A 57523-nucleotide genomic window follows, 5' to 3' on the forward strand; every position below is an offset into this window, starting at 1 on the left:
GGCAGAGATGGCCCGGATTGGATGTGCCAGCGCCGATCCTAACAAGTTGGTGGGGTTGGCGTTTTCCGGTGGCGGCATCCGTTCCGCCTCGTTCGCGCTGGGGGTGGCCCAGGCGTTGGAAAAGAACGAGCTCTTGGAGCGCCTGCATTACCTCTCCACCGTGTCGGGCGGCGGGTACACCGGTTCGGCCATCACCTGGCTGCGTCACACCCACAGCAAACAGGCCGAGGCCGACGTGCGTGCCGCCGCCCAGCGCGACAATCCGCCCGACGGTTCGCGTGACAGCACGGCCTTCGCCGGATTGCTGGAGCGTTTCGCCGATTACCTGCGCTCGCGCGGCAACTACCTCGACCCGACCCAGCGCTTGAACGTGCTGTCGCTGTTGGGGATCGTGCTGCGCACCATGCTGGTCAACGCCACCGTCTATCTGGGGGCGGTGGTGGTGGTGCTGGCCCTGGCACGCTGGGCGGTCGGGGCGTTGTTCGGCGACGCCCAAGTGCTGTTCGACGCCTTGCTGGTCCTGGCCGTCGGGGTGGCGGTGGTTCTGGTGCTGGCCGCGTGGTATTTCGCGCTGGGCACCGGACGGATCGGAACCGGCGGCGGCTCGGCGGAAACCGCCCGCTATCGCCTGCGCACCTGGTTCCAGGTGTGGTTCGGGCGGTTGTTGGGGCTGGCGGGCGGTTTGGCCCTGGTCGGCGTGCTGCCGTGGGCCGAGGCGGCGGTCGCCGAGTGGCTGGAACCGGGATTGGTGGGCGCGGTGGGCAGCGTGATCGGCGCCATCCAGGGCTTTGCCCAGTTCCGCAACGCCCAGGCCGGCAAGGCCGGGGAAAAGCTGACGTCGGGCCTGACGCTGTGGTTGTCGGTGGGGGCGGGGCTTTACGGTCTGTTGCTGTTGGCCGACTGGCTGGCCCAAATGCTGTTGGGGGCCGGCGACACCGGAATGGTGGTGTGGGGGGCGCTGGCGCTGCTGGTCGGCGTGCTGGCGGTTCGGGCCAACGTCAACATGGTGACGCCGCACCGCATGTACCGCGACCGGCTGATGGAAGCGTTCATGCCGTCGCCCGAGGACATGACCGGCAAGCGCTCGCGCTTGGCCGAAGCGGCCAACCAGGCGCCCCTGGCCGCCATGTGCGCGGACAAGCCGCCGCTGCATCTGGTCAACACCAACCTGATTTTGGTGGATTCCGCCGACACCCTTTATCGCGGTCGCGGCGGCGACAATTTCGTGCTGAGCCCCGCCTTGTGCGGCGGCGACGCGATCGGATGGGCGACGGCCGCCGATTTCGCCGGCAGCGGCCCCGAGGGGTTGACGCTGGCCACCGCCATGGCGGTTTCCGGCGCGGCGGTGAACGCCCATTGCGGCGGTGCCGGCCAGGGACCCATGCGTAACGCCCTGGTGTCCATGCTGATGACCTTGTTCGGTCTGCAACTGGGCTATTGGGTGTCGCGGCGCGGCTGTACGGCGGCCACCCCCAATTTCGTGCTGGCGGCCAAGACGTCGCTGGTGGGGCGCGGCTTCGACGAACGCGCCGATTTCCTGCAATTGTCCGATGGTGGGCATTTCGAGAATCTGGCCCTTTACGAGTTGGTGCGGCGCCGGGTGCGGACCATGATCGTGGTCGATGGCGGCGCCGACCCGGATTTCCAATTCGCCGATCTGGGCAACGCGCTGGAACGGGTGTTCGCCGATTTCGGCGCCTCGATCACCTTTTCCGGCGACGGGTTGGACGAGGTGGTGCCGACCAAGGGCGACACCTATCCCGCCACCTTGGGGTTGGCGCGCAAGGGGTGGGTGTTGGGATCGGTGACCTATGCCGACGGCTTCCGCTGCGATCTCTATTACGTCAAGGCGACGCTGCGGCCGGACCTGCCGGAAGCCATCTACGCCTATAAAGCGGCCAATTCCGAGTTTCCCCATCAGAGCACCGCCGACCAGTTCTTCGACGAGGCCCAGCTCGAGGCGTATCGCCGCCTCGGGTTCGAACTGGCCGGTGACCTGTCGGATCAACTGGCGGCAACCTTGTAACGGCCCGGACAAGAACGACGGGGCAAGTCAGGAGGCGGGTATGGCACCTTATCTGCGGTTGCTGGCGGCGTTGTCCGCATTGTTCGGTCTGTCCGCCTGTTCCGGGGTGTTGATGGCCCCGGACCTGGCGCTTCGCGATCCTCAGGCGTTGCACGACTGCCAGGGCACCACGTTTACCTTGGTGCGTGACGGCAAGACGGTGAACGGCACGGTTGCCGGCGCCGACGGCAACCTGACCTTGGATTATTACGAATATGTCGGCCGGGACCTGGACAACATCGAACTGCTGCTCGATTGCGGGATGGGACGCGCGCCGACGCCGGAACTCAAACTGTTGCGCGGCCACATGCTGGTGGCGCTGGCGGCGAAATACGCTCAGTTCAACGTCACCGGCCGCGTCGGCCCCTCGGTCAACCTTGGCTTCAAGTCCTATGACGGCATGGAAGACGACGCGGCGGCCATCCTGACCCATGTTTACAACAGCGAACTGGGCATGCGTTACGGATTGGCCCAGTTGACCCAGAGCGCGGTGTTGCCCAGTCCCACGCCCGACGTCGATCGGGTGGTGGAACGGATACTGCCGGTGGTGGTGCTGGCGTTGAAATCCGAGGCGCCCGGCCTCAACCGCGGGCGGACGCTGGTGGCTTCGGCATTGAAGGTGGCGTCGGGCGACATGCTTGAACTGCGCGACGCCGGTCAGGTGGTGGCGGGCGCGGTGGGCAAGGTGCTGGTGCTCGACACCTTGGGATCGGCCTATTTCAAGGATGCCCGGCTGTCCATGGCCATCGCCGCCAATTGCGCGACGGCTAGCGGCTGCGCAACCTGGAAGGCGGGTTTGGCCCAGCCCCTGGACCCGTCATCGAGCAAGTTGCTGACCATGGCGGATGGCGGCGGAGACAAGCTGTTTTCGCTGGTGTGGCAGCAATGGGACGGCAAGCTGTCCCAGGCCTGTTCCGCCCTGGCGCAATTCGCCGGAACCCAGCCGCGTTGCATTCCTACCGATTCCGAGGCGGCAAAGGGCTTCCAGGGTTAACCTAGAAGCCGGGAAATCCCGTGGATGGCCAGTCCCACCAGACCGCCGACCACGGTGCCGTTGATGCGGATGTATTGCAGGTCCGGGCCGACCTGAAGTTCCAGCCGGCGGGTCAGGGTGCGGCCGTCCCAGCGTTCGACCACGCCGGCGATGAAGTCGCCGATGTCGGCCCGGCGCGGGACGGCGACCCGGTCCACGGCCCGGCGCAGCCACCGGTTCAACACGGCCCGCAAATGTTCGTCGCCGGCAAGGCGGGCCCCGGCCTTGCGCAGCAATTGCTCGATGGGGGCCGCCAGCGGGGCGTTGTCGGAAGCAAGCGCATCGCGCAGACGGTCGCGGGCGGCGATCCAGGCGGCGTCCAGAGCCGCGGCCATTTCTGGATGATTCAACATCTCTGCCTTCAACGACTCGCCGCGCGCCACCAGATCGGGGTCGCGGGTCAGCCGGTCGCACCATTCCAGCACCAGGACCTGCGCCTCCAGTCGCCAGGGATGGTCGGGGGCGTGCATTTCGGCCAAGGCGGCGCGTGATCCGTCCACCATCTTGTCCGCCAGCTTGCGGTCGACCCAACGCGGCAGCCATTTCCACGACCGCTCGGCCATCCGCTCGCGGATGGTTTCGCCGTGACCGTCCAGCAAGCCGGCGGCAGCGTCCAGCAACTGGTCGAACAGGGATTGGTGGTGCCCCGATGTCGCCAATGCCGCCACCAGTCGCGCCAGCAACGGTGCCGCCGGCACCGCCGCCAACCCCTGACGCAGGCCGGCGCGGGCCAGCGGGCCGGCGGTGTCGGCGTCGAGCGATTCAAGCAAGGCGGGGGCCAGTCCGGCCAGCCGTCGCGCCAGCCGGGTGGCATTGTCGCCCTGGTTCAGCCAGCGCGCCAGCCAGCCGGCGGCGTCCAGCGAGTCGAGCTTGGCCGCCACCACTTCGGGGGCCAGGAAGTGGTTGGCGACGAACTCGCCCAGCGCCCGGCCGATACGGTCCTTGTTGCGCGGGATGATGGCGGTGTGGGGAATGGGCAGCCCGAAGGGGCGGCGGAACAACGCCACCACCGCGAACCAGTCGGCGACGGCGCCGACCATGGCGGCTTCGGCGAAGGCGCGAACATAAGCCAAGGCGGGCCAGCGATCCTGGGTCAGGCTGGCGGTGACGAACAAAACCACCATCAGCGCCAACAGGCCACCGGCCAGGATTTTCATGCGGCGCAACCGGGTGGCACGGTTGGAATCGGCGAAGGTCGGCGCCATGTTCATTCCCTGGAGCGCGGAAACGGAGGGTCAATGCCCAGTATCCATCTGGCCGGCGCCATGGCCGATATCGACAAGGCGGCGTGGGACACCTGTATGGGAACGGACAATCCGTTCGTCCGCCATGCCTTCCTGGAGGCCCTGGAACGTTCCGGTTCGGCCGTTCCCGAAACCGGCTGGCATCCCCGCCATATGGTGGCGACAGAAGATGACGGCAAGGTGGTGGCCTGTGCGCCCATGTATCTCAAGACCCATTCCTATGGCGAATACGTGTTCGACTGGGGCTGGGCCGAAGCCTATACCAGGGCGGGCGGCCGCTACTATCCCAAGCTGCAATGCGCGGTTCCCTTTACCCCGGTGGCCGGCCCGCGTCTGGGCCTGCATCCCGAGGCGCCGGCGGGGCTGGCGGACGCCTTGCCCGCCGCCATGATCGAGGCGACGCGGGTGCTGGGGGCGTCTTCGGTGCATGTCACGTTCCTTGGCGACATTTCAGCGGAACCGTTCGAGCGAAACGGTTTCGTGCGCCGTCTGGGCCACCAGTACCACTGGCATAACCAAGGGTACGACAGTTTCGACCATTTCCTGGCGGCGCTGTCGTCGCGCAAACGCAAGCAGATCCGCAAGGAACGCGCCGCCATGGCGGCGTCCGGGCTGACGCTTCGAACCCTGGTCGGCGACGACGTCAAGGCACGCCATTGGGACGCCTTTCATCGTTTCCATCAGGTGGTGGTGGATCGCAAATGGGGATCGGCCTATCTGACCCGAGATTTTTTCGACATGCTGTCGGCTTCCGAATTGGGCGGGCAGGTGGTGCTGATATGGGCCGAGGATGATGGCGAGCCGGTCGCCGCGGCTTTCAACATGCTGGGCGGCGACACCCTTTACGGCCGCACCTGGGGGGCGGGGCGGGACGTTCCCTTCCTGCATTTCGAGGCGTGCTATTACCGTGCCCTCGATTTCGCCATCGTCCATGGCTTGGCCCGTGTCGAGGCCGGCGCCCAGGGCGAACACAAGGTGGCGCGGGGCTATGAGCCGGTCGCCACCCATTCCGTCCATTGGCTGGCCGATCAAGGATTGCATCAGGCGGTGGCGCGGGCCGTCGCCGCCGAACGGTTGTCCGTGGCCGCCCACATGATGGCGGTCCTTGATGATGGGCCGTTTCGACAGAACGTCCGGGGGGGGCTTGATCAATGTCAAGAAACCGTTAAAAAGAACGTTGTCTGAGCGGAGTTGACGGAAGTCAACGAATTCATTGGCTCTTTGTGTCAGTCTTCAACCATACCCATTGACGCTCTGCCGAACGCTCCGGGTAAACAAGGCCGGGTCCGCGATCCCCCCTCAAAGCGGACCCGGCCGACTTTGTCTTGGCATGTTTTCTTCTTGTAATGATGTCGAGAAACTTTGGCGGAGGCCGTGCGTCGCGCCACGGTGGAAAATGGGTAGTGACCTTGCGCCTTTCGGCGCGAAGGCGGCAAAAACCCAAAGGAAACGCACGACTCATGCTTTCGGCTTAGCAAGGTCGTTTTCAACGAGCCTGAACGACATTATAGTCCTTGGGATAAGCCCGTTATCCGGGATCTCGAGGAGCCGCCCTGTGAGCTTGCGAACCGCCCCCGAAACCTTCGACATCCTGTTGGTCGAAGACAATCCCGGCGACGCCCGACTGGCGCAGGAAGCGCTGAAGGAAGGGCGGATGTCCAGCCGCCTCAAGGTGGTGGTGGACGGCGTGGAGGCCATGACCTACCTGCGCCGCGAAGGAACCTTCAACGACGCGCCGCGCCCCAATCTGGTGCTGCTTGACCTCAATTTGCCACGCAAGGATGGCCGCCAGGTGTTGGCCGAGATGAAGGCCGACCCGGAACTGCGCCGCATTCCGGTGGTGGTGCTGACCACCTCCCAGGCCGAGCAGGACATCCTCAGGTCCTACGACCTGCACGCCAATTGCTACATCACCAAGCCCGTGGACCTTGACCGCTTCATTTCGGTGGTGCGCTCCATAGAGGAATACTGGTGCTCGGTGGTCACGCTGCCGCCGCGTTGAGGCCATAGCCATGGCAGAGGCCCCGTCCTCACGCCGCACCGTCCTGGTTGTCGAGGACAATCCCGGCGATGCCCGTCTGGTGGAACTGTTCCTGCGCGAGGAAACCGCCGACCCGTTCCGCATCCTCAAGGCGGGGGTGCTGGCCGACGCGCTGACGGTTCTGACGGCGGAACATGTGGACGTGGTCCTGTTGGACCTGTCGTTGCCCGATTCCTTCGGGCTCGCCACCTTGGCCAGTGTCAAGTCGGTGCGGCCGTTGGTGCCGGTGGTGGTGTTGACCGGCACCAAGGACGAGATGCTGGCGCTTGAGGCGCTGCGGCGCGGCGCCCAGGATTATCTGGTCAAGGGCGGCGACGATGGCGAGCTGTTGCGGCGCGCCATCCGCTACGCCATCGAACGCTCGCGCGTCGAGGTGGCGCTCAGGCTGTCCGAGGACCGGTTCCGTGCGGTGTTCCAGAACGCTGGCGTCGGCGTCTTGCTGTCGGCTGCCGATGGCCGTTTCCTGCAAGCCAATCCCGCCTTTTGCACCATGGTCGGCTATGCCGAGGACGAACTGGTCGGGCGGTGTTTCGAGGACATCAGCCATCCCGAGGACGCGGCCCGCAACAGGTCGTTGCGCGACGAGATGCTGGCCGGCGGGCGCGAATCCTACAACCTGACCAAGCGTTACATCGCCAAGGACGGCCGCGTGGTGTGGGGGCGGATGACCGTGACCATGGTCCGTGGCACCGACGACGACGACGAGGCCATCCGCTTTACCGTGACCGTGGTCGAGGACGTGACCGAAAGGAAGCGTCTGGAAGACCACATGCGGCTTGCCGCCACGGTGTTCGAGAATTCCGGCGACGGCCTGTTCGTCACCGACGACCATTGCAACATCGTCCACGTCAACCCGGCCTTCAGCGAGATCACCGGCTTCGAACCCGAGGACGTGCTGGGCAAGACGCCCAAGGTGCTGTCGTCGGGACGCCATGGTCCCGATTTCTACGAGCGCATGTGGGAATCCCTGCGCAATAACGGCAAATGGCAGGGGGAAATCTGGGATCGCCGCAAGTCGGGCGAAATGTTCGCCGGCTGGCAGAACATCGCCGCCGTGCGCAATTCCTTGGGCGAGATCACCAATTATGTCGCGGTCATCAGCGACATCACCTCGCGCAAGCAGGTCGAGGAACGGCTGTCCTATCAGGCCAACCACGATCCCCTGACCCGGTTGCCCAACCGCACCTTGTTCCACGAACGCCTGTCGCGCGCCGTGGCTCGTGCCCACCGCAACCAAAGTCTGGTGGCGTTGCTGTTCATCGACCTCGACCATTTCAAGGAAGTCAACGACACCTTGGGCCATCTGGCTGGGGACATGCTGTTGCAGCAGGTGGCCGAACGCCTGACCGGCGCCACCCGTCAGGGCGACACCGTGGCCCGTCTGGCCGGCGACGAGTTCACCGTGATCCTGGAAGACGTTCAGGACCCGCGCGACGCCGCCGTGGTCGCCCACAAGATCCTGCACATGCTGGTCGAGGATTTCGATCTTGCCGGTCATGTGGCCCATATCAGTTCGTCCATCGGCGTGGCCCTTTATCCGGTGGACGCCGGCGATTCCCAAACCCTGATCAAACTGGCCGACGCCGCCATGTACCGGGCCAAGCACCTGGGACGCAACGGCTGCCAGTTCCATTCCGAGGCGGTCAACGCCCAGGCGTTCGAGCGTCTGGCGTTGGAGAACGCCCTGCATCAGGCGTTGGACCGGGGCGAATTCGCCATTCATTACCAGCCCATCTTCGATTTCCGCACCGGCCGGGTGGTGGCGGTCGAGGCCTTGTTGCGCTGGCGCCATCCCGAGGTGGGCATGGTGGTCCCCGGCCAGTTCATCGCCCTGGCCGACGAAACCGGGTTGATCGTGTCCATCGGCCGTTGGGTGCTGAAAGCCGCCTGTACCCAGGTCAAGGCATGGCGGGATGCCGGCTACGCCGACCTCAGCCTGCACGTCAACGTATCGGGGCGCCAGTTGCGTGAGCCCGGTCTGGTGGAACAGATCGCCGAGGCACTGGAACAATCGGGGCTTCCGCCGTCCGCCCTGGTGCTTGAAGTTCCTGAAGCCAGTGCCCTCGACAAGGGGCACGATCCGGGCGCCATCTTCGCCCGCTTCACCGCGCTGGGCCTGGGGCTGACCATCGACGAGTTCGGTTCGGGCTATTCCTCGTTTGCGTTCCTGCGCCGCCTGCCGGCCAACGCGCTCAAGGTGTCCCAAGGGTTCGTGCGCAACGTCGCCAATTCCTCGGACGATTCGGAAATCGTCACCGCCATCGTCGCGGTGGCGCGGGGCCTGCACATGAACGTCATCGCCCCCGGTGTCGAGACGCCGGAACAATTGTCCTTCCTGGCGTCGTTCGGTTGCGATCAGGTCCAGGGCTTCTTGCTGGCGCGTCCCATGCCCGCCGACGAGGCGACGGCGTTCCTGGCCCGTCCCGAACCGCCCACCGCCCTGGTCCGCAAGGTGACGTCGTGAAGCTGGTACGGTGGGGGGCGCTCGGACAGGAACGTCCGGGAATGGTCGATCGCATGGGACATGTGCGCGACCTCTCGTCCCATTGCACCGAGATCGGCCCCGACATGCTGGCGCCCGAGCGTCTGGCGCGGTTGGCCGCCATCGATCCGCAGACCTTGCCCCTGGCCGGGTCCGATTGCCGTCTGGGCGTGCCGTTGACCGGCATCGGCAACCTGATCGGCATCGGGCTCAACTATCGCGACCATGCCGCCGAAACCGGGCTGGCCCTGCCGGCCGAGCCGGTCGTGTTCAGCAAGCACACCGGGGCGCTGTCCGGTCCTTTCGACGACCTGAACATTCCACCGGGAACCGCCAAGCTGGATTGGGAAGTCGAGGTGGCGGCGGTGATCGGCCGCCCGGCGTGGCAGGTGGATGAGGAACAGGCCCTTTCCCATGTGGCCGGCTACATGACAGCCAACGACGTTTCGGCCCGCGACTGGCAAATGGAACGCGGCGGCCAATGGATCAAGGGAAAGTCTGGTCCCGGTTTCTGTCCGCTGGGGCCATGGCTGGTGACGGCGGACGAAGTGCCGGATCCTCGGTCCTTGCGTCTGACCACCCGCGTCAACGCCCGGACGAAGCAGGACGGAACCAGCGCCGACATGGTTTTTCCAATGGCTTTCCTGGTGTCCTATCTTTCGCGCTTCATGCGTCTGGCGCCGGGCGACGTCATCTTGACCGGCACGCCAAAGGGCGTCGGCTTGGGGCGGGGCGAATTCCTGATGGCCGGAGACCTGTTGGAAGTCGAGGTCGGCGGTCTGGGCCGCCAATGCGTCCGTGCCCGCTGATCCGTCCGCTTAATTGGCGGTTGGGCGGTCTTCTCGGGCTTTCCCTAGAGAAATTCCAAGGGAAGTAGGGAAATCAAAAAAACCCTGGGTTGATGTCTTTGCGTGTCCCCCTCATCGTCAGAAGTGGGGGATACGCGCAATCCCTTGTTTAGGTAACTGTTTCAGTTGCTCTTCGTATCGCGCATAAGGCGAGATGCCCTTGACTTTGTGGCGTCGCCTGCCGCAGGATTCTTTTATGCCTGCCAAGATGAACACTCCCTCCACCACCGCTTCGCCTTCGTCTCGTCCCGTCCCGTGCCAACGGGTTTCGGATCGCGTCGCGGATCGTCTTCTGGCCCGCATCGCCTCGGGCGAGTGGGCTCCCGGACAACGATTGCCAGGTGAACGGCAATTGGCCGAAGAAATGGGCGTCAGCCGCGTGTCGGTTCGCGCCGCGCTGCAAATGCTCAAGACCCAAGGGTTGGTCGATGCGGTTCAGGGCGGCGGTACCCGTGTGGTGTCCAACGCCCAGCGCATGGATTCGGGGTTGGCCAGTCTGGTGCGGGTCAACCAGGACAATCTGGCCGATCTGGCGGAAATTCGCGGTATCCTCGAGGTGTGGGCGGTTCGCCGCGCCGCCGAGAACGCCAGTCCCGAGGCGGTCGCCGAACTGGCCGAGATCATGGTCGCCACCGAAGCCGACATCAACCGCGGCAAGCACAAGACGGAAAACGACATCCGTTTCCATCTGGCCATCGCCAAGGCCTCGGGCTCGGCGATCTACATGCATGTGATGGGGCTGTTCCGCGGCATCTTGCATGAGATGCTGGATTATCATCGCTACGAGATGTTCTCGAGCAACGAGGACGACCTGACCATCCTTGCCCACCACCGGGCCATCTTCGAAGGTATCCGGGGACGCGATCCCCACGGTGCCGAGCGGGCCATGCAGACCCATCTGGGCTGGGTGGTGGCGCGTTACCGTGAACGGCAAAGAATGCGTCAGACCTCGCTACCTGGCGGCTAAAGCCCGTTCATTTCGCCATGGCGGCCGCGCGTCGATGTCACGCGGGCGCGGTATGCTGTTCGCTTTTCCTCTGCTATGGTGCGCCACCTGCCCCCCTGCGGCCATCATCCAGAGGAAGATTTTGCGATGCGCAGAACACGAAATGCCAAGATCATTGCGACGTTGGGGCCGGCGTCCTCGACTCCCCAGGCGATCGAAGGGCTGTTCGTTGCCGGCGCCGACGTTTTCCGGCTGAACTTCAGCCACGGCTCCTATGCCGATCATCAGGCCCGTTACGATTCCATTCGCGAGTTGGAGAAGCGCTTGCGCCGCCCCATCGCCGTGCTGGCCGACCTGCAAGGCCCCAAGTTGCGGGTCGGCAAGTTCGAAGGCGGCAAGGTTCACCTGGAAAGCGGCGCGCCGTTCCGTTTCGACCTGTCGCCCGAGATCGGCACCACCGAACGCGCGCCGTTACCCCATCCCGAAGTGTTCGCCGCGCTTTCGGTAGGGACCGAGGTGTTGCTTGACGACGGTCGCCTGCGGATGCGGGTGGAAAAGCACGGCGCCGACTTCGCCGACGTGCGTGTGTTGGTCGGCGGCGACCTGTCCAACCACAAGGGCGTCAACGTCCCCAACGCCTTCCTGCCCATTTCCCCGCTGACGGAAAAGGACAAGGCCGACCTGGACTTCGCCGTGGCCATGGGCGCCGATTGGATCGCCCTGTCGTTTGTCCAGCGGCCCGAGGACGTGGCCGAGGCGCGGCGCCTGATCGCCCAGAAGGTGGGCGCCCGTGTGCGGCTGTTGTCCAAGCTGGAAAAACCCCAGGCCATCGAGCATCTGGACGAGATCATCGAGATGAGCGACGCCATCATGGTGGCGCGCGGCGACCTGGGCGTGGAATGCCCGCCCGAGACCGTGCCGATCCTGCAAAAGCGCATCGTCAAGGCCTGTCGCGCCGCCGGAAAGCCGGTGGTGGTGGCAACCCAGATGCTGGATTCCATGGTCCATTCTCCGGCTCCCACCCGCGCCGAGGCGTCCGACGTCGCCACCGCCATCTATGACGGTGCCGACGCGGTGATGCTGTCGGCGGAAACCGCCGCCGGCGACTATCCGGTGGATGCGGTCACCATGATGGACCGTATCATCAACCGGGTGGAACAGGACGAGCATTACCGCCTGATCATCGACGCCTCGCGCTCGGCACCCGAGAACACCACACGCGACGCCATCTCGGCCGCCGCCCGTCAGGTGGCGCAGACGCTGAATTGTGCCGCCGTGGTCACCTTCACCTCGTCGGGTTCGACCACGTTGCGGGCTGCCCGCGAACGTCCCGACCAGCCGATCATCAACCTGACCTCGGATATCGAGGTGGCGCGCCAGCTGGCCCTGGTGTGGGGGGTGCATTCGGTGCAGACGGCGGAGGTGCGCAGCTTTTCCGAGATGGTGCAGAAATCCTGTCGGGCCGCCCAGCGGGAAGGGTTCGCCAAGGTGGGCGACCGCATCGTCATCACCGCCGGCGTGCCGTTCGGTTGTTCCGGCACCACCAACATCTTGCGTGTCGCCGAAATCGACGACGGCGGCGAGGTGATGTAGGGATATTGAACGCAAAAAAGGCCGGGAAGCGATGGCTTCCCGGCCTTTTTCTCTTTGGGGAAAGCCTCAGGCTTCCTTGACGCGGTAATACAGGGTGTAGGCCCAGCAGGCAGCGCAGAAACCGGTGGCCAGATCCAGGAAGGCGAAAACCAGGATGGCGTAGCCGGGGATCATGCCGATGCTCGACCCCGCCAGCCAGGTGCCCAGCATGGCCGAGCCGGCGACGAACGCGATCTTGTCGGCGAACATCTTGGAACCGGCGTTGACCGTCTTGCTCCAGCCGAGCTTGGCGGTGATGCGTTCGAACAGCTTGTAGGACAGGCAGCGGTGCGGCGAGATGAAGCCACGCACCAGGCCGCCGATCACCAGCACGGCGGCGATCCATTTGTAGGGGGTGAACAGATAGATCGCGGCCGTCAGGAAGCTGACGGTGGCGACGAAGCGATAGGCGTTGGAACAGACGGGCGCGATGTCGAAGCGCAGCATGGCGGACCTCGGTTAATTAGGTTGACCTAATATAACCTGGATCTAATTAATGAGTCAACATATGCGCGTGGTCGCGAAGCGGCCGCCACGTCACCGGGAACGTGGCGGCCTGCTCGTGTCGGATGGCCCGTGTCACCCCACCTGCGGCAGGGCGTCCAAGGCTTCCTTGAGGGCGGCTTCCTCGAACGGCGCGTCCACCAGCTTGCCGGCGAAATAGTCGGTATAGGCCTGCATGTCGAAATGGCCGTGGCCCGACAGGTTGAACAAGATGGTCTCGGCCTTGCCCTCGGCCTTGCAGCGCAGGGCCTCGTCGATGGCGCCCCTGATGGCGTGCGACGATTCCGGGGCCGGCACGATGCCTTCGGCGCGGGCGAATTGGACGGCGGCGGCGAAACATTCGGTCTGCCAATAGCTGCGGGCCTCCATCAGCCCCAGTTCCTTGACCTGGCTGACGATGGCCGACATGCCGTGGTAGCGCAGGCCGCCGGCGTGGCTGCCCGGCGGCATGAAGGTGCTGCCCAGCGTGTGCATCTTCATCAGCGGGGTCAGGTGGCCGGTGTCGCCGAAATCATAGGCATAACGGCCGCGCGTCAGCGTCGGGCACGACGCCGGCTCGACGCCGACCACGCGGGTCTGACGGCCGCCCTTGAGGTTCTCGCGCACATAGGGGAACGCCAGACCGGCGAAGTTGGAGCCGCCGCCGGTGCAGGCGATGACTACGTCGGGATAGTCGTCGGCCATTTCCATCTGCAACAGCGATTCCTCGCCGATGACGGTCTGGTGCAGACAGACGTGGTTGAGCACGCTGCCCAGCGCGTAGTTGGTGTCGGGGCGGCTGGCGGCCACTTCCACCGCTTCCGAGATGGCGATGCCCAGCGACCCGTTGGTATCCGGGGTCTTTTCCAGGATGGCCCGGCCGGCGGCGGTCAGGTTGGACGGGCTGGGGATGCAGCGCGCGCCGTAGGTTTCCATCAGGGCGCGGCGATAGGGCTTTTGGTTGTACGAGATCTTGACCATGTAGACCTCGACCTCAAGCCCGTACAGCGAGCCAGCGAAGGCCAACGAGCAGCCCCACTGGCCGGCGCCGGTCTCGGTCGACAGCTTCTTGATGCCTTCCTGCTTGTTGTAGAAGGCCTGAGGCACCGCCGAATTGGGCTTGTGGCTGCCGGCGGGGGAAACGCCTTCGTACTTGAAGTAGATGCGGGCCGGGGTGTCCAACGCCTTTTCCAGCCGTCGCGCGCGGATCAGCGGCGCCGGACGCCACAGACGATAGACCTCGCGCACCGGTTCGGGAATGTCCACCCAGCGTTCGGTGGTCATCTCCTGTTCGATCACCGCGCGCGGGAAGATGGCGGCCAAGTCGTCGGCGCTGGCCGGCTTCAACGTGCCGGGGTGCAACGGCGGCGCCGGCGGTTCGGGCAGGTCGGCGGCCAGATTGTACCAGGCCTTGGGCATCTTCTCCTCGGGCAGGAGATACTTCACGGAATCGGTCATCGTCGGCGGGTCCCTTTGGGTTGCTCCCTTTGCTGATCCGTGTTTTACCCCGCGCCTTACGCCTCGCCAAGCATCGTCGCCGGACTGGAGAAAGAATGCTGTTTCGTGCGCATTTTCCCTCTTGCGCGGTGGGGAAGTTCGACGTATAAAGCCGGCCTTCACGGCGGAAACACTCCGTCGCACTTGGGGCGCATAGCTCAGTTGGTAGAGCAGCTGACTCTTAATCAGCGGGCCCAAGGTTCGAGTCCTTGTGCGCCCACCAAGTTCAGGAAGGCCCGGTCCGTCAGGACCGGGCCTTTCGCTTTTGGGGCGTGATTTTCCACTTGCATCGAAAACCCGCTGCCCCTATAAACCGGCCTCCGCATTGCGGGCGCATAGCTCAGTTGGTAGAGCAGCTGACTCTTAATCAGCGGGTCCAAGGTTCGAGTCCTTGTGCGCCCACCAAGTTCAAACCCCCGGAAATCCTGGATTTCCGGGGGTTTCTCTTTGCGAACAACGTGAGAACGTTAGGGCGTTGTTAAACTCCGTGAAAGTCTAACGTTAAACTTTGTCGTTCCTGGCGTGTTCCGTGCGGCTCGTCATTTCGTGGTACTCGCCGCCACGCATCGTTCAGCCGATGCGCCCCAAAGCCCCGCCGCCGGCACCGGGGGGCGGTGGCGGCGCGCCGATGTTGGCGACCGCCTTCATCATCTTTTCCACCTCTTCCTGGGCCTTGTTCGCCGTTTCGACGATGGGGGCGAAGCCGGTTTCGGTCGCCACCCGTTCCAAGAGCGCGCGGACATGCACCAGTTCGGTCAACGCCCGTTCCTTGTTGGCGGGCAGCAACGGTGCGATCTGTTTCTTGATCCGCATGGGGATACGGCGCAGCAATCCCATGCGGCGGTTGGACAGCACCTTGAAGTTCATCACCCCGGCCAGGATGTCGGCGTGGTAGCCGGGGTGCAGCGCCTCGAACAGATATTCGATCAACTCGATCTCGCCGAACTCCAGGATCAGGAAGGTGCGTTGGGTTTTCTGCCAATCGGCGATGAAGGTGCCCACGTCGGCCAGCCGTTGCGCCAGTTCCGCCTCGAACTCGCTGGGCGACAGCATGCGCCACGCCTTGGCCATGGACATGGGCAGCTTGCCGGGCAGGCCGAACTGACGCGACAGGGCCTGGGCCACGGCCAACAGGGCGCGGCTGGAACTGTCGGCGGTGTGTTTGGGCCAGCACGTGTAAAGCGCGTCCAGCGCAGCGAAATCGTTGGACGGCGGCGGGTCGGCCAACAGGCGCGCCAGGGCGTCCAAATCGTCGGGAAGCGTGGCGTCGCCCTTGATGGTCGGTGGGGTTCCGGGCGCGGCGTGGGCGGCGATGACGGCGTCGACCAGGGCGATCCACTGGGCGGTATCCAGGGGAGAGGCCGGTGCGGTGTCCTGGACTTGCTCCGGTTCCGTCGTTTCCGTCGTTTCCGCCGGTTCCTGGGGAGGTGGAGGTTCGGCTTGCGGTGCTGGGGTTTCCGGTTCCGGCGCCAAGAAATCGTCAGTCAAGATCAGTTCGTCGCCGGCTCCGACAACTTCCGCCTCGCTGCGATCCTGGGCCTCGGCCAAGGCTTGCAGCGCCGACGCGACGGTTGCCAGCGCCGCCAAGGTTTCGTCGACGTCTTCTTTCGGCACGAGCTCCGGTTCCGGTTCTGGCTCCGGGACGAGGAAATCGTCGGTCAGTACAAACTCGTCGTCCGACTCTGTTGCTTCTTCCTCCACGGCTTCAGGCGCGGTGTCGGCGATTTGGAAGTCTTCGGTCAGGACCAGTTCGTCGTCCTCGCCAAGGTCCCTGCTTTCCTCCACCGGCTCAAAAGGGGCTGGCTGGGGGGGAGGATTGTCTTCGGCCTCGGTCATGTGCCGCAAGGCTTCGACAATGGAAGACAACGCCATGGTGGTGGGGTCGGCGTCGGCGGCCAGTGGGGAGGCCTCGGGATCGGGTTCCGGCTCCGGCTCCGGCTCCGGCTCCGGTTGTGGAGCAGGCGCTGACGGAGGCTCGGGTTCGGCCGCCGGCCAGCCGTTGGCAGGCCGTTCGTCGGGCACGGCGACTTCGGTCAGCAAAAGAGCCGGCTCAAGGTCCGGGCCGTTGTCGGTCGGTGCCGGCTCCAGCCCGGACAGCAGGTCTTCCAGGCTGTAAGGGGCGCCATCCTTGGCGAACGCCGCCGGGACGTCCTCTTGCAAGGCATGGTCCAGCATGTCGGCAAGCTCGTCCGCCGACGTTCCGATAAGGTCTGCCGTTCCATGGGGGGAGCGAGGGCCGGGCGGTGTCGTCATGGCGTCAGCATAGCCGAGCCCTACGCCAGCGACCATGGAAGAATGGCGGAAATCATGGCGACAGCGCTTAGGGAAGGTGGTTGGCGTCGACCGCCCGGGCCAGGGCGCAGAACGCTTCCACCGGCAATTCCTCGGCACGGGCGGTGGGCGGGATGCCGGCGGCGGCGATCAACGTCTCGGCGTCGCCCAGTGCCTTCAGGCTGGAGCGCAACATCTTGCGGCGCTGGCCAAAGGCGGCGGCGGTCACCCGCTCCATGGTCTCGAAGCGGGCGGGGGCCAGGGGGGTGGCACGCGGCACCAGTTTGACCACCGTGGACATCACCGCGGGCGGTGGGGTGAAGGCGCGCTTGTCCACATTGAACAATGGGTGCACCTGGCACAGCCATTGGGTGATCACCGATAGGCGGCCGTAATGGGGGCTGCGCGGTTCGGCGGCCAGACGGTCGACCACCTCTTTCTGGAACATCAAGGTCATGCTTTCGAAGGCAGTGGCCTGACGCAGCCATTGCAGCAACAGGACCGTCGAGATGTTATAGGGCAGGTTGGCGACGATGCGGCGCGGCGCGGTTCCCAAGGTGGCGCAGTCCACCTCGAGGGCGTCGGCGGCGATGATGGTCAGGCGGCCGGGATAGGCGGCGGCGATTTCGTTCTGGATGGCGATGGCGCGGTCGTCGCGTTCTACGGCGATGACCTGGGCGGCGCCGGCATCCAGCAACGCCCGTGTCAGGCCGCCGGGACCGGGGCCGATCTCGATGCAGGTTCCGGTTTCCAGCTTGCCGGCCCCGCGCGCGATGCGGCCCGTAAGGTTCAGGTCGAACAGGAAGTGTTGCCCTAGCGACTTGCGCGCCGCCAACCCGTGGGCAGCGATGACGTCGCGCAACGGCGGAAGCGGGCTCACGGCGCGTGTCCTTGTCGGTTGGCGGCGATGGTGGCGGCCAGACGCAGCGCTTCCATCAGGCTGGTCTCGTTGGCTTGGCCGGTGCCGGCGATGGCGAAGGCGGTGCCGTGGTCGGGCGAGGTGCGCACGATGGGCAAGCCCAAGGTGACATTGACACCTTCGTCGAAACCAAGGGTCTTCAACGGGATCAGGGCTTGGTCGTGGTACATGCACAAGGCGGCGTCATAGCCGGCCCGCGCCGCCGCGTGGAACATGGTGTCGGGTGGCAACGGCCCGGTGGCGTCCACTCCTGCCGCCCGCAATTCAGCCACTGCCGGGGCGATGATGTCGATTTCCTCGCGTCCCATGGCGCCGTCCTCGCCGGCATGGGGGTTGAGGCCGGCCACGGCCAGACGTGGGTTGGCGATGGCGAAATCGCGCCTCAGCGCTTCGTCGGTGGCCAGACCGGCGGCGACGATGGCGTCGCTGGTCAGGGTGCGGATCGCCTCGGCCAAGCCGACGTGAATGGTTACCGGCACCACACGCAAGGTGCGGCATGCCAGCATCATCACCTCGTCGCCCTGGCATTCGACCAGATGGGCCAGGAACTCGGTGTGTCCGGGGAAATGAAAGCCGCCTTGGTACATCACCCCCTTGTGGATGGGGTTGGTGACCATCGCCGACGCCTGGCCATCCTGGGCAAGCTCGACCGCGCGGGCGATCGAGGCGCGGATGGATGCCGCGTTGGCGATGGCCGGCCGGCCGGGCTCGACGCTTTCGGCCAGGGGCTGCGTCAACACCGGCAGCGCCCGATCAAAGACGGCCGTGGCGTCGGCGGCCGAATCGACGGCGACCACCGGCACATCCCATCCCAGGCGCCGGGCCAGGGCTTGCAGCCGAGACGGGTCGTCGATGGCGAAGAAGGCCGGCAGGTTTTCGGACCGGCGCAACCACGCCTTGAGGGTGATTTCGCCGCCGATGCCGGCGGGTTCGCCCATGGTTACCGCCACCGGCGGCGGCAGGTTCCCTTTCAGAGGCACTCGTTCAGCCCCGGATGTCGACGAAGGCGGCACGACGCAGATTGCGCAGGTAACGCCGGGACAGCATGTCCATGCGTTCGTCCTCGAGACGGCGGCGAATCTGATCGGGGGTCGGCTCGGCGAAGGTCAGCGATTCGACCCGGTTGCACACCATCAGCACCATGATGCCGTCTCCGGCGTCCATCGGCGGGCCGACCCGGTTGGCCGGCAAGGCCGCAACCACGTTGCGCATGGCGCCATCCAGTTCCCCGACCCGCTTGGTTCCCAGCGATTCGGCGTTGGCGCCAACCTTGCGGCCAATGGCTTCCAGGTCGGCGCAGGATTTGGCCGATGCGGTCAGTTGGGCGGCACGTCCCATCAATTGCTGCTTGGGCGGGCCATCCTTGGGAACCGGCAGGATGATGCGGCTCAGGGTCACCTGAGCGTCTTCCGGGTTGGCGACTTGGCCGGCGAGCCGCTGGTCCAGCAACTTGAGGATGGTGTAGCCCGAAGCGGTACGGAGCAGCGGCGAGACCTGTCCCTTGGACAATTGCGAGACCGGACCGGCGACATCTTCATCCAGGGCCGCCTGGGCCAGCCAGCCCATGGTGCCGTTGTTCGCGGCGCTCGGCGCGCGAGAGAACTGGCGGGCCAGCGCGGCGAAGGGGGCGCCGGAATGCAATTGTTCCAACAGGCGTTCGCCGGTCTGGCGGGCGTCGTCTTCCTGGGCCGGGGTGTCGATGGGCAGCACGATCTCGGCCAACAGGTATTCCGGCTGACCGTGCCGTTCCCGCAGGATTTCCAGGCGGTCGTTGATCTCTTCCTCGCCGACGCGCACCTGGGGCTGCAAGACGCGGGCGGTGACCCGCATCCAGGTCAGGTCGGCACGAATTTGGTCGCGTGCCAGTTCCGGGTCGACGCCGGCCCGGGTCAAGCCGCCCAACAGGCCGCCACGCGGCAGATGGTTCTGTTGTTCCAAGATGGCGATGCCGTTGTCCACTTCGGCCGGGGTGAGCGAAATTTTCACCCGCGTGGCTTCCTGCATTTGCAGCTTTTCGTCGATCAGCTTGCGCAACACCTGGGGCGCGACCCGGCGACGGTTTTCCATGCTGTCGGGAATGCCCGAGAACACCAGGGCCATGAGCGAACGGTTGCTGAGCTCGCGCATGGAAATGATGTCGTCGTTGACCACGGCCGCGATGCGGTCGGTTTCCTGCGCCGTGGCCGATTGCACGGCAAGGGTCAACAGAAGGCAGGCGCTGGCGGCGACACGTGCGAACATGCGGGTTCCTTCGCTAGAACACATTGAAGGGGACACTGCCCAAAGTCTTGAAGACCACGTTGAAGGTCACGGCGTAGCCGGCAAGATAGTCGCGATCATAGGTGTAGGTGCGCTGAAGGTCCGACACGAACGCGAAGCATTCGTCGTCGTAGGTGACCCGCAGGTTCCAGTCCGTGGGGCCGCCATTGTCGGTGAGGTCGTAGCTGACGCCGCCACGCATGCTCCAATAACGGCTGAGGGCGGAACTGACGGACCAGGTCGCTGAGTGGCGGCGGACGAAAGACAGGTCCGGCTGGTCGTTGCGGTCCATCATGATGTAGCTGATGTCGGTCCGCAGGACCGGGCTGCCGACGCTCAGGGTGTTCTCGTTGCGGCGGATGTCCCCGCTCTTGCGGTCCAGACGCATGCGGTTCAGCAACGCCAGGTTGGGCGACGGAGACACGTCCAGCCGCGCCACGTAGTCGGACAAGGTCCCGTTCATGCCGCTATCCTCGGCGAAGACGCTGTCCTTGCGGGCTCGCCACCCTTGGGCGATGGCGGCGGTGATCCAGGAACTGCTGCCGGGATAGGCGTGCCAACGCAGGCCGTAGGCGCCGCGCACTCCGCTCTCGACCCGGTCCAGGCCGGGCAGGCGGTTGGCGCGGAAGATGTTGGTTTCGTCCAACTCGAAGCCGATGGAATCCTCGTTGGGAATCTTGGCCGGATTTCCTCCGTTGGGGCTGGCGGCAACCATGGCCATGGGCTCGATGACCTGCGGCATGGTGGCCGAGGGGCGGGCGAACGGCATGCGCCAGTTGGCCGAGATTTGCGGGATCGCGCGCCCGGCATTGGCGCTGCCGACGTTGGTGACCTGGTCGGAATGGTAGGCGTCGCCGCGCAGGCTGGCGTTCAAGGTGGTGATGTCGCCGAAACTGCCCATGTAGGGGCGCTGCCAGCCGACCCGGTTGGACAGTCGGGTCGAATTGGTTCCCTCGCTGCGGCCATAGGCCAACATGTCGGCATCGAAGGTGTAATAGCCACCCTTGGAATCGGGCACCGTCATGCGTGACGTGGTGATGTGCGGCAGCACGATGGGCGACTCTCCCTGGTCGTCCTGATCCCGCAATCCCTGATAGGCGAAGGCTTCGGCCATGGTGTAGTTGCGCCGCCCGAACCCTTCCACATAGGGGCGCGTGGTCAACCATGGCCGCTCGTTTTGCATGCGGTAGGAATAGATCGTGGTGTAGGTGTCGTCGCTGGAGCGTTCCAGCAGGTAGCCGGCGCGCCAGGAATGGTCCAGTTCGAAACGGGCGCGCGAATCGACGTGCCCGCGCAGGTCGCCGCTGTATTTGTCGGCGGTCAGGCTGGCGACGGTGCGTTCTTCACCTTGCCTGCCGCGCCAGCGGTGTTCGCCGGCCAGGACCAGATGACGCAGCACGTTGTCGGAATCCCCGAACTCGTCGGCCTTTTTGGTGCTGGATGACGGGAACAGGAAGCGCGGGGCGAAGGTGATGTCCTGGTTATCCTTGATCGCCCAGAAATAAGGCACGGTCACGTTGGTGCCGATGTTGGACGACTGGCCCATGGTGGGAGGCAGGAAGCCGCTCTTGCGCTTCACCGAGGGATCGGGATGGGACAGGTAGGGGGCGTAGAACACCGGAACCCCCGCCATCTCCATCCACAGGTCGCGGTATTCGATGTTCTGTTCGGCCTGGTTGTGGGTGATGCGCTTGGCCTTGACCTGCCACAGCGGTTCGCGGTCGGGCTTGCCGCGGCACGGTTCGCACGCGGTGTAGACGCCGTCCTCGAAATCGGTGCGGTCTCCCGCTACTCGGCGGCCGGTGGTCGCTCCCAGGCTGGAGCGGTCGGCGAGCACGGCGCGGATCTGGTTGGCGACGCCTTCCTTGAGGTCGCCCGTCAGCTCGAAATAATTGGCGTGCAGGGTCTCGCCATTGGGTTCGGCCAGGATGACGTTGCCCGAGGCGCTGATGATGTCCTGCTTGAGGTTGTAGCTGATCTGGTCGGCGATCAGCGTCCGGTTGACCTGGGTGACCTCGACCCGGCCACGGGCGGTGACGATGCCCAGTTCACGGTCGTGGGTGATCTGGTCGGCGGTCAACTGCACCGGCTGGTCCTGGTCTTCCGTGCTGTCCGCGGAAGGCGCCCCCATGACGGCGTCGAGAAGCGACGGCGCGGCCGAAGCCGGCTTGGCGGCCGTGGGGATGGGGGCTGGAGCGGTCGCGACGGCGCGGGAAGGCACCGTTGCCGGGGCGTCGGAGCCCCAGGCGTCACCCCATCCGCCGATTTCGGCCGGTGACGGCCCACTCGGCATGGACGGCATGGGGGTGGTCGGCGCGGTGACGACCGGGGAAGCCGTGGGCACGACAGCGCGCGGACGTTCCGGGACCGCCGCCGGTACGGCGTCCGTGCCCCAGGCGTCGCCCCATCCGCCGATCTCGGCGGCGGCCGGTCCCTTGGGCATGGGTGTCATGGTCGCGCCCGCCGCCGGCACCGGAGAGACCGTCGGAACGACGGCACGCGGGCGGGATGGGGCGGGGGCGGGAAGCGCCGCGCCGTCGTCGCCCCAGGCTTGCCCCCACGAACCCACATCGGACGACGCCGCCAGCGCGGACGAGCCGTGGGCGGTGAGGGCGCCGATCAGGGCGCTGCCGGCGATTCCGGCGAACAAGAACAAACGACGGGCGCGCAACAGGCTTGACCTCCGGCGATCAGGCGGGAACGGCACGTCGCCGTCGGCGCGACAGCCGCGGCGGCTTGAGCAGAATCCAGCAGCTCCCGGCAATGGGAGCCAACGCGACCATATACATGATCGGCACAAAGGCCAAGTTGGCGGTGGCCAAATTGTTGCTGCCCAGTGCCAGAGCCTGCATGACGACCATGGCGCCGACCGCTTTCAGGATGGTGACCATCTGGCCGCGACGGTCGAAACCGGCGGTCAACAGCACCGCAAGCGCCACCGCCGCGAAGCCCAGGCCGTAAAGCGGCGAGGTGACGCGCTGATGCAACTCGACTTTCGAGCGGCGGTATTCCGATAGGCCCCAATCGCTTTCCCTGGCGTTCAACAATTCCCGCACGCTGCGTTCGCGCGCGTCGCGGTAACGTGTGTTGTCGCCGTTGGTGGCGGTGGCCAGATCCACCGTGTAGCTGTCGAAATACAATATGGACAATTGTCCGCCGCCACGGGGCAGTTGCTGGCGGTTGCCGTTTTCCATCAGCACACGGGGGCCGGTCGGGGTGTTCACCAACGAGCCGCGCTCGGCCATCAGCGTCACCGGCTTTTCCGGGTTGCGTTTGTCGTGCACCAAAAGTCCCAGCAACTCGCCGTTGGGAGAGCGCGAACGGACGTAGATGGTCAGCCCCTGGCCGAATTTGTTGAAGGCGCCTTCCTGTAACAGGATGCTGGTCAGGTCGTTGCGGATGCCCCATTGCAATTCGCGAAAGGCGCCGACGCTGGCGGGAATGATCCACAAGGACAGCATCCAACCGACGACGGTGACGGCCGCCCCCAGGATCAGACCCGGCCGGGCCAGTGCCCAATGGGACAGCCCGACGGCGCGCATCACCACCAGCTCGCGGTCGGTGTTCAGCTTGTTGTAGGTGAACAAGACCACCGCGAACAGCGAGATGGGCAGGATGACCACCAGGAAGGTCGGCATCAGCAACAAGGTGAGGCCCATGAAGGTCAGGCTCGAGATGCCCTTGCTGACGATCATCTCGACGAAGCGCAAGGACTGGGTCAACCACAGCACGCACGCCAACGCGGCGGAGACGAAGACCATCCCCACCGTCAACTGGCGCAACACGTAGCGTGTAATCCCCGTCATGGCGGCGGGATTATAGACAGCCGTCGGGCGCCGACCAAACGGATTCGGCGCCCGACGCGCGGCTTAGAACCGTTCCGCGTCCAACGCCATGATTTGTCCCGATCCGGCCTCGACCTGGGCCAACAGGCCGCCGGCGCGGGTCAGCACGGCATCGGCGTAATGACGAGCCGTCACCACCTTGGCCGACAGATAATCCGAGCCGTCGGCGCCTTGGGCCAGCAATTCCTCGGCCTTGAGGCCGGCCTTGGCCATCAGCCAGCCGCCGACGGTGATGCCGACCAGTTCCAGGAACGGCACCGCGACCGTACCCAACAATGCCGAATCGGCGGCCGCGTTCTTGATGATGAACTGGGCGGCCTGTTCGGCGGCGGCGGCGGCGGCGCCCAGGCGGCGCTTGAGCCCGTCCCAGGCCGGGCCGGCGGCGGCCAGTTCGGAATCGACGGCGCGGATCTGCTCCAGCAACCGGCCGAAGGCCGCGCCGCCGTCGCGCACCACCTTGCGGCCCGCCAGATCCATGGCCTGGATGCCGTTGGTGCCTTCATAGATCTGGGCGATGCGGGCGTCGCGCATGTGCTGGGCGACGCCGGTTTCCTCGACGAAACCCATGCCGCCGAACACCTGGATGGCGGTGGAGGCCACGGCCAGACCGGTGTCGGTGCTCCACGCCTTGACCACCGGGATCAGCAGGTCCACCAGCGCCTGGGCCTCGGCGCGGGCGGCGGAATCGGGATGGTGGCGGGCGATGTCCAGACGGCTGGCGGCGTAATAGGCCAGGGCGCGGGTCGCTTCGGTCAGCGCCTTGTTGGTCAGCAGCATGCGCCGCACGTCGGCGTGGATGATGATGGGACCGCCGCCCTGGATGCGTTCCTTGGCATAGGCGACGGCCTTTTGCGTGGCGCGTTCGCATTGCGCCACGCCCTCAAGGCCGACCGACAAGCGGGCGTTGTTCATCATGGTGAACATCAGCGCCAGGCCCTTGTTTTCCTCGCCGACCAGCCAGCCGATGGCGCCTTCGTTCTCGCCGAACGCCATGACGCAGGTCGGGCTGCCGTGGATGCCCAGCTTTTCCTCGAGCTTGATGCAGGCGACGTCGTTGCGCTTGCCCAACGAGCCATCGGGATTGACCAGGAACTTGGGCACCACGAACAACGAGATGCCCTTGACCCCGGCCGGCGCGTCGGGAAGGCGGGCCAGCACCAGATGGACGATGTTCTCGGCCATCTCGTGGTCGCCCGAGGTGATGAAGATTTTCTGGCCGGTGATGCGGTAGCTGCCGTCAGCCTGTTTCACCGCCTTGGCGCGCAGCGCGCCGACGTCGGAGCCCGCCGACGGTTCGGTCAGGTTCATGGTGCCGGTCCATTCGCCCGACACCAGCTTGGCCAGATAGGTTTGCTTGAGCTCGTCCGAGCCATGCACGCTCAGCGCTTCGACCGCGCCCTGGGTCAGCATGGGGGTCAGGGCGAAGCTCATGTTGGCGGCGTGCCAGATTTCCTGGACGGCGGTCGCCACCACCTGCGGCAGCCCCTGGCCGCCCCATTCGGGCTCGAACGGCACGGCGTTCCAGCCGCCCTCGACGAATTGACGATAGGCGTCGGCGAAACCGGTGGGCACCACCACCTTGCCGTTTTCGAGCCGGCAGCCTTGGTGGTCGCCGACCGGGTTCAAGGGCGCCAGGACACCGCCGCCGAAACGCGCCGCCTCTTCCAGTACCGCCGCCACCAGATCGTCGGTGGCTTCCTCGAAACCGGGCAAGTGGTTGATCTCGTTCAACCCGGCAAGGTGCTCGATGACGAAGGTCATGTCGCGGACGGGGGCGGCATAGGTCGGCATGGTGTACGCTCCTCGTTATCGTTGGGCTGTCAGGGAACGATTTCGCCCCTGGCGCGTCAAGGGGCCTCGCGCGCATGGGGCCATGCGGGCGGGGCTGTCGGCCGGAAACGGGGCTTCAGGCGTTGCCGTCGAGATAGGGTTTGTACTCGAAATCCTCGATCTCGATGTGGTGGGCCAGCCAGTCGGCGACAAAGTCGCGCAGGTCGCGGACGGCTTGGTCCAGGGTTGGGCCGGCCAGTTGCGCCACCAGGGCATGCATGCGCAGCGCGATGGCCTGATGCGAGGCGCGGTGGAATTGCAAGAAGGGATAGTCGGCGGCTTCCAGCAGCGCTTCCTCGGCCTGGAAGTGGTAATCCGCGTAAGCCGTCAGCTCTTGCCCCATTGCCTGTGCCCAGCCTGTGCCCTGCCCGGTTTCCAATCCATGGTCAAGGCGGGCCAAAAGGTTGAACAAGGTTTGGTGGTGTCCGTCCAATTCCTTGTGTCCGACACTCAGGTCCGGTGTCCAACGCGGCGTGCTGGTCATGCGTTCTCTCCCCTTGGGCAAATTATGCCATTCACAAGGGAACGGGCGGAAGGCGCAGGTTGTGTCGAAGGGCTTAGGGCAGCACCTTGCCCGGATTCATCAGGCCCTGCGGGTCGATGGCGGTCTTGATGCGGCGCATCAGGTCCAGTTCCACCGGCGATTTATAGCGGGCCATTTCCTCGATCTTCAGCATGCCGATGCCGTGCTCGGCCGACACCGAACCGCCCATGTCGGCGACGATGTCGTGGACGATGCGGTTCATCGCCTTCCATGCCTCCAGGAACGTCTGTTTGTCGGCGTTGACCGGCTGGCTCAGGTTGAAATGGATGTTGCCGTCGCCCAGATGGCCGAACGCCACCACCCGCACGCCGGGCAGGGCCGCCTCGACCGCCGCCGTGCAGCGTTCCAGCATTTCCGGCACGCGCGAGGTGGCGACGGCGACGTCGTGTTTGATCGATCCGCCCTCTTTCTTCTGCGCTTCGGGTACGCCTTCGCGGATGCGCCACAGCGCCTTGCGCTGTTCGCCCGATTCGGCGATCACCGCGTCCAAGGCCTGTCCGCGTTCCAAGGCGTCGGCCAGCACGCTTTCCAGCGCTTCGCCCAGGCCGCCGGGGCGCGACGACGACAATTCGATCAGCATCACCCACGGATGCGGCGCGTCGAACGGGTCGCGGGCGCCGGCGACGTGGCGGACGCACAAATCCACGCCGATACGGGGGATCAACTCGCACGCCGTCACCGCGTCGCCCGAGGCGGCGCGGGCGGCGGCCAGGATGGAAAGGGCGGCGGCGGGATCGGGCAGGGCGACCATGGCGGTGGCCATCTCGCGCGGACGCGGGAACAGCTTCAGCACACAGGCGGTGACGATGCCCAGCGTGCCCTCGGCACCGACGAACAGGTGCTTGAGGTCGTAGCCGGTATTGTCCTTGCGCAACGGCCGAAGACCGTTCCACACCTGACCATCGGGCAACACCACCTCAAGACCCAGCACCAGATCACGGGTGTTGCCGTAACGCAGTACGGCGACGCCGCCGGCATTGGTCGAGATGTTGCCGCCGATGCGGCACGACCCTTCGGCCGCCAGTGCCAGCGGAAACAGACAATCCAGGTCCTCGGCGGCGGCTTGCAGGGTGGAGAGGACGCAGCCGGCCTCGGCGGTCAGGGTGAAGTTGACGGAATCGATCTCGCGGATACGGTTCAGCCGTTCGGTCGAGATCACCACCGCCCGGCCATCGGGCACACCGCCGCCGCACAGGCCGGTGTTGCCGCCCTGCGGCACCATGGCGATTCCCGCCTGGGCGCAGGCGCGGACCACCGCCGCCACCTCTTTCGTGCTGCCGGGGCGCACCACCGCCAGGGCCGAGCCTTGATAAAGGCCGCGCTGTTCCTCGAGATAGGGCGCCATGTCGGTGCCGCTCAACACGTTGCCGGGGCCGACGATGGCGGCGAAATCGGGGATCATGCCGGTTTCCTTGGCGCTGCCGCCCGCTTCAGACGGTCGTTGATGGCAAGGCCCAAGCCGTGGTCGGGGATGGGGGCCACGGCGATGGCGGAAAATTCCGGGCGGTCGAGGGCACGCAACAGGGCGAACAGATTGGCCGCCGCTTCCTCAAGATCGCCGGTGGGCGACAGGTTGGCGGTGCAGTCCATGGCACCCAGACCCAGATAGGCCTCGTCCGGCGCGGGTTGGGTGACGTTCAGCCGCACCGGCAGGCCGGGGGCATAATGGCTGGCCAGCATGCCGGGGCTTTTCGGCGCGTCGGAATGGTCGGTGGGACGCACCAGACGGCGGCCCAGCGCTTCCTCCAGCGCCTCGACCGACACGCCGCCGGGGCGCAGCAGGGCCGGTTCGTCGCCCGACAGGTCGAGGACGGTGGATTCCACCCCGACCCGGCACGGCCCGCCATCCAGGATCAGGCCGACTCGTGCCCCTAAGGATTCCGCCACATGCTCGGCCAGGGTCGGGCTGACGGCGCCCGAGCGGTTGGCGCTGGGCGCGGCGATGGGACGGCCAGAGGCGGCGATGACCGCGCGGGCCACGGCATGGTCGGGCAGACGCACGGCGATGGTGTCCAGCCCGGCCGAGGCCAAAAGCGAGATGGGGGAATTGGCCCGGCGCGGCAACACCAGGGTCAGCGGCCCCGGCCAAAAGCGGGCGATGACGGCCCGCGCCGTGTCGGTGACGTGCACCAGCCGCTCCAGATCGGCCGGGTCGGCCACATGGACGATCAGCGGGTTGAAGCTGGGGCGGCCCTTGGCCTGGAAGATGGCGGCGACGGCGCGGTCGTTGGTGGCGTCGGCCCCCAGGCCGTAAACGGTCTCGGTGGGGAACGCCACCAGCCGGCCGTCGCGCAGCAATGCGCCGGCCTGGGCGATGGCGGCGGGGGTGGCTGTCTCGATGTGGACGGTGTCGGGCAGGGTGGTCATGGTTGCCAAAATACTGTCAGACGCGGGCCCGCGCCAGGAAATCGCCGTTACGGAATGTGGGCTGCTTGCCATAGGCCAGCGGGCGGAAATCCCAATCCACCACTTCGCCGCCCGCCGCGCGCAGCACGGCATGACCGGCGGCGGTGTCCCATTCGCAGGTCGGGCCGAAGCGCGGATAGAAATCGGCCGACCCGTCGGCGACCTTGCAGAATTTCAGGCTGGACCCGGCGTTTTCCAAGATGGCGCCGGGCAGGGCGGCCAGGAACGCCTCCAGCCGTTCCGGCGCGCGGTGCGAGCGGGAATCCAGCACCACCGCGCCCTTGCTGGGCACCGGGCGGCAGGAAATGGCGGTGCGTCCGGTCGCGTCCTCGCGCCAGGCCTTGCCGCCCGCGCCGCTCCACAGCACGTCCAGCGCCGGGGCGAACACCACGCCCGCCGCCGGAACGCCGTCCAGGATCAGGCCGATGTTGACGGTGAATTCGCCGTTCTTCTTGATGAATTCCTTGGTGCCGTCCAGCGGGTCCACCAGCCAGAAGGTGGCGCCCACGTCGGGGATGCGGCCGGCGGCCGCCTCTTCCTCGGCGACAATGGGGATGGTGGGCGTCAAGGTGCGCAGACCGGGCAGGATCAACGCCTCGGCCTTCTGGTCGGCCTCGGTCACCGGGGAATCGTCGCCCTTGCGCTCGACCGCGAAATCGGTGGCGTAGACGTCAAGGATGGCGGCGCCGGCCAGGCGGGCCAGACGTTCCAATTCGGGCAACAAGGCGGCGGGGGCAAAGAACATGCAGAAGACCTTGGGCGACAGCGGGGGCGGTACTTTAGCCGCACAGCCCCGTTTCCGCCAACTGTGCTCGCATTTCACCCTTTTCCTCGGCACAAACCGGGGCGGCGACGCTCTTGGCTTCGGTCTGTTCGCCGCGCTCATTTAGGATGATGCTCAGCATGCCGCTCATTTCCCAGCGCAATCTGGGTTCGAACAGCGCCAGCGCCGTGGGCAGGGCCAGACCCGCCCGCAATTCCCGTTCGGCGGCGGGGAGGTCGCGGGCTTCGACCAGCGCCAGGGCCCGCGCCCAATGGGCGCGCGGGTCGGCGGGATAGCGGGCGACCAGTTCGGCCGAACGACGTCGCGCCTCGGCCCGGTCGGCGGGAAATTCCGACGACGGGGCCAGTTTGGTCATGGCGGCGAAGACCGGCTGGCGTTCGACGATTTGGGTGGTGGTGACCGCCATGGCGGCCAACCCGCACAAGGCCATGGCCGTCGCCAACCGGCGCAGGCGGGGCAAGGTCTCGGCGCGCGGCCATGCCCGCAGCAGCCCCAGCCCCAGCACCGCCCCGGCGACGGCGCCGCCCAGATGGGCGGCGAAGTCGACCTTGTGCCCGCTGAACACTCCAGCCAACGGGATCAGCGCCGGCACCAGAACTTGGCCGAGATTGGTCTGTAGCGTCAGCCGTTCGGCCCCGCTAGGCAGCCGAAAGCTCACGGCGAAGGTGGCGGCGGCCAAACACATGATGGCGCCCGAGGCGCCGACCGATACCGTGCCGGGATCATTCAGCGTCATCGACGCCGCCGACCCGGCGACGGCGCCCACCAGGAACAGCGCCGCAAGCCAGGCGCGGCCGACCAGACGCTCCAGCATCGAGCCGGCGTAGTAGAACGCGATGGAGTTCATCAACAGATGAAAGGCGTCGCCGTGCAGGAACGCCGCCGACAACAGCCGGAACCATTCGCCCCGCCACACCAATTCGCCGTCCAGGGCGCCCAGCGCGATCAATGTTCGCACCGACGGCGCCCAAAAACCTTTGCCGGAGATGGAATCCACTGGAAACAACTGTTCCAGGGCGAACACGCCGGCCAATGTCGCCAGCATGGCGAGGGTCAGGATGGGGAACACCTTGGGCCGGGTGAGCGCCGGTTCCTTGGCCACGATTTCGGCCATGCGCGGCTTTTGCATCAGAGCCGTCATCCGCCGGGTGAACAACCAGCCATGAATCCAGGTGTTGCGCCAGACCGTGGCGGTGGCCGGGTCAAGGGCATAGGCGGAAATCCGGGCCTTGCAATACGGGCTGGTACGATAGTTCTTCAGCCGTTCGGCGTCCGGGGTGCCGCCGATTTCGACGACGCGGATGACCACCGGCAGTTTCGAGCGGTTGAGGCGGCCGGTATGAACCAGACAGGCCTCGCCGATCTCGCGCAACTCGGCCAGTTCCATGGTGAAACGCCGGGTGGGGTTCGCCTCGCGGTCCACCAGACACAACATTTCCAATGTCATGCCGTCCCAACGGGTCAATACCATGTCACAGGCCGCGCTCAATGCTTCGGCCTCGGGCAACGGTTGTTGGGAATAGCCGTGGCGGGCGACATACAACCGCGCCAGATAGCGGGCGAAGGTCTCGGAAACCATGATCACGGCGGCGCCCCTTTCGACGAATGCGGGGCGAGGATAATATATCCTATCGGTTGTTCAATCGCCTTGTTGTTTCACTTCCACCGCCTGGAACCGGCTGGCTTTGAAATGCGCCGACCAATGGTCGATCGCCATGCCCGCCTTGTGCTTGAGATGGGCCAGGAATTGCGCCGGGTCCGGCAATTGCTCCCACACCGAGGGCAGGAACAGGGCGCGGCGGCCACCGTCCTCGATGATCAGGCCGTCGATGCCGGGACGAAGTTGCCCCAGAAGATCCATCTCGGACTCGAAACGCATGGGAACCGGGGGTGTCAGCACCGACACCGACAGGGTCAACGGATCCAACTCGGCGGCGGACAAGGGGGGGAAGCGCGGGTCGGCGAAGGCCGCCTTGACGGCGTTGTCCACCACGTCCTCGCCCAACGGCCGCCATGCCAGGGGCGAGCCGATGCAACCGCGCAGATTGCCGCCGCGTTTCAGGGTGACGAAACAGGCGCCGGGCCGCGCCAGGGCGGGATCGTCCGGCTTCGGGGCGGGCTTGTTGTCGAGACGGGCGCGGATCGACGCCCAGGCCAGATCCAGCAATTTCGGGCCGATATGATCCATGGGATCGCCTTTTGGTTCGTACAGCGCCCAGGCGCCGTATCCCACAACCTTGTCGCGCGGCCCGGCGGTGTCGCCGGAATTGCGCACGTCCAGGGTCTTGATGGACAATCCGCGACGGCGGGCCGCCAGCAACGCCCCACCCACCGGCACCCGGCCGCAGGCCTGGGAACTGCCGATGGCGTCGGGATTCATGGCCTCGATGGCGGTGACGGTGGCGGCGTCGGTGGCCCGGCACTGATCGTAGTCCAGGTAATGGGACAGGTCGGTGGAGACGACGATCAAGGTCTCTGGCCCGCCCCACGCCGCGTCCAGCACGGCGGCGACCATGTCGCGCGGGGTTTCGCCCGCCACCAGCGGCACCAGTTGGAAGTCGCCCAAGGTGGTCTGAAGGAAGGGTACGTGCACTTCCAGCGAATGTTCCATGGCGTGTGCCTTGTCCAGTTCCCCGACCATGGGCAAGGCCATCAGGCGGGCCACCATGTCGCGGTCGATGGCGACTTCGCCTAAGGGGGTGGTCCAGACATCGGCCCCGCTGGTGGCGATGCCGCGAAAGGCGACGCGATGGCTGGGACCCATCAGCACCACGCGGCTGATCCGGCCGCGCGCGGCGGTCAAAAGGGCATAGGCATGCGCCGCGACCGGCCCGGAATAGACGTAGCCGGCATGCGGGGCGATCAGCATCTTCGGCACCGGGGCGCCAGCCTCGGCCGGCGGCGCGGCGGCCAGGAAGGTGGCGATCTGTCGGGACAATTCGGCGGCGTCGGCCGGATAGAACATGCCGGCCACGGCGGCGGGGCGAAGCACGGTCATGGCGCGAACTCCTTATTTTGTCCCAAAGTTAAGCGCCATGGCGCCCCCGCTGTAAAGCATTTGAAGGGGGGCGGGGGCGGGCGTAGCATTCCCTTATGGAACAGGTGCAAGGCAGCCATTATCCGGCGCGTTATTGGCACGTCCTTGAGGATGGGCGGGTCCAATGTGACCTGTGTCCGCGCGTATGCAAACTGCATGACGGCCAGCGCGGCCTGTGTTTCGTGCGGGCGCGGGTCGGCGAAGGCATGGTGTTGACCACTTATGGCCGGTCGTCGGGGTTTTGTGTCGATCCGGTGGAAAAAAAACCGCTCAACCATTTCCTGCCGGGAACGCCGATCCTGTCGTTCGGGACCGCCGGCTGCAACCTGACCTGCAAGTTTTGCCAGAACTGGGACATCTCGAAAGCGCGCGAGATCGACCGCCTGAACGACGCCGCCAGCCCCGACGCCATTGCCCAGGCGGCGGTCCAACTGGGTTGCCGGTCGGTGGCTTTCACCTACAACGACCCGGTGATCTTTCTCGAATACGCGGTGGACACGGCGCGGGCCTGTCATGCGCGCGGCCTTAAGACGGTGGCTGTGACCGCCGGCTACATCGCGCCCGAGGCCAGACGCGAGTTCTTCGCCCACATGGACGCGGCCAACGTCGATCTCAAGGCTTTCACCGAGGATTTCTACCGCGATTTGTGCGGTGGCCATCTTGAGGCGGTACTGGACACCTTGCGCTATCTGCGCCACGAGACCGACGTATGGACCGAGATCACCACCTTGCTGATTCCCGGCCGAAACGATTCCGACGACGAGGTGGCGGCGCTGGCGTCGTGGGTGGTTGAAAATCTTGGGCCGGATGTGCCGTTGCACTTTTCCGCCTTTCATCCCGACTGGCGGATGCGGGACGTCGGGCCGACGCCGGCGACCACCTTGGCCGGCGCGCGCGCCATCGCCCGCGCCGCCGGAATGCGTCACGTCTATACCGGCAACGTGCACGATGCCGAGGGAGGCTCGACCTGGTGTCCCGGCTGCGGCGGCTTGCTGATCGGGCGGGATTGGTACGAATTGACGGCGTGGCGCCTGACCGCGGACGGATGCTGTCCCGATTGCGGCGCCCGGCTGGCCGGATTGTTCGAACCCATGCCCGGAACCTGGGGGCGCAAGCGCCAGCCGGTGCGGTTCCGGGCGGGACGCTGACTATCCCTGCGGGCGGGATTATGCTAAAGCTCGGCCGCGCCGAGCCTGCCGCCATTTCGCCGAGGGTGTTTTGTCCGCTATCGTCAAACGCTGGTTGCCTTGGGTCCTCAAGGGTGGGATCTCTCTCGGGCTGATCAGCTGGGTGTTGTCGAAGATCGACCCCGCTGCCGCCTGGGACCAGGCCAAGGGCATGGATATCGGGTTGCTGCTGCTGGCCGTGGGCCTGATGGTGGCGCAAATCCTGTTGGGTGCGGTGCGCTGGGCTTTGGTGCTGCGTGCCCTGTCGGCCCCGTTCCATTGGGTCCAGACTTTTTCCGTCTATTACATCGGGGTGTTCTTCTCGATCGTGCTGCCCGGCGCGGTGGGGGGCGACGCGGTGCGGATGTGGTTTGCCCGCCGCAACGGCCTGACGCTGACCACCGCCGTCAATTCGGTGGCGCTGGAGCGCGCGGTGACGGTGTTCGCCCTGGTGCTGCTGGTATGCCTCAGCGAACCGGTCTTGGTGATGCGTCTGCCCGACCTTCCCGGTATCTGGGTGTTCCCAGCGCTGTTGGCGGTATGCGTGCTGGGGATCCTGACGCTTGCCGCGCTGGACCGCTTGCCGCAACGCTGGCTGCGCTGGCGTGTGATGCGGGCGTTGGCGGTTCTGGCCGAGGACACCCGCAAGCTGTTTTTCCATCCCGGTTTCAGCCTGGGAACCATCGTGGTGGCCCTGGTCGGGCACGCCAACCTGTCGCTGGTGGTTTATTGTCTGGCGGTGGGGCTGGGGCTCAACGTCCATGTCCTCGATTGTCTGGTGCTGGTGCCGCCGGTCATTCTGATCATGACGCTGCCCATTTCCATCGCCGGCTGGGGGGTGCGCGAAACCGCCATGGTCACCGCCTTTTCCTTCGTCGGTTTGCCGGCGTCCTCGACCCTGGTGCTGTCCATCCTGTTCGGCATGGTCTCCATGCTGACCGCGTTGCCGGGGGGATTGGTTTTTCTGATGGCCGGTGGCCGCAAGATGAGCGAAGAGGAACTGGCGGCCGAGGCGGCGGAGAACCGCTGACGGGCCGCCGAAGCACGGCTCCTCACGCAGCGTCGATCAGGTCATAGAGCTGGCTTTCCTCGCGCGCCACCCGTTCCCGAAGCGCCTCCAGGACCATGCGGGTTTCCGTCGCGAAACGCACGGGGTCGCGGCCGATGGCCAATGGTCCCGGCCAGGTGTGGCGATAGGCGTCGAAACGTTTCCCCAAATCACCCATCTCGCTTTCGAAGCGGCTTGCCACGCTACGCAAATGTGCGTCGCCTGTGGACTTGGCGCGGGGGTAAAGGCTGTTGTCCTCGATGGCCAGATGAACCGAGAACTTGCCGAACAATTCACGGACCACCTGGGCGACGGCGTCGGGGGTGGCGGCGATGCTGTCGGGGTCGAGCACCGCTTCGATGCGGCTGGCGATCGCCCGCAATTCCTGATGGTGCTGGCGATAGGTTTCGGTCTTGCGCATGGCGTTCTCCCGTCGTGATGATGAAGGGATAATAGCCAAGTAAAACACTATGCTATTTGATTGTCGTCAAGCGCTACGGTGCTCGCTTAATCCGTAGCGCTTGACTAGGGTATCAGAAGCGATACCCAACCTTGACCATGGTCAGCCAGTTGTCGGTCGAATCGCCGCTGGTCCACTGATAGCGGGTTTCGAACCCCACCATCGCATGGTCGTGGAAATAGGTGGCCGACATGCCGAACTGGGCCGCCGGGCTGTTGTCCATGTTGTGGCCGTCGGCCCAGACGTAACCGATGCCGGGGCCGGCACCGAGCCAGAAATCGCGGTGGGTTTCGAACACCCAGTGCGCGTTCCATTCCACGGTGCTGAGGTCAAGGCCGTCATGGTCGGCGTGGTTGAAGGACATCATGTGGCGGACCTTGCCGATCACCGGATCGATGAGCGGGTCATCCACCGAGATTTCGACGCCATAGGCGGCGGCGGCATCGACGCCTTTAATGTCGGAATCCCACACGCCCCCCTTGAGGGCGACGGCCCAATTGGGGTCATAGGGGGCATCGCCCCCGCGCGCCGGCAGGGCGGCGGCCAGGACGATCATCGCGGCAGTGGCGGAAAGCAGAAGGCGGCGCATGATCATCCTCCTTCGGATGGTGGCCGACATCGTTATGATATGCGCCTTCGGAGGAGGTGCCGCCAGTGGTGGCGCCGCATGGCAGCCCTTCAAGGTTTCCCTGTCTCGGCCTGTGCCTAAGGTCCATTCCAGTTTGCGGCAAGGTTATGTATTCTAGCTATATGACCGGCGGATAAAGAAGCGGGCGGCGACCGGCAAACCGATGGGGACGACCACATGTCGGGGAAGAAGCGGACCATTCTGGTGGTCGAGGACGACGTCATGGTGTTGATGGGTCTCCAGATGATCCTGGAGACCTGGGACATGGAGGTCTTGCCGGCCGAGGACATGGCGCAGGCGCTCGCTTGCGTGGCCCGTGCCCGCCCCGACCTGATCTTGTCGGATCTGCGCCTGCGGGCCGGCCTGACCGGTTTCGAGGTGGTCGAGAAGGTGCGTGACGTGCTGGGGGCCAAGGTGCCGGCCATCATCCTGACCGGAGAGACCGGCAAGGCGGAACTGGCCGAGGGATTGCGGCGCCATCTGACCTTCCTGCACAAGCCCATCCAGGCCGACCCGTTGCGTGCCGCCATCGACGCCGCCATGGCGGGCTGATCCTCCTGGGCATGGCGGGCTGACCACCAAGAATTGTCATGGCCGTTTCTTGCCTTTTTCCTTCAGGTTCGGTGCCCTGCCCGTATCCTCAAGGTCAAAGGAAGACAGATGCGCCAAGTGACGCTTATGGAAAAGTATCCGGTTTTCGTGCTGGAAGTGGCCAAGACCGAAACCTCCTTCACCACCGTCGATGAAATCGTCGAGTACCTGCGCGGTTGCGTCGACAAGGAAGACAAGGTCGCGTTCATCGGCGTGTTCGACCATTACGAACACACCCGCTCCATCGGTGGCGACATCGAGGCGCGCATTCAGGCGGCCAAGAACGTGGTCTTCTGTTTCGGCTTCGCGTTGCCCAATCCCATGGTGATGGCGGTTCGTCCCCGCTCGATCGGTGTGTGCGACGTGGGCGACGGTTTCGTCATCAGTTTCCTTGAAGCCCCCATGCCGCCGGCCAACAAGGCCATGGAGGAATGGGCCAAGGGTGTGCGCAATCTCTGATGCCCGGGCGGAGGGTGGCGAAAGCCACCCTCCGCCGGCTCCTGTTTTCGCTGCCCCGGCTGCATTAGGACCACGAAACATAACAATTGTTATTACCCTAAACTTGGTCGGGCGCTAGGGTTGCCGCACAGACGAGGATGAAAGCATCCCGTTCTGGGAACGGAGCCATCCATGACCGTTGCGCCCCCGCGCACCAAGGCAAGACCCACGACATCAAGGGCGGTTGCGACCGTCGCTTGGCGTCGTCGGCTGGCCCGTTTGGTGGCCTGGGCCTCGGTCGCCATCGTCGCCTTCAACACGGTGGCGATGCTGATGGTGCCGATCGGGGCGTCACCTCAGGCCGCGGGTGTCGCCGGCCTGGGTGGCCGCATCTTGGTGTGCACGGCCGCCGGTCTGGTGGAATGGAATGCGGACGGCTCGCCGGTCTCGGGCGAGGCGGCAAGCCATTCCGACGTTTGCGTCAACTGTCTGCCGTTGATGAGCGCGGCGATCTGCGTGCCCGATGGCGGGATCGTCCGTGCGCCGCGACCGGCTTCTCTCCAGCCGTGGCGGCAGCAACAGGCTCCCGTGGCGTGGCCGGTTCTGCGACCGGCCGCGCGCTCTCCCCCCGCTCTGTAAACCGTTTCCCGCCATTTCCTCGCGGTCCGGCCCACAGCCGCGCCGTGCGTTCTATCCGAGAGTCCGCTCGCCATGCCGTTCGGTGTGACGAAACGCTCTCCTATGGGATCGACCAAGCCATGGATGAGCTTTTCATCGACCTGTCGCGGTGGCAGTTCGCCGCGACCGCAATGTACCATTTTCTGTTCGTGCCGCTGACGTTGGGGATCTCGTGGATCCTTTTCATCATGGAAGCGGTCTATGTCATGACCGGCCAGGAAATCTACCGGGACATGACCAAGTTCTGGGGCAAGCTGTTCGGCATCAACTTCGCGCTTGGTGTCACCACCGGCCTGACCATGGAGTTCGAGTTCGGCACCAACTGGGCCTATTACTCGCATTATGTGGGGGACGTGTTCGGGGCGCCGCTGGCTATCGAAGGGTTGATGGCGTTCTTCCTGGAATCCACCTTCATCGGCCTGTTCTTCCTGGGCTGGGAAAAGCTCTCCAAACGTCAGCACCTGATGGTCACCTTTCTGACCGCCTTCGGGTCGAACCTGTCGGCATTGTGGATTCTGGTGGCCAACGGCTGGATGCAAAATCCGGTCGGCTCGGAATTCTCGGCCCAGACCATGCGCATGGAAATGACCAGCTTCGCCGAGGTTCTGTTCAATCCGGTGGCCCAGGTGAAGTTCGTCCACACCGTGTCGGCCGGCTATGTCACGGCGTCCATGTTCGTCCTGGCGATCAGTGCCTATTACCTTTTGAAGGGGCGTGATCTGGCCTTCGCCAAGCGTTCCTTCGCCATCGCCGCCGGTTTCGGCCTGGCTTCTGCGTTGTCGGTGATCGTGCTGGGCGACGAAAGCGGCTATGAGTTGGGTGACGTCCAAAAGACCAAGCTGGCCGCCATCGAGGCGGAATACGAAACCTTGCCGGCGCCGGCGCCGTTCACGTTGTTCGGCCTGCCCAACGACGAAACCATGCAGACCGACTACGCGGTCAAGGTTCCCTATGCGTTGGGACTGATCGCCACCCGTTCCACCGACCAGGAGGTCACCGGCCTCAAGGATCTGATGGTTCGGCACGAGGAGCGCATCCGCTCGGGCATGGTGGCCTATGGCGCCCTTCAGAAGATTCGCCAGGGGGCGGCAGACGACGAAACCAAGGCGACGTTCGAGGCCCACAAGGTCGATCTGGGTTACGGCCTGCTGCTCAAGCGCTATACCGCCGACGTGGTCGACGCCACGCCGGAACAGGTGGCCTTGGCGGTTCAGGACACCGTGCCGCCGGTGGCGCCACTGTTCTGGACCTTCCGTGTCATGGTCGCCTTTGGCTTCCTGATGCTGTTCCTGATCGGTGCCGCGTTCTGGTTCACCGTGCGCCGCACCATCGAGCGCCAGCGCTGGCTGTTGAAAATGCTGCTGTGGAGCCTGCCGGTGCCGTGGCTGGCCTGCGAGATGGGATGGTTCGTGGCCGAGTTCGGGCGTCAGCCCTGGGCCATCGGCGAAGTGCTGCCGACCTTCCTGGCGACCTCCAGCCTGACTTCGGGGGAACTGGCCTTCAGCTTGGCCGGCTTCATCGGCTTTTACACCTTCCTGCTCTGTATCGAGGTTTACCTGATGCAGAAGTACGCCCGTCTTGGTCCGGCCTCGCTGGGTACCGGCCGTTATCACGGCGAACAGCCCCATCCGGCCCCGGCCGAGTAAGGAGAGCGCACGATGATTCTCGACTACGAAACCCTGAAATTCGTCTGGTGGATTCTGGTCGGCGCATTGCTGATCGGTTTCGCCGTCACCGACGGAATGGACATGGGCGTCGGCAACCTGCTGCCCTTCATCGGCAGGACCGACGACGAACGGCGTGTCATCATCAACACCGTCGGCCCGCATTGGGACGGCAACCAAGTGTGGCTGATCACCGCCGGCGGCGCCATCTTCGCCGCTTGGCCGGCGGTTTACGCGGCCGCGTTCTCTGGCTTCTACATGGCGATGCTGCTGGTGCTGTTCGCCCTGTTCTTCCGTCCCGTCGGCTTCGACTACCGGTCCAAGATCGCCGACCCGCGGTGGCGCCGGGCCTGGGATTGGGGCCTGTTCGCCGGTGGCGCCGTGCCCTCGCTGATCTTCGGCGTGGCGTTCGGCAATTTGTTGCAGGGCGTGCCGTTCCACCTCGACGAGTTCCTGCGCTCCCATTACCAGGGTTCGCTGCTGTGGGCGCTGTTGCCGCTGCTCAATCCCTTCGCCCTGTTGGCGGGGGTCATCAGCTTCGCCATGCTGACCATGCATGGCGGGGTGTGGCTGCAATTGCGCACCAACGCCCCCATCGCCCAGCGGGTCAAGATGGCGATCACCATCATGGGATTGGTCGCCGCCGCCGGCTTCGCGCTGGCCGGATTGTGGATCACCTACGGCATCGACGGCTTCAGGGTGGTCAGCCAGCCGGCGCTCGACGCCCTGCCCAACCCGCTGGCCAAGACCGTGGTGGTCGAGGCCGGGGCGTGGCTGGCCATCTATGACCAGGTGCCGGTCGCCATCCTGGCCCCGGTCGCCGGGTTCGCCGGCATCTTCACCACCATCTTGCTGTCGCGCATGGATCGTCCCGGCTGGGCCTTCCTGACCAGCGGCATCGGCATGACCGGCATCGTCGGCACCGCCGGCCTGTCCATGTTCCCGTTCATCATGCCGTCCAGCATCGACCCCAAGTCGAGCCTGACGGTGTGGGACGCGCCGTCCAGCCACCTGACGTTGGCGGTGATGTTCTGGGCGGTGGTGATCTTCCTGCCCATCGTGCTCGGCTACACCGTCTGGTGCTATTCGCGCATGTGGGGAAAGGTCACCGAACAGGAGATTCAGGCCCGCAGCCATTCGGCCTATTAGGAGGAACACCATGTGGTATTTCGTGTGGATTCTCGGCCTGACGGCGGCGCTGTCCATCGGCGTCATCAACGTCATGTGGTACGAGGCCGAACAATCCTTCGATCCGTCGAAGGCTGACTGAACCGGGGCGGAGCTTCCGGCAGGGATGCCGGAAGCTCCGCTTTTCGGGAGAGATCATGACACCGTCGCTTTTCCTGAAGCACGAAAGCCGTGTGGCTCGCACCCCGTTGCGGGTGGCCGCGCTGTGCAGCGTGGTGGGCGCCGGCTTGCTGGTGGGGCAATACGCCCTTCTGGCCTCGGTGATGGCTGACGTGGTGTTCGCCGCCGCCGGACTGGACGCGGTCTGGCCCCGGTTGCAAATGGTCCTGGCGCTGGTCGTCGGCCGCGCCGTCCTGGTCTGGATGGGCGAACGGGCGGCGGTCGAGGCGGCGGCAATGGCCAAGAGCAACGTGCGCACCGCCTTGCTTGACCATCTGTTGGCCTTGGGACCGGTGCGTCTGGCCTCCGAGGCAAGCGGTGACCTGTCGGCGCTCGTGGTCGATGGTGTCGAGGCGCTGGAGCCCTATTTCGCCCGTTTCCTGCCGGCCATGGTGACGGCCACGGTGATTCCGCTGGCCATCCTGGTGGTGGTGGTGCCGCTGGATTGGCTGTCGGGGGTGGTCCTGGCGGTCACGGCCCCTTTGATTCCGCTGTTCATGGTGCTGATCGGCAAGGGTGCCGAACGGCTGAACCAGCGGCAATGGGCGCGGCTGGCCCGCATGAGCGCCCATTTCCTTGAGGTGGTGCAGAACCTGACCACGCTCAAGCTGTTCAACGCCAGCCGCCGCGAGGCGGAGATGGTCGCCCGCGTGTCCGAGGATTACCGCCTTGCCACCATGTCGGTGCTGCGGGTGGCGTTCCTGTCGGCCCTGGCCCTGGAGTTCTTCGCTACCGTCAGCATTGCCCTGGTGGCGGTGTTCATCGGTTTTCGGCTGCTTGCCGGTACCATGGAATTCCAGCGTGGCCTGTTCATCTTGCTGCTGGCACCCGAATTCTATCTGCCGCTGCGGTCGCTGGGCGCCCATTACCATGCCCGCATGGAAGCCATCGGCGCCGCCACCCGCATGGTGGATATCCTGGCCCGTCCGTGTCCGGTTGTTTCCGGGGCGCAGGTCTTTTTGCCTCGCATGGTGGCGGTGGAGCTTGAGGGCGTACGGCTGACCTATGACGGTGGCCGTGTCGGTCTGGACGATCTCGACCTTCGGCTGGAACCAGGAACGACCACCGCTTTGGTGGGAGCCAGCGGTTCAGGCAAAAGCTCGGTGGTGTCGGTGGTTCTGGGCCTGGTTCAGCCCCAGGCGGGCCGCATGCTGGTGGCGGGACGGCCGCTGGAGGAGGTGGGGCTGGAAAACTGGCGCCGCCGTCTGGCCTGGGTGCCGCAACGCCCCTATCTGTTTCGCGGCACGATCGCCGACAACATCCGCCTGGGTTTCGGCGGCGCCGGTGACGACGCGGTGCGGGCCGCCGCCAGTTTGGTTGGCGCCGACGGGTTCATTTCCGCCTTGCCGGACGGTTACGCCCATCCGGTCGGCGAACGTGGCGGCGGCCTGTCGGGCGGTCAGGTGCGGTTGATCGCCCTGGCACGGGCGGCGTTGCGCGATGCGTCGGTGCTGGTTCTTGACGAACCGACCGCCAGCCTGGATGCCGAGGCGGAACAATTGGCGGGCGAGGCGGTGCGGCGGTTGGCTCAGGGCCGGACCGTGCTGGTGGTGGCCCACCGGCTGGCGACGGTGACCGGTGCCGATCATATCGCCGTGCTGGAGGGCGGACGGGTGGTGGAACAGGGCCGGCACGCCCAATTGCTGGGCATGGATGGCGTTTACGCCGCCCTGATCCGGGCCGGCGAGGTCGAAACGCCGTGACCATGCTGCGCGAATTGCTGACGCTGTGCCGTCCCCATTGGCCGTGGCTGGTGCTGTCCATCGTGGTCGGGTTGGCGACCTTGCTGGCCAACATCGCCCTGATGGCCATGTCGGGATGGTTCATCGCCGCCATGGCGGTGGCCGGGGCGGCGGGCGCCAGCCTGAACTATTTCACCCCGGCGGCCATCATCCGGGCTTGCGCCATCCTTCGCACCGGCGGCCGCTATGTTGAGCGTCTGGTCGGTCACGAAACCACCTTCCGGCTGTTGGCGCGGTTGCGTGTGTGGTTGTACGGGCGATTGGAACCGCAATCGCCGGACCGGCTTGCCCTGTGGCACGGCGCCGATGTCGCGACCCGCTTGCGTGCCGACGTGGACCGTCTTGAAACCGCCTATCTGAGGGTCTTCAGCCCGTTGGTGGTGGGAGCGGCGGCGGCTGTGGTGGTGGTGTGGTTCCTGGCGCGCTTCGACACCGCCCTGGCGTCGGTCGAAGCGGTTTGCATGCTGTCGGCCGCCCTTGTTCTGCCGTTGGCGCTGGTTCGCCTGTCGGCGCGGCATGGCCGCGATCGGGTGCGTCTGTCCTCCTCCTTGACCGAGGCGGCGGTGGACGCGGTCCAGGGCATGGGCGAGCTTGTGGTCTTCGCCGGTGCCGTGTCCCATTTCCGCCAGCGATTCCTGGCTACCAGCAACCGACTGATCCATGTCCAAACCCGTCTTGGCAACCTGACGGCGTTGGGACAGGCTGGCATGCTGTTGGCGGCCAATCTGGCGCTGTGGTGCGTGGTGGTGGTGGCGATACCGCTGGTTCGTGGCGGCGCTCTTGATTCCGCCGATTTCGTCATGGTGGCGTTGGTGGCGCTGGCCGGATTCGAGGCGGTGGCGCCCGTACCTGCGGCGTTGTTCACGTTAGGGGCGGTGGGCGAGGCCGCCCGCCGGCTGTTCGCGTTGGCCGCGGACCGTTCGGACGGGCCGGCCGGCGGGACGTTGTGCCATGTTCCAGAACGGTGCGATCTGGTGGCGACGGGGGTGTGTTTCCGCTATGGCGACGACGGGCCGACGGTGTTGGCCGACATCGCTTTCAGTTTGCCCCAAGGAGGGCGGATGGCGTTGCTGGGGCCGGTGGGCAGCGGCAAGAGCACCTTGGTCGGGGTGCTGACCGGATTGCGCCGGCCGAGCGGTGGAACCATCACCTTGGGCGGCCATGATATCGGGGAATACGAACCCGAAACCCTGCGCCGCTGTTTCTCCGTGGCGTCCCAGGATGCGGCCCTGTTCACCGGGACCATCCGCTCCAACCTGTTGCTGGCCGCACCCCAGGCCCCGGAAGAGGCCTTATGGCGGGCGCTTGCCGTCGCCCAGCTTGACGGTTTCGTGCAAGACCTTGACGAAGGGTTGGAAACTTCGGTCGGCGAGGCTGGGCTGACGCTGTCCGGGGGACAGGCGCGGCGGTTGGCGGTGGCCCGCGCCTGGCTGCGCGATACCCCGGTGCTGGTTCTGGACGAGCCGGGCGAGGGACTGGACACGGCGACGGAACGGGCGTTGTTGACCGCGGTGGTCGCCAATCTGGGACGCCGCAGCCTGATTCTCATCACCCACCGCAAGGTCGGGGTGGACCTGGTGGATCAGTCGCTGCGGCTGGATCAGATGCGGTAGCCGATGCGCAAGCCGCCCCAATGGCGCCCCTGGATGACGATGGGCGCCGAAATGTCCTTCATCAGCACGTATTGGCCGCCGCCCATGTCGCGGCGATAGGTCTGCAACAGGAAGGGCAGGGTGTTGCGGCCGGCGTTCAGGCCGGTGCGGTCGTTGAAAATGCGGCGGTTGCGGCAATTGGCGTTGTTCCACACCGGGTCGCGCCCTTGGGGTTGCGAGAATTTCCGGTTGTGGGTCGGCAGATAGCCGTTGCGGTCCACCGTCGCGCAAAAGGTGATGCGGCTGTCGATGCCGAGGACCGGTTCCTGGATTTCCGGCAACACCGTGTCGGTGAACGACGTGAAGCGGGTCGTGTGTTGTTGCGGGTTGGTGCCGGGAATGGCTTGGTAGGATTCGTCGAACAGATCGGCCGTGGTCAGGCGGCCGCTGGAGAGCGCCTGATCGAAAACGGCGGCGATCCGTTTGGCGGTGTTCTGGGCCAGTTCGATGAAGGTGGTGTCGCCGGTGCGGTAGCCCGAGGCGGCGATGAAGCCCATCAGTTCTTCCGAATGGTCGAGCAGCGAGCCGATGCGTTCGTCGGCCCGGCGCAGCGATTCGCTGGTCATGGAAATGCCGTCGAAGAACTTGTCGATTTCGCCGATCACGTCGGCGCATTGGTCGAGCGAGGTGCTGGCCGCCGCCGAGATGTCGCCGACACGGGCTTCGACGGTGTCGATGGCTTCGCCGAACATCGCCATCGCGTGGTTGATGACGCCGACGCCGGCGTTGACCGAATCGGCCATGTCCAAGGTGGCGGTCGAGGAGTCGATCAAATCGGTGACCGATCCGGCCAATTTCTCCACCGTCTGGTCGATGCCCGAGGTGACCTCGCCGGTCTGGCGCGCCAGACCTTTGACTTCGTTGGCGACCACGGCGAAGCCCTTGCCGGCCTCGCCGGCGCGGGCCGCCTCGATGGTGGCGTTCAGGGCCAGAAGGTTGGTCTGACGGGCGATTTTCTGGATGTCGCGTGACCGGGTGCTGACTTCGCCCAACGCGCCTTCCAGTTCCTCCAGCCGTTCCTCGATGCCCTGGACGGCCCCCACCAGACGGTTGATGTCGCCCAAGGCAGCGTCGATGGTGCGCAAGGATTCGGCTGATTGCTGGCCAGCCTGGGTGGTGACGTCGCGGGTTTGCCGACCGGCGTCATCGATGCTGCGGATCGCCTCGGCCATGGTGTGGGCGATGGATTTGAGATGTGCGAACAGGTCTTCTTGATGGTGGACGAACTTGGCCAAGCCATCGATGGTGCCGGCGATGTCGGCGACCTCAAGGCTTAGGGTTTCGATTTTTTCCAGGACTTCGGTGGCGAAAGCGTCGGCCTTGTCGCCGTCGTGGCCTGTCTCGTCCATCTGATGCGCCATGTGCCCTCCCTGGCGGCGGCCGGTCTTGTTTTTATTTGTTGGTGGAACGTTCTTGTCGTCCTTGCGTCGAATATCGACATTGCAAGCATTCGGGTCAATGCCAACTTGTCGGAACGGTACATCCCGAATGCTGTTTTATTCCGTTAACAGAATGGTTACTTCGCATCTGCGTAACGTATTTGAATGGCGGACAGACGTTCGGCCAATGCACTGCGAACTTGCTCGACGTCGCATCCCATCAGTGCCGCGTCTTCAAGAATGTCTTGGGCCATCTCCTCGAATTCCTCGAGATTTTGGGCCAGAACCTTCAGTTTCTCCAGGCAGCTTACCGGCTCGCCCTGAGGCGTGCGCCAAGCCGGCGCGGAAGAGGTGGACATGGATACGCGAACCTCGTGGTCGGGGGATGGCTTAGTCTGCATCAAGGAAGCCGGCGCGCGCACGTATAATTTAGTCCAGGGACGGGCGGGCGTTTGTCGACGTTCGTTTCATGGCTTGCTAATATTCTGGCGTTGGAGGTGCGGTCATGAGCGGCTGGGGCTGTGTTCACGAAGTCAATGGATTGTGTTCGCGGGTGGCCGACCGGCCGTGCGATCCGGGCATGAAGGGCTGTGTTCTGGCCGGGCGGTTCCGTTTTTCCAACGAAGAGAAAAACCGGCCGCCGCGCTCTCAACGCCCGGCCGATTCCGGCCGCCCTGCGGTCAGGCCGGCTGCGGAAGACGGGTCCGAATGACCGCCGCCGTCAATTCACTGTTGGCGAAGTATGTTTCGACCAGGTGGCGCAGGTCGCGCTGAAGGGTCTTTTCATCTTCGGCTGACAGTGTCGCGTGCAGGGCGGGGGCCAGCGCGGCGAAAACCTTGACTAGCCCGGCATCGAAATGCTTGCCGGCGCCTTCATCCAGGATGCTCAGGGCGCGTTCCAGCGGGAACGGGTCCTTGTATGGCCGGCGTGACGTCAGGGCGTCGAACACGTCGGCGATGGCGAAGATGCGGGCGAGCAGCGGGATGTCGTCGCCCGCCGTGCCGGCCGGATAGCCGCTGCCGTCCACCTTTTCATGGTGGCCGCCGACCACAGCCGCCGCGTCGGCCAGCCAGTCGAACTGTCCGACGATGTCCAGACCGTGCGCTACGTGGGTCCGCATGATGGCGAATTCGTCGGGGTCCAGCTTTCCGGGCTTCAGCAACACCGCGTCGGGAATGGCGATCTTGCCGACGTCGTGCAGGAACGCTCCCTTGATCAGGGCGCGCATCTGGTCTCCCTTGACCCCCACCGCCTCGGCCAGCCGCACGGCGTACAAGGTGACGCGGTAATTGTGGGCGTTGGTGTCGCTGTCGCGCTTGGCGATGGCGCTGCCCAGGGCTTCGAGCGTGCCCAGATTGGCGCGCAGAAGATCGCGCGAGCGGGCAACCAGACGGGAATTGAGCGCCGCCAGAAGCGGATAGAGAAGCGCCGCCGTCGCCAGCACGGCGACCACCACCAAGATGGTGGCGCGCAGCCCGCCCAACGCCACCTGAAGCGCCGCCTGACGCGGGATGTGGTACACGCCTTCGAACCAGCCGAGATGGTGTCCGTCGGATGAGCTCAGCGGAATGACCATCTGAAGATAGAACTGGCCGCCGATCAGATGCTTGTCGTACCAGGTTTTCCCGGGAGGAGGGAAATGATGAACGGAGCGGTCGATGGCGCCTTCGATGTCGTCGGCGTCGGAAGCCACCGCCTCGCCCACCTTGTCGTGCTTGAGGTCGTAGACTTCGGCGACGACGAAATGGTCGCCGCGGGCGTTGGCGCGTTCGGCGATCAGCCGCTGCATCTTTTCTTCGAATTCGGCGCGTTGCCCGGCGGTCAGCGACACCAGATCGGGAGGAAGCTGGGGCGCCTGGGTCCGGGCCTCGGCCACGCCCATGGCGACGATGTTCTTGTCCAGTCGCTCCGCGTCCAGCCACAGGACGATGCTGCCCAGGACGGTGGCGATAACAAGGCCGCCGACAAGGAGCCGGCGGGCGAGATGGCGGTGGAAGCTGACGGGCATGGTCGGGAAAGCGTCCTTAGCGGCTGCCCAGTTCCTGAAGGAAGTCGCCGACCGGTGTGGCGCCACCAGCGCGGGGGGCGGCGGAAGACGGGGCGTGCTTCTGGGCATCGGTGGCGGCGGCCGGTGCAGACGTCTCCCCCAACAACGTCGGGGCGGGTAGGGGGCCACCGTCCGCCGGTTTGGCTTCGTCGGGTTTCTTCTTGGCGGCGACCTTGAGCCGGCTGTCCAAGCTGGCGATGACGGCGCGGTCGGCCTCGACCGCCTTGACCCATTCCGTGCGCTCGGCCCGCAACTGGCCCTCCAATCCTTCGATCTTGGCCAACAGGGGGGCGCTCAATTCCTCCATCTTGCGGGCGTTGTCGGTTTGCAGGGCGGTCTTGATCTTGTCGATTTCCTCAAGCAGGTCACGCTTGATCCACCGCGATTTCTTGTCCAGGTCCTCGCCCATCTTGGTCAGGCGTTCTTCGACGTCGGTGTTGATCTGGACCTTGATCTCGTAGGCGGACTTGACCAGGTTGGCCATGTACATCATAAGGCCGCCGCCGACGATCAGGATCGCGCCGGCAGCCAAACTGATGATCAGGACCGTGGAAAAACCCATGGTTTGCCCGTGATGCCGATGAACGTCGAAACTTGCGTAATGTCCGCCAACGGGAGTGTGTTTGCAACACTTGTTCCGGGTTTGGCGGCTCTGGCACATGACAACTGCAAAAAGATTTGCTGTCGTTGCATTGGCGGAATGTGATTTCGCCCTCTTTTCGCCATGGGCCGGCCGGATGATGATGTTCCTTTCCGACGCCTAATCGCCCGAGGGCACCCATGAGCGTGTTTTCCGAGTGGATCAAGAAAAGCGGCACATCCGAGGTGGAGTGCCTGGTTCCCGACATGTCGGGGGTTGCCCGCGGCAAGATCGTGCCCGCCGGCAAGTTCGTCAACATCGCCGAAAACCGCGGCCTTCGCCTGCCCGAGAGCATCTTCGTCCAGACCATCACCGGCGACTACCCGGAAGAGGACGTGACCTCGGTGGCCAATGGCGACGTCTATCTTCGTCCCGTTCCCGAAACGATCCGTCAGGTGCCGTGGTACGACGAGCCCACCGCCTGTGTCATCTGCGATTGCGCCTATCTGGACGGCCGCCCGGTGGAGATTTCGCCGCGCAACGTTCTCAAGCGGGTCTTGGACCTTTACGACGCGCGGGGATGGAAACCCATCGTCGCGCCCGAGATCGAGTTCTTCCTGGTCAAGCAGAATACCGACAGCGACTATCCGCTGGAGCCGCCGGTGGGCCGTTCGGGACGCGCCGAGTCGGGACGGCCCGCCTATGGCGTTGACGCGGTGAACGAGTTCGAAGGGTTGTTCGACCAGCTTTACGCCTATGCCGAGGTCATGGGGCTGGACATCGACACCTTGTCGCATGAGGCCGGAAACGGCCAGATGGAGGTGAACTTCGACCATGGTGAGGCGCTGGAACTGGCCGATCAGGTGTTCCTGTTCAAACGCACGGTGCGTCAGGTCGCCATGCGGCGCGGCGTCTACGCCACCTTCATGGCCAAGCCCATGCAGAACGAACCGGGCAGCGCCATGCACATCCACCAGAACGTGGTGGATCGCGCCACGGGACGCAACCTGTTCGCCAATGACGACGGTTCCGACACGCCGCTGTTTCGCCACTTCATCGGCGGACTTCGCAAGTACCTGCCGCAGATGATGTTGATGTTCGCCCCCAACGTGAATTCGTTCCGGCGGCTGGTGCCCGATTTCGATGCTCCCATCAACCTGCATTGGAGCCGCGACAACCGCACGGTGGGGCTGCGGGTGCCGGAATCGGGACAAGGCGCGCGGCGGGTGGAGAACCGTCTGGCCGGCGCCGACGCCAATCCCTATCTGGCCATCGCCGGGTCTTTGGCCTGCGGCTATCTTGGCATGATCAAGGAGGTCGATCCCGGTGAACCGCTGTCGGGGTCCGGTTACACGCGGGCGCATTCGTTGCCGTGGCACATGCATGATGCGCTGGAAAAGCTGAAAGGCGCACGCAGCGTGCGCGAAATCCTGGGCGAGGATTTCTGCGAGGCCTATATGGCGGTCAAGGAGACCGAATGGGGGGCCTACCAGCGGGTGGTGTCCAGTTGGGAGCGGGAGTACCTGTTGCTCAACGTGTGATGCTCAGGCGGTGGCGTAACGCGGAAGGTCGCGCCAGCGGCCTTCCGGGTCGTCCAGGGTGAAATAGGGGCGCATCAGGTCCTCGACGGTGAACAGGCCGGCCCGTTGCCGGGGCAGGTTGTCGAGCGCGAAGACGATGCCGTTGCCGAACGCTTCGCGGGAAATGGATTCGTGCTTCAGCCGAACCGTCTGGTGGGGAAAGCCGAACAGGATTTCATGGACCCCGATGATGCCGCCGGCCCGCACGGTCTTGATGGAATCCTCTTCCAGGCCAAGGGTGCCGGCGATGACCTTGGCGGTGCCGGAGACCTCGGGTTTGCTTTTGAAATGTTCCTCGACGATCTCGATGTCGACCTGGGGGGCGATGTTCTTCAGCACCTTGGCGGCCATCATCAGGAAGTTGACGCCCAGCGTGATGTTGGGGGAATGCAGGACCCGCGTGCTGGTGGCCAGCCGATGAAGCAGCCTGAGCTTGTTTTCGGGATAGGCCGACACGGCGCTGACGATGGCGATGCCGCGCCGTGCCGCCTCGTGTCCGTAATAGGTGAGGCCGTCGGCCGAGGAAAAATCCACGATCACATCGACCGGGTGGCGGTCGAGGAAGTGGCCGGCATCCATGTCGTCAACGCAATGAATCAGGCCTGGCGTGTCCGAGGCGATCCCCAGCACGCCGGCTGCCGTCTCGATGGTCGGGGTGGGCGACTTGCGCAAAACCCATTGCAGCCGTGTCCGTTCGGACTTCAAAAGCACCGAGGCGACCGCGCGTCCGGTCTTGCCGAATCCGATTAAGCCGACTTTCATGTTCGGGCCTCGCTGCGCCATGGTTGATGCATGATTTTTTTCGATCATACACATTCGTTTTTCCGATAGAAGAAAAAGCTGTCGGAGGTTTGGTTTCATGGTTGTGAAATCGCCCGACAGAAGTCTTGTCGGGCGGTGAGGCGTCATTGCCTAGTTGTTTGATTCAAAATGATGAAGTCCGCATGTTCCGGGCGTCTGGGAAACATGTGGGGACGGGGGGCGCAAGGATTGTTGACTCACGCCCCCAACGTCGGCATACCGGCGCTTGGTCGGGAGGCTGGGAGGCTCCCCGAGACCGTTCCATCCCATGAACCTCACGGGGGACGCCTTATGTTCGCTCGCCTGACCCGCTTCGCCGCCGCCGCCATCCTGGGCGTGGCCGCCGCTTCGGCCGCCCATGCCGAGGACAAGGTGCTGAACGTCTACAACTGGTCCGACTACATCGCCAAGGACACCTTGGAGAAGTTCACCAAGGAAACCGGCATCAAGGTCAAGTACGACACCTACGGCGACAACGAGGTGCTGGACACCAAGCTGATGGCCGGCAAGTCGGGCTATGACGTGGTGTTCCCGTCGGCGTCGCCGTTCTTCGCCCAACAGGTCAAGGCCGGCATCTTCCAGAAGCTGGACATGTCCAAGATCCCCAACGCGGCGGGTCTTGACAAGACGGTGATGGACAGCCTGACCAAGGTCGATCCCGGCAACGCCTACGGCATTCCCTACATGCTGTCGGCCACCGGCATCGGCTACAATATCGACAAGATCAAGAAGCTTTATCCCGACGCGCCGCTGGATTCGTGGAAGATCCTGTTCGACCCGGCCGAGGTCGCCAAGATCAAGGGCTGCGGCGTCTCCATGCTCGACACCCCCACCGAGGCGGTGCCGGCCTATCTGGCCTACAAGGGCATGGACCCGCATGCCCAGACCACCGATTCGCTGAAGGTGGCGATGGAGGGATTGTTGCCGATCCGTCCCAGCCTGCGCTACGTCAACTCGGAAAAGTACCGCGCCGACCTCGCCAACGGCGACATCTGTCTGGCGCATGGTTACGTGGGCGATCTGGTGCAGTCGCGCGCCCGCGCCCTGGAGGCCAAGAAGCCGCAGAACATCGGCATCGCCATCCCCAAGGAAGGCGCCATCGTCAATATCGACATGATGGCCGTTCCGGTGGACGCGCCGCATCCGGCCGAGGCGCTGGCCTTCATCAACTTCATCCTGCGCCCCGACATCATCGCCGAGATCACCAACGAGACCGGCTATTCCAACGCCGTTCCCGCCTCGCTGGCCCATGTGGACGACGCCATCAAGAACGATCCGGTGATCTTCCCGCCGGCCGAGGTCAAGGCCAAGCTGTTCACCGCGGCGCCGCCGGCCACCAAGGAATACGACCGTGCCCGTGCCCGTGCCTGGGCCAAGTTCCGCACGGCCAAGTAACGGGAACCGGCACGTGGCGATCGTTGTTCGTTCGACCCGCGAGGTGGAAGACAAGGCGGGAAAGCCTCCCGCCATCCACATCGAGGGCGTGAAGAAGCAGTTCGGCGACGCCACGGCGGTCGCCGGTGTCGACCTGAAGATCGAGGAGGGAGAGTTCTTCTCCCTCCTCGGTCCTTCCGGCTGTGGCAAGACCACGCTGTTGCGCATGCTGGCGGGGTTCGAGACGCCGACCGACGGCCGGATTCTCATCGCCGGCGAGGACATGACCGGGGTGCCGCCCTATGAGCGTCCGGTCAACATGATGTTTCAATCCTATGCTCTGTTCCCGCACATGACGGTCGAGGACAATGTCGCCTTCGGCCTCAAGCAGGATGGGGTGCCCAAGGCAGAGATCAAAACCCGCGTTGCCGAGGCGTTGGAACTGGTGCGCATGGGCGGTTTCGCCAAACGCAAGCCGCATCAGATGTCGGGCGGCCAGCGTCAGCGCGTGGCCCTGGCCCGCTGTCTGGTCAAACGGCCCAAGGTGGTGCTGTTGGACGAACCTTTGAGCGCGCTGGACAAAAAGCTGCGCGAGCAGACCCAGTTCGAACTGGTCAACATCCAGGAAAGCGTCGGCATCACCTTCGTCATGGTCACCCACGACCAGGAAGAGGCCATGACCATGTCCACCCGCATCGCGGTGATGGACGCCGGCCGGATCATGCAGGTGGGCCGCCCGCACGAGATTTACGAATATCCGGTCAACCGTCTGGTCGCCGACTTCATCGGCACCGCCAATTTCTTCGACGGCGTGGTGGAGAAAGGCGAGGATGGCGGACTTCGCTTCCGCGCCAACGGCGTCGACGCGCCGCTGGTGGTGGAAGGCGATCTGGCCGCCGGGACGGCGGCCTCGATCATGGTTCGCCCGGAAAAGATCGCCATGAGCCGCGAGGTCCATCCCGGCGCGCTCAACACCTTGCGCGGCAAGGTGGTCGAGATCGCCTATCTGGGCGACGTTTCCATCTATCACGTCAAGCTGGCGGGCGGGCCGACGGTGTTGGTGACCAACGCCAACCTGCGCCATTCCGCCGAACCGGCCGTCACCTGGGAAGACGAGGTGGTGCTGTCGTGGCACCCCGGTAACGCCGTGGTGTTGCCGTGAGGGTGGGAAGCTGGCGCCAGGTGTGGGGGCGCCGGGCGGTGCTGGGCATTCCCTATGTCTGGCTGCTGCTGTTCTTTCTGGTGCCGCTGTTGATCGTCGCCAAGATTTCCATTTCGGAAATCCGCGTCGGCGTGCCGCCCTATGAACCGTTGCTGGAATTCGCCGATGGCGCCTTCATCGGCGTGCGCGCCACCGTCACCAATTTCGTCTTGTTGTTCGAGGACGACCTGTATGTCAGCGCCTATTTCCAGTCGCTGACCATCGCCGGTGTCTCGACGCTGCTGTGCCTGCTGATCGGCTATCCCATGGCGTTGGCCATCGCGCGGGCGCGGCCGGAACGGCGGCCGCCATTGCTGTTGCTGGTCATTCTGCCGTTCTGGACGTCGTTCCTGATCCGCGTCTACGCCTGGATGGGCATCCTCAAGGACGAGGGGTTGCTGAACGGCGTGTTGATGTGGCTGGGGGTCATTTCCGAACCCTTGGTCATTCTCAACACCGACACCGCCGTCTATATCGGCATCGTCTATTCCTATCTGCCGTTCATGGTGCTGCCGCTTTACGCCACCTTGGAAAAGCTCGATCCCTCGCTGCTGGAGGCGGCGGCGGATTTGGGCGCGCGGCCGATCCGGGCCTTTTGGTCGGTCACCTTGCCGTTGTCGGTGCCGGGTATCGTCGCCGGCTCGCTTCTGGTGTTCGTGCCGGCGGTGGGCGAATACGTCATTCCCGATTTGTTGGGCGGCGGCGACACCCAGATGCTGGGCAAGGCGTTGTGGGACATGTTCGCGCTGAATCGCGACTGGCCCTCGGCCGCGGCGCTGGCGGTGGCCATGCTGGCGGCGCTGGCGCTGCCTATCGCCCTGTTCCAGAAATGGCAATCCAAGCTGGACAACCCGGAGGGCCAGGAATGAGGCGTTCGGTCTTCCTGCTGTCGTGCCTGGGTTTCGGCTACGCCTTCTTGTACCTGCCCATCGCGTTGCTGGTGGTGTGGTCGTTCAATGCCTCGCGCATCGTCAACATCTGGGGCGGCTTCTCGACCAAGTGGTATTGGGAGCTGACGCGCAACGACGATTTCCTGGCCGCCGCCTGGCTGTCGCTCAAGGTGGCGGCGACCAGCGCAACCGCCGCCTTGGTCCTTGGCACGCTGGCCGCCGTGGTCTTGGTGCGGTTCGGCCGGTTCCATGGCCGGCTGTTGTTCAATGGCCTGATCGCCGCGCCGCTGGTGATGCCCGAGATCATCCTGGGTCTGGCCATGCTGCTGTTGTTCGTGGCGCTCGAACAGGCCATCGGCTGGCCGGACGGACGCGGCTTCTCCACCATCGTCATCGCTCACACCACGGTTGGCATGGCCTATGCCACGGTGGTTGTGCGCTCGCGTCTGGCTCAAATGGATGAAAGCCTTGAGGAAGCTGCGCTCGATCTTGGGGCACGGCCGATCAAGGTGTTCTTCGTCATCACGCTGCCGGTGATCGCGCCATCCCTGGCGGCCGGATGGCTGTTGGCCTTCACCTTGTCGCTGGACGACGTGGTGGTCGCGCAATTCGTTTCGGGTCCCGGCGCCACCACCTTGCCGATCGAGGTGTTTTCGTCGGTGCGTCTGGGCGTGTCGCCCCAGGTCAACGCGCTTGGCACCATCATCGTGTGTGTGGTGGCGGTGTTGATCGTTGTCGCGTGGCGGTTGTCCATGACCAGGAAAGAGCGCTGAGCGGTCCCTATTTCGACGGTGCGGAGAAGGCCCGGAATACGCGGGCCTTCTGGTCGTGCCAGAAGGTCGCTTCGTCCGCGCCATTTCTCAGGCAGCCCAATTCGCGCGCCAGGGCAAAGAACTGGGCATTGGGGCGGCCGGTGGTCTTTTGCACCACGATCGCCGAGATCAGGATGCCCTGACCGGCCAAACTTTCCCGCGACAGTTCCGACAGCAGGGTACCGATCTCGGCGCGGTCACGGGGGTTGCGGGACGACAATCCGGCCGGAGCCATGGCTTCGCCATAAGATATCTGCTGCCCCGTGGCCGCCGCCTGGGCCAGGGTGGTTCGCACCTGATCGCGACGCTGGCGGGATTGTGCCTCGATCCCGGCTTCCTGGACGAACAGGGCCTGGGGACGGATTCCGCGCCAAACCTTGTTCTTTCCCTTGATCTCGATTCCTTCGAGATTTCCGCTCTTGACCTGTTCCGAGACCGCCGAACGGCTGATACCCTTCCATTCCGCCACCATGCTCAGCGGGATCATGGCCAAGTCGGGGTTGTCCCGTAGCGCCTTCAGATAGGCGGTGACGCTCTTGAACTGCATGGCGTCCCCTCTTTCCCATGACCTTCGGACAGGCCGATAGTCGATTATAAACAGCCCTTGAACTTGCAAGTATGCCGAGAACGCAGGCGGAGAGGGCCAAGGGTTGCGTCTGTGACACGGCTTGCGTTGGTGTTGTCGTCTGTCGCGATTAAAGATAGGATGATTGGAGGTATTACCACGAGGTTCCTGTCATGCCGCTTCCGCTGATCGAACGGCGGTCCCTGGTCGAACAGACCGCCGAAGCCCTGCGCGCCCGTGTCGCCACCGGTGAATGGCCGGTGGACGCCCGCATCCCGCCCGAGGCAGAGCTGGTCCGCCTGTTCGGAGTCAGCCGCAACACCGTGCGCGAGGCGGTTCGCTGTCTGGCCCATGCCGGCATGCTGGAGGTGCGTCAGGGCGATGGAACCTATGTCCGCGCCACCGCCGACAGTGGCGAGACCTTGCGCCGGATCGCCCATGCCAGCTTGCGTGACCGCATAGAGGTGCGCTGCGCGCTCGAGGAAAACGCGGCGCGTTTGGCGGCGGCGCGGCGCAGCGAAGACGATGTCGCGGCCTTACGGGCGACACGCGACCGTTGTGACGGGCTGATTGCCGCTGGTCGTATAGATGAGTATATCACCCACGATTTCACCTTCCATCGCCGGATCGTCTCCGCCTCGGGCAATGCCGCGCTGGAAGAACTTTACCTTTATTTCGCCACCGCCATCCGCGCCAGCATCCGCCACAGCATCGGCGACGCCCAACTGCCGGAACCCAGCGCCGCACAGCATCGGGACGTGCTGGAAGCCATCGCCCGGCGCGATTCCGACGGCGCCGCCGTGGCGGCGCGCGCCATGTTCGCCCCGTTGCTGGCCAGCCTCGACAGCCTGTTGGTGCGGCCATGACCGCGCCGCGAGACGAGTTGGCGGACGAGTTGCTGGTCGATGTCGAGGATGTGCCGGTCGCCGTTCCTCCGGCCTTGCCGGCTTGGCCGCGCTGGGTCCTGGCGGTGGCCATGCTGGTGGTGGCGTGCAACCTTCGCCCACCCTTGACCAGTGTCGGGCCGGTCTTGAACGAGATCCGCGCCGCCTTGCCGGAATGGAACACCTGGGTCGGTTTCCTGACCATGGTGCCGGTTCTGTGCATGGGGCTGGCCGGGCCAAGCGCGCCGGGACTGGCCCGGCGTTGGGGGGCGGAGCGGGTGGTGCTGGCCGGCATGGCGGTGCTGGTGGCCGGTCTTGCCGTGCGCGGTATGGCGACCCCTTGGCCGCTGTTCCTGGGAACCGCGGTGATCGGTGCCGCCATTGGCGTGGTCGGCGTGTTGCTGCCCGGTCTGGTCAAACGCGATTTCCGTGACCATGGCACGGTGATGACCGGTCTGTTCACCATGTGCCTGTGCTGGGGGGCGGCCTTCGCCGCCGGGGTGATGGTGCCGTTGACCGAGATGCTGGGCGATCACTGGGCGTGGTCGTTGGCGGCGTGGTCTGTGCCGGCGCTCTGCGCCACCCTGATCTGGGCCCCCATGGTTCCGCGCCGTGGGTCGGTGCCGCTGGTGCCGCCGGCCCCGGTACGGGGCTTGTGGCGCAATCCGCTGGCATGGCAGGTGACTCTTTTCATGGGGCTGCAATCGTCGCTGGCCTATGCGGTGTTCGGCTGGCTGGCTCCGATCCTGCGCGACCGTGGCCTTGATGCCGCCGCCGCCGGCTGGATGGTGTCGTTTTCCGTGGTTCTGCAATTGCCGGCCGCCCTGGTGGCGCCGGTGCTGGCCGGTCGCGCCCGCGACCAGCGGGGCGCCGTCGTGGTGGCGTTGGCGTGCACGCTGACGGGGTTGCTGGGATGCCTTTATCTGCCGGTGGACGGATTGCAATTGTGGGCGGCGGCGGCGGTGTTGGGCATCGGGCAGGGGGCGGCGTTCTCGGTGGCTTTGGCGCTGATCGTGCTGCGCTCCAGCGACGGCCATGTGGCGGCGCAATTGTCCAGCATGGCGCAAAGCGTCGGTTACACCGTGGCGGCTTTTTGTCCCATGGCCTTGGGCTTGCTGCGCGACGCCGCCGGGTCGTGGGACCCGGCCGGTCCGTTGTTCGCCGCTGTCGCCGTGGCGGCCCTTGTCGCCGGACTGGGAGCCGGCCGTAAGTTGACCCTGTGTGGAGACGACCATCGATGACCGCCCGTTCCGCTCGCGCCTCGCTGGCCTTTTCCTGTCTGGGGCACCTTTATGCCCATGTGTTCGAGCCGATCTTCTATATCGCCGCCCTGGTGCTGCCGGGTGAGTTGGGACTGTCCTATGAAGAGGTCCTGGCCCTGGTGATCGCCGGCAAGCTGTTGTACGGCGTGCTGGCGCCTGTCGCCGGCTGGGCCGGCGACCGCTGGAGCACGGTCGGCATGATGGTGGTGTTCTTCCTGGGACTGGGCGTTTCGGCCTTGTCCATGGGGGTGGTTCAGGGGCCGTGGGGCGTGGCCCTGGCTCTGGCGGCCATGGGGACGTTCGGCTCCATCTACCATCCCGTCGGCATCGCCTGGCTGTTGCGCAACGCGGTGGACAAGGGCAAGGCCATCGGCCTTAACGGCGTGTTCGGCGGCATCGGTCCCGGTGTCGCCTCGCTGGTGGCCGGTACCTTGATCGCCGCTTTCGGCTGGCGCACGGCCTTTGTGGTGCCGGGCGCGGTGGTCCTGCTGACCGGCTTGGTGTTCCTGTGGTATTTGCGGCGTGGCTGGGTGGTCGAGGCCAAGGCCGACCGTGCCCCCATGCGCG

The 57523-nt window shown here is 65.2% G+C and carries 50 protein-coding genes and 2 tRNA genes (2 of these 52 only partly in view); 28 read left to right on the forward strand and 24 right to left on the reverse strand.

The window, feature by feature from the left end; translation table 11 throughout:
- Positions 1-2026: the 3' portion of a patatin-like phospholipase domain-containing protein gene (locus tag G4223_RS10120; RefSeq protein ID WP_163678774.1), read on the forward strand. The gene continues 47 nt to the left of window position 1, outside the view; 2026 of the gene's 2073 nt are visible here — the last part of the coding sequence; its start codon lies off the left edge, out of view; its stop codon occupies positions 2024-2026.
- 40 nt (positions 2027-2066) lie between these two features.
- Complete coding sequence (locus G4223_RS10125) at positions 2067-3059, forward strand: hypothetical protein (RefSeq protein WP_163678776.1); 993 nt, start codon at positions 2067-2069, stop codon at positions 3057-3059.
- On the opposite strand, the gene G4223_RS10130 is transcribed toward G4223_RS10125, so the two are convergent.
- The gene (locus G4223_RS10130) at positions 3056-4303 is read right to left on the reverse strand and encodes a DUF445 domain-containing protein (RefSeq protein ID WP_163678778.1); all 1248 of its coding nucleotides are present in this window, start codon (positions 4301-4303) and stop codon (positions 3056-3058) included. The genes G4223_RS10125 and G4223_RS10130 overlap by 4 nt on opposite strands.
- Positions 4304-4336: 33 nt before the next feature.
- On the opposite strand from G4223_RS10130, the gene G4223_RS10135 reads away from it, so the two are divergent.
- From G4223_RS10135 to pyk, 6 genes are all read left to right on the forward strand, one after another.
- Positions 4337-5527 (forward strand): GNAT family N-acetyltransferase, encoded by a 1191-nt coding sequence (locus G4223_RS10135; RefSeq protein ID WP_163678779.1) that lies wholly within the window; start codon positions 4337-4339, stop codon positions 5525-5527.
- A 370-nt stretch (positions 5528-5897) separates the two neighbouring features.
- Entirely contained in the window at positions 5898-6344 is a 447-nt protein-coding gene (locus G4223_RS10140; protein ID WP_163678781.1) for a response regulator, read from the forward strand.
- 10 nt (positions 6345-6354) lie between these two features.
- Complete coding sequence (locus tag G4223_RS10145; protein WP_163678785.1) at positions 6355-8847, forward strand: EAL domain-containing protein; 2493 nt, start codon at positions 6355-6357, stop codon at positions 8845-8847.
- The gene (locus tag G4223_RS10150; RefSeq protein ID WP_163678788.1) at positions 8844-9674 is read left to right on the forward strand and encodes a fumarylacetoacetate hydrolase family protein; all 831 of its coding nucleotides are present in this window, start codon (positions 8844-8846) and stop codon (positions 9672-9674) included. The genes G4223_RS10145 and G4223_RS10150 overlap by 4 nt, the downstream gene beginning before the upstream one ends.
- A 235-nt stretch (positions 9675-9909) precedes the next feature.
- Positions 9910-10680, forward strand: coding sequence for a FadR/GntR family transcriptional regulator (locus G4223_RS10155; RefSeq protein ID WP_241004058.1), 771 nt, complete (start codon positions 9910-9912; stop codon positions 10678-10680).
- 126 nt (positions 10681-10806) lie between these two features.
- A complete protein-coding gene (gene pyk, locus G4223_RS10160; protein ID WP_163678791.1) occupies positions 10807-12252 on the forward strand; it encodes a pyruvate kinase in 1446 nt (481 codons plus the stop codon).
- A gap of 66 nt (positions 12253-12318) precedes the next feature.
- Here pyk and G4223_RS10165 read toward each other — a convergent pair whose 3' ends face one another.
- Positions 12319-12738: a DUF4395 family protein gene (locus tag G4223_RS10165; RefSeq protein WP_163678794.1), complete on the reverse strand. Its 420-nt coding sequence runs from the start codon at positions 12736-12738 to the stop codon at positions 12319-12321.
- 132 nt (positions 12739-12870) lie between these two features.
- On the reverse strand, positions 12871-14232 hold the full coding sequence (locus G4223_RS10170) for a TrpB-like pyridoxal phosphate-dependent enzyme (RefSeq protein ID WP_163678796.1): 1362 nt from the start codon (positions 14230-14232) through the stop codon (positions 12871-12873).
- A gap of 186 nt (positions 14233-14418) precedes the next feature.
- Here G4223_RS10170 and G4223_RS10175 point away from each other — a divergent pair.
- Together G4223_RS10175 and G4223_RS10180 are read left to right on the forward strand one after the other, a co-directional pair.
- Positions 14419-14494 (forward strand) — tRNA-Lys (locus G4223_RS10175).
- 106 nt (positions 14495-14600) lie between these two features.
- Positions 14601-14676 (forward strand) — tRNA-Lys (locus G4223_RS10180).
- Positions 14677-14841: 165 nt separating this feature from the next.
- On the opposite strand, the gene G4223_RS10185 is transcribed toward G4223_RS10180, so the two are convergent.
- The 13 genes from G4223_RS10185 to amrB form a co-directional block, all read right to left on the reverse strand.
- Positions 14842-16446 carry a hypothetical protein gene (locus G4223_RS10185; protein ID WP_163678799.1) on the reverse strand — a complete coding sequence of 535 codons (1605 nt, stop codon included), beginning with the start codon at positions 16444-16446 and terminating at the stop codon, positions 14842-14844.
- A 145-nt stretch (positions 16447-16591) separates the two neighbouring features.
- The gene (rsmA, locus tag G4223_RS10190) at positions 16592-17422 is read right to left on the reverse strand and encodes a 16S rRNA (adenine(1518)-N(6)/adenine(1519)-N(6))-dimethyltransferase RsmA (RefSeq protein WP_163678802.1); all 831 of its coding nucleotides are present in this window, start codon (positions 17420-17422) and stop codon (positions 16592-16594) included.
- Positions 17419-18399, reverse strand: coding sequence for a 4-hydroxythreonine-4-phosphate dehydrogenase PdxA (gene pdxA / locus G4223_RS10195; protein WP_241004069.1), 981 nt, complete (start codon positions 18397-18399; stop codon positions 17419-17421). Before pdxA ends, rsmA begins: the two co-directional genes overlap by 4 nt.
- A gap of 46 nt (positions 18400-18445) precedes the next feature.
- On the reverse strand, positions 18446-19702 hold the full coding sequence (locus tag G4223_RS10200; RefSeq protein ID WP_163678805.1) for a peptidylprolyl isomerase: 1257 nt from the start codon (positions 19700-19702) through the stop codon (positions 18446-18448).
- 13 nt (positions 19703-19715) lie between these two features.
- On the reverse strand, positions 19716-22391 hold the full coding sequence (locus G4223_RS10205) for an LPS-assembly protein LptD (protein ID WP_163678808.1): 2676 nt from the start codon (positions 22389-22391) through the stop codon (positions 19716-19718).
- 19 nt (positions 22392-22410) lie between these two features.
- Positions 22411-23526 (reverse strand): LPS export ABC transporter permease LptF, encoded by a 1116-nt coding sequence (gene lptF / locus G4223_RS10210; protein WP_205762463.1) that lies wholly within the window; start codon positions 23524-23526, stop codon positions 22411-22413.
- A gap of 63 nt (positions 23527-23589) precedes the next feature.
- A complete protein-coding gene (locus G4223_RS10215) occupies positions 23590-25356 on the reverse strand; it encodes an acyl-CoA dehydrogenase (protein ID WP_163678811.1) in 1767 nt (588 codons plus the stop codon).
- A gap of 115 nt (positions 25357-25471) precedes the next feature.
- Positions 25472-25879, reverse strand: a complete 408-nt coding sequence (locus G4223_RS10220) for a bacteriohemerythrin (RefSeq protein ID WP_163678814.1) — start codon at positions 25877-25879, stop codon at positions 25472-25474.
- Positions 25880-25952: 73 nt separating this feature from the next.
- Positions 25953-27341 carry an FAD-binding oxidoreductase gene (locus G4223_RS10225; RefSeq protein ID WP_163678817.1) on the reverse strand — a complete coding sequence of 463 codons (1389 nt, stop codon included), beginning with the start codon at positions 27339-27341 and terminating at the stop codon, positions 25953-25955.
- Positions 27338-28306 (reverse strand): L-threonylcarbamoyladenylate synthase, encoded by a 969-nt coding sequence (locus G4223_RS10230; protein WP_163678820.1) that lies wholly within the window; start codon positions 28304-28306, stop codon positions 27338-27340. Before G4223_RS10230 ends, G4223_RS10225 begins: the two co-directional genes overlap by 4 nt.
- A 16-nt stretch (positions 28307-28322) precedes the next feature.
- A complete protein-coding gene (gene cysQ, locus G4223_RS10235) occupies positions 28323-29090 on the reverse strand; it encodes a 3'(2'),5'-bisphosphate nucleotidase CysQ (RefSeq protein WP_163678823.1) in 768 nt (255 codons plus the stop codon).
- Between the two features lie 34 nt (positions 29091-29124).
- Entirely contained in the window at positions 29125-30708 is a 1584-nt protein-coding gene (locus G4223_RS10240) for a rhomboid family protein (RefSeq protein WP_241004070.1), read from the reverse strand.
- Positions 30709-30768: 60 nt separating this feature from the next.
- On the reverse strand, positions 30769-32127 hold the full coding sequence (gene amrB, locus G4223_RS10245; RefSeq protein ID WP_163678829.1) for an AmmeMemoRadiSam system protein B: 1359 nt from the start codon (positions 32125-32127) through the stop codon (positions 30769-30771).
- Positions 32128-32222: 95 nt separating this feature from the next.
- On the opposite strand from amrB, the gene amrS reads away from it, so the two are divergent.
- Together amrS and G4223_RS10255 are read left to right on the forward strand one after the other, a co-directional pair.
- Positions 32223-33314 carry an AmmeMemoRadiSam system radical SAM enzyme gene (amrS, locus tag G4223_RS10250; protein ID WP_163678832.1) on the forward strand — a complete coding sequence of 364 codons (1092 nt, stop codon included), beginning with the start codon at positions 32223-32225 and terminating at the stop codon, positions 33312-33314.
- 70 nt (positions 33315-33384) lie between these two features.
- On the forward strand, positions 33385-34362 hold the full coding sequence (locus G4223_RS10255) for a lysylphosphatidylglycerol synthase transmembrane domain-containing protein (protein ID WP_205762464.1): 978 nt from the start codon (positions 33385-33387) through the stop codon (positions 34360-34362).
- Positions 34363-34384: 22 nt separating this feature from the next.
- On the opposite strand, the gene G4223_RS10260 is transcribed toward G4223_RS10255, so the two are convergent.
- Positions 34385-34801, reverse strand: coding sequence for a hemerythrin domain-containing protein (locus G4223_RS10260; RefSeq protein ID WP_163678835.1), 417 nt, complete (start codon positions 34799-34801; stop codon positions 34385-34387).
- Between the two features lie 112 nt (positions 34802-34913).
- Positions 34914-35429 carry a hypothetical protein gene (locus tag G4223_RS10265; RefSeq protein ID WP_163678838.1) on the reverse strand — a complete coding sequence of 172 codons (516 nt, stop codon included), beginning with the start codon at positions 35427-35429 and terminating at the stop codon, positions 34914-34916.
- 216 nt (positions 35430-35645) lie between these two features.
- On the opposite strand from G4223_RS10265, the gene G4223_RS10270 reads away from it, so the two are divergent.
- The 8 genes from G4223_RS10270 (at position 35646) to cydC (ending at position 43541) form a co-directional block, all read left to right on the forward strand.
- Entirely contained in the window at positions 35646-36020 is a 375-nt protein-coding gene (locus G4223_RS10270; RefSeq protein ID WP_163678840.1) for a response regulator, read from the forward strand.
- A 108-nt stretch (positions 36021-36128) separates the two neighbouring features.
- Positions 36129-36518, forward strand: coding sequence for a DUF6858 family protein (locus G4223_RS10275; protein ID WP_163678844.1), 390 nt, complete (start codon positions 36129-36131; stop codon positions 36516-36518).
- A 171-nt stretch (positions 36519-36689) separates the two neighbouring features.
- A complete protein-coding gene (locus tag G4223_RS10280; RefSeq protein ID WP_163678847.1) occupies positions 36690-37136 on the forward strand; it encodes a hypothetical protein in 447 nt (148 codons plus the stop codon).
- Between the two features lie 119 nt (positions 37137-37255).
- A complete protein-coding gene (locus G4223_RS10285) occupies positions 37256-38821 on the forward strand; it encodes a cytochrome ubiquinol oxidase subunit I (protein ID WP_163678850.1) in 1566 nt (521 codons plus the stop codon).
- Positions 38822-38833: 12 nt separating this feature from the next.
- On the forward strand, positions 38834-39988 hold the full coding sequence (cydB, locus tag G4223_RS10290) for a cytochrome d ubiquinol oxidase subunit II (protein ID WP_163678852.1): 1155 nt from the start codon (positions 38834-38836) through the stop codon (positions 39986-39988).
- Between the two features lie 10 nt (positions 39989-39998).
- Positions 39999-40109: a cytochrome bd-I oxidase subunit CydX gene (gene cydX / locus G4223_RS10295; protein WP_163678855.1), complete on the forward strand. Its 111-nt coding sequence runs from the start codon at positions 39999-40001 to the stop codon at positions 40107-40109.
- A 55-nt stretch (positions 40110-40164) separates the two neighbouring features.
- Positions 40165-41889: a thiol reductant ABC exporter subunit CydD gene (gene cydD, locus G4223_RS10300; RefSeq protein WP_163678858.1), complete on the forward strand. Its 1725-nt coding sequence runs from the start codon at positions 40165-40167 to the stop codon at positions 41887-41889.
- 2 nt (positions 41890-41891) lie between these two features.
- Positions 41892-43541 carry a thiol reductant ABC exporter subunit CydC gene (gene cydC, locus G4223_RS10305; RefSeq protein ID WP_241004071.1) on the forward strand — a complete coding sequence of 550 codons (1650 nt, stop codon included), beginning with the start codon at positions 41892-41894 and terminating at the stop codon, positions 43539-43541.
- Here the strand turns inward: cydC and G4223_RS10310 are convergent.
- The 4 genes from G4223_RS10310 to G4223_RS10325 all read right to left on the reverse strand — a co-directional run bounded on the left by G4223_RS10310 (position 43529) and on the right by G4223_RS10325 (position 47569).
- A complete protein-coding gene (locus G4223_RS10310; RefSeq protein ID WP_163678864.1) occupies positions 43529-44941 on the reverse strand; it encodes a methyl-accepting chemotaxis protein in 1413 nt (470 codons plus the stop codon). The two genes, cydC and G4223_RS10310, sit on opposite strands and share 13 nt — an antisense overlap.
- 155 nt (positions 44942-45096) lie before the next feature.
- The gene (locus G4223_RS10315; RefSeq protein WP_163678867.1) at positions 45097-45318 is read right to left on the reverse strand and encodes a hypothetical protein; all 222 of its coding nucleotides are present in this window, start codon (positions 45316-45318) and stop codon (positions 45097-45099) included.
- Positions 45319-45639: 321 nt separating this feature from the next.
- A complete protein-coding gene (locus G4223_RS10320) occupies positions 45640-46968 on the reverse strand; it encodes an HD-GYP domain-containing protein (RefSeq protein WP_163678871.1) in 1329 nt (442 codons plus the stop codon).
- Between the two features lie 16 nt (positions 46969-46984).
- A complete protein-coding gene (locus tag G4223_RS10325; protein WP_163678874.1) occupies positions 46985-47569 on the reverse strand; it encodes a hypothetical protein in 585 nt (194 codons plus the stop codon).
- A 218-nt stretch (positions 47570-47787) separates the two neighbouring features.
- Here G4223_RS10325 and G4223_RS10330 point away from each other — a divergent pair, with 218 nt between their 5' ends.
- The gene (locus tag G4223_RS10330; RefSeq protein ID WP_163678877.1) at positions 47788-49128 is read left to right on the forward strand and encodes a glutamine synthetase family protein; all 1341 of its coding nucleotides are present in this window, start codon (positions 47788-47790) and stop codon (positions 49126-49128) included.
- A gap of 3 nt (positions 49129-49131) precedes the next feature.
- Here G4223_RS10330 and G4223_RS10335 read toward each other — a convergent pair whose 3' ends face one another.
- On the reverse strand, positions 49132-49929 hold the full coding sequence (locus G4223_RS10335) for a 4-hydroxy-tetrahydrodipicolinate reductase (protein ID WP_163678880.1): 798 nt from the start codon (positions 49927-49929) through the stop codon (positions 49132-49134).
- 330 nt (positions 49930-50259) lie between these two features.
- Between G4223_RS10335 and G4223_RS10340 the strand changes: the two genes are divergently transcribed.
- The 4 genes from G4223_RS10340 to G4223_RS10355 are packed head-to-tail and all read left to right on the forward strand — an operon-like array spanning position 50260 to position 54206.
- On the forward strand, positions 50260-51363 hold the full coding sequence (locus tag G4223_RS10340) for a polyamine ABC transporter substrate-binding protein (protein WP_163678883.1): 1104 nt from the start codon (positions 50260-50262) through the stop codon (positions 51361-51363).
- Positions 51364-51376: 13 nt separating this feature from the next.
- Positions 51377-52504 carry a polyamine ABC transporter ATP-binding protein gene (locus G4223_RS10345; RefSeq protein WP_163678886.1) on the forward strand — a complete coding sequence of 376 codons (1128 nt, stop codon included), beginning with the start codon at positions 51377-51379 and terminating at the stop codon, positions 52502-52504.
- Entirely contained in the window at positions 52501-53412 is a 912-nt protein-coding gene (locus tag G4223_RS10350) for an ABC transporter permease subunit (protein ID WP_163678889.1), read from the forward strand. Before G4223_RS10345 ends, G4223_RS10350 begins: the two co-directional genes overlap by 4 nt.
- Positions 53409-54206 carry an ABC transporter permease subunit gene (locus G4223_RS10355; protein WP_163678892.1) on the forward strand — a complete coding sequence of 266 codons (798 nt, stop codon included), beginning with the start codon at positions 53409-53411 and terminating at the stop codon, positions 54204-54206. Before G4223_RS10350 ends, G4223_RS10355 begins: the two co-directional genes overlap by 4 nt.
- A 7-nt stretch (positions 54207-54213) precedes the next feature.
- On the opposite strand, the gene G4223_RS10360 is transcribed toward G4223_RS10355, so the two are convergent.
- On the reverse strand, positions 54214-54792 hold the full coding sequence (locus G4223_RS10360; RefSeq protein WP_163678895.1) for a hypothetical protein: 579 nt from the start codon (positions 54790-54792) through the stop codon (positions 54214-54216).
- Between the two features lie 191 nt (positions 54793-54983).
- Between G4223_RS10360 and G4223_RS10365 the strand changes: the two genes are divergently transcribed.
- The 3 genes in view from G4223_RS10365 to G4223_RS10375 are tightly spaced (each overlapping or abutting the next) and all read left to right on the forward strand, a layout consistent with a single transcriptional unit that may run on beyond the window.
- On the forward strand, positions 54984-55676 hold the full coding sequence (locus G4223_RS10365) for a FadR/GntR family transcriptional regulator (protein ID WP_163678898.1): 693 nt from the start codon (positions 54984-54986) through the stop codon (positions 55674-55676).
- Positions 55673-56935 (forward strand): CynX/NimT family MFS transporter, encoded by a 1263-nt coding sequence (locus G4223_RS10370; RefSeq protein WP_163678900.1) that lies wholly within the window; start codon positions 55673-55675, stop codon positions 56933-56935. Before G4223_RS10365 ends, G4223_RS10370 begins: the two co-directional genes overlap by 4 nt.
- Positions 56932-57523: the 5' end (the start) of an MFS transporter gene (locus G4223_RS10375; RefSeq protein ID WP_163678903.1), read on the forward strand. 644 nt of this gene lie beyond the right edge of the window; only the first 592 of its 1236 coding nucleotides appear in the window; its start codon is at positions 56932-56934; the stop codon falls past the right edge of the window. Before G4223_RS10370 ends, G4223_RS10375 begins: the two co-directional genes overlap by 4 nt.

Origin of the sequence: Magnetospirillum aberrantis SpK (genome assembly GCF_011022235.1) — a bacterium.
In the GTDB taxonomy this organism is placed as follows: domain Bacteria; phylum Pseudomonadota; class Alphaproteobacteria; order Rhodospirillales; family Magnetospirillaceae; genus Magnetospirillum; species Magnetospirillum aberrantis.

Bases quoted from the DNA above. Each gene is read 5' to 3' on its own strand.
- G4223_RS10125 (WP_163678776.1), top strand. From the start codon at position 2,067: ATGGCACCTTATCTGCGGTTGCTGGCGGCGTTGTCCGCATTGTTCGGT.
- G4223_RS10130 (WP_163678778.1), bottom strand. From the start codon at position 4,303: ATGGCGCCGACCTTCGCCGATTCCAACCGTGCCACCCGGTTGCGCCGC.
- G4223_RS10135 (WP_163678779.1), top strand. From the start codon at position 4,337: ATGCCCAGTATCCATCTGGCCGGCGCCATGGCCGATATCGACAAGGCG.
- G4223_RS10145 (WP_163678785.1), top strand. From the start codon at position 6,355: ATGGCAGAGGCCCCGTCCTCACGCCGCACCGTCCTGGTTGTCGAGGAC.
- G4223_RS10155 (WP_241004058.1), top strand. From the start codon at position 9,910: ATGCCTGCCAAGATGAACACTCCCTCCACCACCGCTTCGCCTTCGTCT.
- pyk (WP_163678791.1), top strand. From the start codon at position 10,807: ATGCGCAGAACACGAAATGCCAAGATCATTGCGACGTTGGGGCCGGCG.
- G4223_RS10165 (WP_163678794.1), bottom strand. From the start codon at position 12,738: ATGCTGCGCTTCGACATCGCGCCCGTCTGTTCCAACGCCTATCGCTTC.
- G4223_RS10170 (WP_163678796.1), bottom strand. From the start codon at position 14,232: ATGACCGATTCCGTGAAGTATCTCCTGCCCGAGGAGAAGATGCCCAAG.
- G4223_RS10185 (WP_163678799.1), bottom strand. From the start codon at position 16,446: ATGCTGGACCATGCCTTGCAAGAGGACGTCCCGGCGGCGTTCGCCAAG.
- pdxA (WP_241004069.1), bottom strand. From the start codon at position 18,399: ATGGGCGAACCCGCCGGCATCGGCGGCGAAATCACCCTCAAGGCGTGG.
- G4223_RS10200 (WP_163678805.1), bottom strand. From the start codon at position 19,702: ATGTTCGCACGTGTCGCCGCCAGCGCCTGCCTTCTGTTGACCCTTGCC.
- lptF (WP_205762463.1), bottom strand. From the start codon at position 23,526: ATGACGGGGATTACACGCTACGTGTTGCGCCAGTTGACGGTGGGGATG.
- G4223_RS10215 (WP_163678811.1), bottom strand. From the start codon at position 25,356: ATGCCGACCTATGCCGCCCCCGTCCGCGACATGACCTTCGTCATCGAG.
- G4223_RS10220 (WP_163678814.1), bottom strand. From the start codon at position 25,879: ATGACCAGCACGCCGCGTTGGACACCGGACCTGAGTGTCGGACACAAG.
- G4223_RS10225 (WP_163678817.1), bottom strand. From the start codon at position 27,341: ATGATCCCCGATTTCGCCGCCATCGTCGGCCCCGGCAACGTGTTGAGC.
- G4223_RS10230 (WP_163678820.1), bottom strand. From the start codon at position 28,306: ATGACCACCCTGCCCGACACCGTCCACATCGAGACAGCCACCCCCGCC.
- cysQ (WP_163678823.1), bottom strand. From the start codon at position 29,090: ATGTTCTTTGCCCCCGCCGCCTTGTTGCCCGAATTGGAACGTCTGGCC.
- G4223_RS10240 (WP_241004070.1), bottom strand. From the start codon at position 30,708: ATGGTTTCCGAGACCTTCGCCCGCTATCTGGCGCGGTTGTATGTCGCC.
- amrB (WP_163678829.1), bottom strand. From the start codon at position 32,127: ATGACCGTGCTTCGCCCCGCCGCCGTGGCCGGCATGTTCTATCCGGCC.
- amrS (WP_163678832.1), top strand. From the start codon at position 32,223: ATGGAACAGGTGCAAGGCAGCCATTATCCGGCGCGTTATTGGCACGTC.
- G4223_RS10260 (WP_163678835.1), bottom strand. From the start codon at position 34,801: ATGCGCAAGACCGAAACCTATCGCCAGCACCATCAGGAATTGCGGGCG.
- G4223_RS10265 (WP_163678838.1), bottom strand. From the start codon at position 35,429: ATGCGCCGCCTTCTGCTTTCCGCCACTGCCGCGATGATCGTCCTGGCC.
- G4223_RS10270 (WP_163678840.1), top strand. From the start codon at position 35,646: ATGTCGGGGAAGAAGCGGACCATTCTGGTGGTCGAGGACGACGTCATG.
- G4223_RS10275 (WP_163678844.1), top strand. From the start codon at position 36,129: ATGCGCCAAGTGACGCTTATGGAAAAGTATCCGGTTTTCGTGCTGGAA.
- G4223_RS10280 (WP_163678847.1), top strand. From the start codon at position 36,690: ATGACCGTTGCGCCCCCGCGCACCAAGGCAAGACCCACGACATCAAGG.
- G4223_RS10285 (WP_163678850.1), top strand. From the start codon at position 37,256: ATGGATGAGCTTTTCATCGACCTGTCGCGGTGGCAGTTCGCCGCGACC.
- cydB (WP_163678852.1), top strand. From the start codon at position 38,834: ATGATTCTCGACTACGAAACCCTGAAATTCGTCTGGTGGATTCTGGTC.
- cydX (WP_163678855.1), top strand. From the start codon at position 39,999: ATGTGGTATTTCGTGTGGATTCTCGGCCTGACGGCGGCGCTGTCCATC.
- cydD (WP_163678858.1), top strand. From the start codon at position 40,165: ATGACACCGTCGCTTTTCCTGAAGCACGAAAGCCGTGTGGCTCGCACC.
- cydC (WP_241004071.1), top strand. From the start codon at position 41,892: ATGCTGCGCGAATTGCTGACGCTGTGCCGTCCCCATTGGCCGTGGCTG.
- G4223_RS10310 (WP_163678864.1), bottom strand. From the start codon at position 44,941: ATGGCGCATCAGATGGACGAGACAGGCCACGACGGCGACAAGGCCGAC.
- G4223_RS10315 (WP_163678867.1), bottom strand. From the start codon at position 45,318: ATGTCCACCTCTTCCGCGCCGGCTTGGCGCACGCCTCAGGGCGAGCCG.
- G4223_RS10320 (WP_163678871.1), bottom strand. From the start codon at position 46,968: ATGCCCGTCAGCTTCCACCGCCATCTCGCCCGCCGGCTCCTTGTCGGC.
- G4223_RS10325 (WP_163678874.1), bottom strand. From the start codon at position 47,569: ATGGGTTTTTCCACGGTCCTGATCATCAGTTTGGCTGCCGGCGCGATC.
- G4223_RS10330 (WP_163678877.1), top strand. From the start codon at position 47,788: ATGAGCGTGTTTTCCGAGTGGATCAAGAAAAGCGGCACATCCGAGGTG.
- G4223_RS10335 (WP_163678880.1), bottom strand. From the start codon at position 49,929: ATGAAAGTCGGCTTAATCGGATTCGGCAAGACCGGACGCGCGGTCGCC.
- G4223_RS10340 (WP_163678883.1), top strand. From the start codon at position 50,260: ATGTTCGCTCGCCTGACCCGCTTCGCCGCCGCCGCCATCCTGGGCGTG.
- G4223_RS10355 (WP_163678892.1), top strand. From the start codon at position 53,409: ATGAGGCGTTCGGTCTTCCTGCTGTCGTGCCTGGGTTTCGGCTACGCC.
- G4223_RS10360 (WP_163678895.1), bottom strand. From the start codon at position 54,792: ATGCAGTTCAAGAGCGTCACCGCCTATCTGAAGGCGCTACGGGACAAC.
- G4223_RS10365 (WP_163678898.1), top strand. From the start codon at position 54,984: ATGCCGCTTCCGCTGATCGAACGGCGGTCCCTGGTCGAACAGACCGCC.
- G4223_RS10370 (WP_163678900.1), top strand. From the start codon at position 55,673: ATGACCGCGCCGCGAGACGAGTTGGCGGACGAGTTGCTGGTCGATGTC.